This is a genomic window from Bradyrhizobium sp. ISRA442 (genome assembly GCF_038085055.1).
Classification (GTDB): domain Bacteria; phylum Pseudomonadota; class Alphaproteobacteria; order Rhizobiales; family Xanthobacteraceae; genus Bradyrhizobium.
The window spans coordinates 1-57671 of the sequence record NZ_JALGCN010000026.1 but is presented as its reverse complement, the minus strand read 5'-3'; the positions used below and the strand labels follow the sequence as shown (position 1 = coordinate 57671).

45 protein-coding genes and 4 pseudogenes (1 of these 49 running past the window's edge) are annotated in these 57671 nt (G+C 58.6%); 15 read left to right on the top strand and 34 right to left on the bottom strand.

From position 1 onward, the window contains the following. From MTR72_RS34355 to MTR72_RS34325, 7 genes and pseudogenes are all read right to left on the bottom strand, one after another. Window positions 1–626, bottom strand: the 5' portion of a protein-coding gene (locus MTR72_RS34355) for a LuxR C-terminal-related transcriptional regulator (protein ID WP_280966550.1). The gene continues 193 nt to the left of window position 1, outside the view; only the first 626 of its 819 coding nucleotides appear in the window; its start codon is at window positions 624–626; the stop codon falls past the left edge of the window. Window positions 627–1064: 438 nt separating this feature from the next. After that, on the bottom strand, window positions 1065–1445 hold the full coding sequence (locus MTR72_RS34350; RefSeq protein ID WP_341511970.1) for a hypothetical protein: 381 nt from the start codon (window positions 1443–1445) through the stop codon (window positions 1065–1067). Between the two features lie 274 nt (window positions 1446–1719). Continuing rightward, entirely contained in the window at window positions 1720–2736 is a 1017-nt protein-coding gene (galE, locus tag MTR72_RS34345) for a UDP-glucose 4-epimerase GalE (protein ID WP_280966552.1), read from the bottom strand. A 549-nt stretch (window positions 2737–3285) separates the two neighbouring features. Continuing rightward, window positions 3286–4713, bottom strand: a complete 1428-nt coding sequence (locus tag MTR72_RS34340; RefSeq protein WP_280966553.1) for an HlyD family type I secretion periplasmic adaptor subunit — start codon at window positions 4711–4713, stop codon at window positions 3286–3288. Next, window positions 4700–6985 carry a type I secretion system permease/ATPase gene (locus tag MTR72_RS34335; protein ID WP_445819666.1) on the bottom strand — a complete coding sequence of 762 codons (2286 nt, stop codon included), beginning with the start codon at window positions 6983–6985 and terminating at the stop codon, window positions 4700–4702. The genes MTR72_RS34340 and MTR72_RS34335 overlap by 14 nt, the downstream gene beginning before the upstream one ends. Before the next feature lie 174 nt (window positions 6986–7159). Beyond that, a pseudogene (locus tag MTR72_RS34330) lies at window positions 7160–7468 on the bottom strand (cysteine peptidase family C39 domain-containing protein); the annotation flags it as partial. A gap of 713 nt (window positions 7469–8181) precedes the next feature. Next, window positions 8182–10236 carry a hypothetical protein gene (locus MTR72_RS34325; RefSeq protein WP_280966554.1) on the bottom strand — a complete coding sequence of 685 codons (2055 nt, stop codon included), beginning with the start codon at window positions 10234–10236 and terminating at the stop codon, window positions 8182–8184. 561 nt (window positions 10237–10797) lie between these two features. On the opposite strand from MTR72_RS34325, the pseudogene MTR72_RS34320 reads away from it, so the two are divergent. After that, window positions 10798–10949, top strand: a pseudogene (locus tag MTR72_RS34320) (phage integrase N-terminal SAM-like domain-containing protein); the annotation flags it as partial. A gap of 19 nt (window positions 10950–10968) precedes the next feature. Next, window positions 10969–13170: a WD40/YVTN/BNR-like repeat-containing protein gene (locus tag MTR72_RS34315; protein ID WP_280966555.1), complete on the top strand. Its 2202-nt coding sequence runs from the start codon at window positions 10969–10971 to the stop codon at window positions 13168–13170. A gap of 96 nt (window positions 13171–13266) precedes the next feature. Here MTR72_RS34315 and asnB (MTR72_RS34310) read toward each other — a convergent pair whose 3' ends face one another. From asnB (MTR72_RS34310) to MTR72_RS34245, 14 genes are all read right to left on the bottom strand, one after another. Then, entirely contained in the window at window positions 13267–15138 is a 1872-nt protein-coding gene (asnB, locus tag MTR72_RS34310) for an asparagine synthase (glutamine-hydrolyzing) (protein ID WP_341511969.1), read from the bottom strand. Window positions 15139–15293: 155 nt separating this feature from the next. Further along, on the bottom strand, window positions 15294–15437 hold the full coding sequence (locus MTR72_RS34305; RefSeq protein ID WP_280966557.1) for a hypothetical protein: 144 nt from the start codon (window positions 15435–15437) through the stop codon (window positions 15294–15296). Window positions 15438–15473: 36 nt separating this feature from the next. After that, window positions 15474–16442, bottom strand: coding sequence for a glycosyltransferase (locus tag MTR72_RS34300; RefSeq protein WP_280966558.1), 969 nt, complete (start codon window positions 16440–16442; stop codon window positions 15474–15476). A 135-nt stretch (window positions 16443–16577) separates the two neighbouring features. Next, window positions 16578–16730 (bottom strand): Rho termination factor N-terminal domain-containing protein, encoded by a 153-nt coding sequence (locus tag MTR72_RS34295; protein WP_341511979.1) that lies wholly within the window; start codon window positions 16728–16730, stop codon window positions 16578–16580. 1149 nt (window positions 16731–17879) lie between these two features. Next, window positions 17880–19139 (bottom strand): NAD(P)-binding domain-containing protein, encoded by a 1260-nt coding sequence (locus tag MTR72_RS34290; RefSeq protein WP_280966559.1) that lies wholly within the window; start codon window positions 19137–19139, stop codon window positions 17880–17882. 89 nt (window positions 19140–19228) lie between these two features. Next, on the bottom strand, window positions 19229–20392 hold the full coding sequence (locus tag MTR72_RS34285; RefSeq protein ID WP_280966560.1) for a GNAT family N-acetyltransferase: 1164 nt from the start codon (window positions 20390–20392) through the stop codon (window positions 19229–19231). A gap of 125 nt (window positions 20393–20517) precedes the next feature. Beyond that, window positions 20518–22512 carry an asparagine synthase (glutamine-hydrolyzing) gene (asnB, locus tag MTR72_RS34280; protein WP_341511968.1) on the bottom strand — a complete coding sequence of 665 codons (1995 nt, stop codon included), beginning with the start codon at window positions 22510–22512 and terminating at the stop codon, window positions 20518–20520. 89 nt (window positions 22513–22601) lie between these two features. Further along, a complete protein-coding gene (locus MTR72_RS34275; RefSeq protein WP_280966562.1) occupies window positions 22602–23423 on the bottom strand; it encodes a glycosyltransferase in 822 nt (273 codons plus the stop codon). A gap of 372 nt (window positions 23424–23795) precedes the next feature. Then, the gene (locus MTR72_RS34270; RefSeq protein WP_280966563.1) at window positions 23796–24545 is read right to left on the bottom strand and encodes a hypothetical protein; all 750 of its coding nucleotides are present in this window, start codon (window positions 24543–24545) and stop codon (window positions 23796–23798) included. Then, window positions 24542–25723, bottom strand: coding sequence for a DegT/DnrJ/EryC1/StrS family aminotransferase (locus tag MTR72_RS34265; RefSeq protein ID WP_280966564.1), 1182 nt, complete (start codon window positions 25721–25723; stop codon window positions 24542–24544). The genes MTR72_RS34270 and MTR72_RS34265 overlap by 4 nt, the downstream gene beginning before the upstream one ends. Window positions 25724–25765: 42 nt before the next feature. Next, window positions 25766–26425 (bottom strand): sugar transferase, encoded by a 660-nt coding sequence (locus MTR72_RS34260; RefSeq protein WP_341511967.1) that lies wholly within the window; start codon window positions 26423–26425, stop codon window positions 25766–25768. Next, on the bottom strand, window positions 26412–27569 hold the full coding sequence (locus MTR72_RS34255) for a Gfo/Idh/MocA family protein (RefSeq protein WP_280966566.1): 1158 nt from the start codon (window positions 27567–27569) through the stop codon (window positions 26412–26414). The genes MTR72_RS34260 and MTR72_RS34255 overlap by 14 nt, the downstream gene beginning before the upstream one ends. A 301-nt stretch (window positions 27570–27870) precedes the next feature. Beyond that, window positions 27871–29358, bottom strand: coding sequence for a GumC family protein (locus MTR72_RS34250; protein WP_280966567.1), 1488 nt, complete (start codon window positions 29356–29358; stop codon window positions 27871–27873). A gap of 558 nt (window positions 29359–29916) precedes the next feature. Next, window positions 29917–31188 carry a glycosyltransferase family 4 protein gene (locus MTR72_RS34245; RefSeq protein WP_280966568.1) on the bottom strand — a complete coding sequence of 424 codons (1272 nt, stop codon included), beginning with the start codon at window positions 31186–31188 and terminating at the stop codon, window positions 29917–29919. 105 nt (window positions 31189–31293) lie between these two features. On the opposite strand from MTR72_RS34245, the gene MTR72_RS34240 reads away from it, so the two are divergent. The 8 genes from MTR72_RS34240 to MTR72_RS34205 all read left to right on the top strand — a co-directional run bounded on the left by MTR72_RS34240 (window position 31294) and on the right by MTR72_RS34205 (window position 44060). Next, entirely contained in the window at window positions 31294–33102 is a 1809-nt protein-coding gene (locus MTR72_RS34240) for a hypothetical protein (protein WP_341511966.1), read from the top strand. 324 nt (window positions 33103–33426) lie between these two features. Next, window positions 33427–34761, top strand: a complete 1335-nt coding sequence (locus tag MTR72_RS34235) for an O-antigen ligase family protein (protein WP_280966570.1) — start codon at window positions 33427–33429, stop codon at window positions 34759–34761. Continuing rightward, window positions 34758–35882, top strand: a complete 1125-nt coding sequence (locus MTR72_RS34230; protein ID WP_280966571.1) for a glycosyltransferase family 4 protein — start codon at window positions 34758–34760, stop codon at window positions 35880–35882. The genes MTR72_RS34235 and MTR72_RS34230 overlap by 4 nt, the downstream gene beginning before the upstream one ends. 142 nt (window positions 35883–36024) lie before the next feature. After that, the gene (locus tag MTR72_RS34225) at window positions 36025–37614 is read left to right on the top strand and encodes a lipopolysaccharide biosynthesis protein (protein WP_280966572.1); all 1590 of its coding nucleotides are present in this window, start codon (window positions 36025–36027) and stop codon (window positions 37612–37614) included. Beyond that, window positions 37592–38410, top strand: a complete 819-nt coding sequence (locus tag MTR72_RS34220) for an FkbM family methyltransferase (RefSeq protein ID WP_280966573.1) — start codon at window positions 37592–37594, stop codon at window positions 38408–38410. The genes MTR72_RS34225 and MTR72_RS34220 overlap by 23 nt, the downstream gene beginning before the upstream one ends. A gap of 1077 nt (window positions 38411–39487) precedes the next feature. Beyond that, window positions 39488–40828, top strand: coding sequence for a glucosamine inositolphosphorylceramide transferase family protein (locus tag MTR72_RS34215; RefSeq protein ID WP_280966574.1), 1341 nt, complete (start codon window positions 39488–39490; stop codon window positions 40826–40828). Between the two features lie 590 nt (window positions 40829–41418). Beyond that, a complete protein-coding gene (locus MTR72_RS34210; RefSeq protein WP_445819665.1) occupies window positions 41419–43320 on the top strand; it encodes a hypothetical protein in 1902 nt (633 codons plus the stop codon). Window positions 43321–43886: 566 nt separating this feature from the next. Next, complete coding sequence (locus tag MTR72_RS34205; protein ID WP_280966576.1) at window positions 43887–44060, top strand: hypothetical protein; 174 nt, start codon at window positions 43887–43889, stop codon at window positions 44058–44060. Window positions 44061–45186: 1126 nt separating this feature from the next. Here the strand turns inward: MTR72_RS34205 and MTR72_RS34200 are convergent. The 3 genes from MTR72_RS34200 to MTR72_RS34190 form a co-directional block, all read right to left on the bottom strand. Beyond that, window positions 45187–46203: an NAD-dependent epimerase gene (locus MTR72_RS34200; RefSeq protein WP_280966577.1), complete on the bottom strand. Its 1017-nt coding sequence runs from the start codon at window positions 46201–46203 to the stop codon at window positions 45187–45189. 23 nt (window positions 46204–46226) lie between these two features. Next, the gene (locus tag MTR72_RS34195) at window positions 46227–47501 is read right to left on the bottom strand and encodes a nucleotide sugar dehydrogenase (RefSeq protein ID WP_445819664.1); all 1275 of its coding nucleotides are present in this window, start codon (window positions 47499–47501) and stop codon (window positions 46227–46229) included. Between the two features lie 61 nt (window positions 47502–47562). Beyond that, window positions 47563–47967: a recombinase family protein gene (locus MTR72_RS34190; RefSeq protein WP_280966579.1), complete on the bottom strand. Its 405-nt coding sequence runs from the start codon at window positions 47965–47967 to the stop codon at window positions 47563–47565. A gap of 185 nt (window positions 47968–48152) precedes the next feature. Between MTR72_RS34190 and MTR72_RS34185 the strand changes: the two are divergent. Further along, window positions 48153–49244: pseudogene (locus tag MTR72_RS34185) on the top strand (IS3 family transposase). 879 nt (window positions 49245–50123) lie between these two features. Here MTR72_RS34185 and MTR72_RS34180 read toward each other — a convergent pair. The 5 genes from MTR72_RS34180 to MTR72_RS40595 all read right to left on the bottom strand — a co-directional run bounded on the left by MTR72_RS34180 (window position 50124) and on the right by MTR72_RS40595 (window position 52490). After that, a complete protein-coding gene (locus tag MTR72_RS34180; protein WP_280971308.1) occupies window positions 50124–50288 on the bottom strand; it encodes a hypothetical protein in 165 nt (54 codons plus the stop codon). Between the two features lie 4 nt (window positions 50289–50292). After that, window positions 50293–50595, bottom strand: coding sequence for an ATP dependent DNA ligase (locus MTR72_RS34175; RefSeq protein ID WP_280971412.1), 303 nt, complete (start codon window positions 50593–50595; stop codon window positions 50293–50295). Between the two features lie 197 nt (window positions 50596–50792). Further along, window positions 50793–51077 carry a hypothetical protein gene (locus MTR72_RS34170; protein WP_341511965.1) on the bottom strand — a complete coding sequence of 95 codons (285 nt, stop codon included), beginning with the start codon at window positions 51075–51077 and terminating at the stop codon, window positions 50793–50795. A 452-nt stretch (window positions 51078–51529) separates the two neighbouring features. Beyond that, window positions 51530–51997, bottom strand: coding sequence for an ABC transporter substrate binding protein (locus tag MTR72_RS34165; RefSeq protein ID WP_280966582.1), 468 nt, complete (start codon window positions 51995–51997; stop codon window positions 51530–51532). After that, window positions 51987–52490 carry an ABC transporter substrate binding protein gene (locus MTR72_RS40595; protein WP_445819663.1) on the bottom strand — a complete coding sequence of 168 codons (504 nt, stop codon included), beginning with the start codon at window positions 52488–52490 and terminating at the stop codon, window positions 51987–51989. The genes MTR72_RS34165 and MTR72_RS40595 overlap by 11 nt, the downstream gene beginning before the upstream one ends. A 277-nt stretch (window positions 52491–52767) precedes the next feature. Between MTR72_RS40595 and MTR72_RS34160 the strand changes: the two genes are divergently transcribed. Together MTR72_RS34160 and MTR72_RS34155 are read left to right on the top strand one after the other, a co-directional pair. Beyond that, window positions 52768–53364 carry a hypothetical protein gene (locus tag MTR72_RS34160; RefSeq protein WP_280985388.1) on the top strand — a complete coding sequence of 199 codons (597 nt, stop codon included), beginning with the start codon at window positions 52768–52770 and terminating at the stop codon, window positions 53362–53364. 91 nt (window positions 53365–53455) lie between these two features. Continuing rightward, the gene (locus MTR72_RS34155; RefSeq protein WP_280966584.1) at window positions 53456–53584 is read left to right on the top strand and encodes a hypothetical protein; all 129 of its coding nucleotides are present in this window, start codon (window positions 53456–53458) and stop codon (window positions 53582–53584) included. 351 nt (window positions 53585–53935) lie between these two features. Here the strand turns inward: MTR72_RS34155 and MTR72_RS34150 are convergent. Next, window positions 53936–54163: pseudogene (locus MTR72_RS34150) on the bottom strand (transposase domain-containing protein); the annotation flags it as partial. A gap of 232 nt (window positions 54164–54395) precedes the next feature. On the opposite strand from MTR72_RS34150, the gene MTR72_RS34145 reads away from it, so the two are divergent. Then, window positions 54396–55583 (top strand): IS110 family transposase, encoded by a 1188-nt coding sequence (locus MTR72_RS34145; RefSeq protein ID WP_341511978.1) that lies wholly within the window; start codon window positions 54396–54398, stop codon window positions 55581–55583. Between the two features lie 306 nt (window positions 55584–55889). Here MTR72_RS34145 and MTR72_RS34140 read toward each other — a convergent pair whose 3' ends face one another. The 3 genes from MTR72_RS34140 to MTR72_RS34130 form a co-directional block, all read right to left on the bottom strand. Then, window positions 55890–56174: a VapE domain-containing protein gene (locus MTR72_RS34140; RefSeq protein WP_280966585.1), complete on the bottom strand. Its 285-nt coding sequence runs from the start codon at window positions 56172–56174 to the stop codon at window positions 55890–55892. 14 nt (window positions 56175–56188) lie between these two features. Further along, the gene (locus tag MTR72_RS34135; RefSeq protein ID WP_280966586.1) at window positions 56189–56428 is read right to left on the bottom strand and encodes a hypothetical protein; all 240 of its coding nucleotides are present in this window, start codon (window positions 56426–56428) and stop codon (window positions 56189–56191) included. Window positions 56429–56524: 96 nt separating this feature from the next. Next, complete coding sequence (locus MTR72_RS34130) at window positions 56525–56725, bottom strand: hypothetical protein (protein ID WP_280971189.1); 201 nt, start codon at window positions 56723–56725, stop codon at window positions 56525–56527. A 157-nt stretch (window positions 56726–56882) separates the two neighbouring features. Between MTR72_RS34130 and MTR72_RS34125 the strand changes: the two genes are divergently transcribed. Then, window positions 56883–57089: a DUF2934 domain-containing protein gene (locus MTR72_RS34125; RefSeq protein WP_341511964.1), complete on the top strand. Its 207-nt coding sequence runs from the start codon at window positions 56883–56885 to the stop codon at window positions 57087–57089. 40 nt (window positions 57090–57129) lie between these two features. On the opposite strand, the gene MTR72_RS40590 is transcribed toward MTR72_RS34125, so the two are convergent. Then, the gene (locus MTR72_RS40590) at window positions 57130–57414 is read right to left on the bottom strand and encodes an integrase core domain-containing protein (RefSeq protein ID WP_445819662.1); all 285 of its coding nucleotides are present in this window, start codon (window positions 57412–57414) and stop codon (window positions 57130–57132) included. Window positions 57415–57671 lie beyond the last annotated feature (257 nt).

The following is a 57671-nucleotide window of genomic DNA, read 5'->3' as shown; positions in this document are numbered from 1 at the left end:
CAAAGTGTGGTTCTGACGTAGGTCTTCACGGTGCCCTCGGTGACCTGAAACTTTCGTGCTATGGATTTGTTGGACTCGCCTTCGACCAGACAGCGCAGAATCGCTTTCTCCCGTGGTGAAAGCTGCGGTATGATATCGTTCTGTGGCGTGGCGAGCGCCTCGTTGTTGGCGTCGCTTGGGCCAACATTGTCCCTGAGCGCGCCTTTTGGAGCGAAAACAGATCGCAGAAATGCCGTCGGGAGGACTACTTCCCCCATCATCACCAGTTCTATTGACTTGATGAACAGGTCAGATGGCATGGCGCCGACGAAATAGCTGGAGGCTGTCCGAAATGCTGCAGCCATTTCTTCTTGCCGATAACGATCGGCAACAACCGCAATTTGCCTACCCGGGCTGCCGTGCCTTAGAAGGTCGATTTGCTCCGCCACCACGGCGAAATCGTCGCAAGTATGGACAATGAGAAACAGCAGCTGGCGTGATTGCAGTTTGCTACTGAGAAAGTCTTCGGCCCGAGATACAGAGGCTGCAATGCGAAAATTCGCCGAACGTAGAATTCTGGCAACTTCTTCTTTGAGTAAGCTTCCGTTTCCAACGAGCACGATTCTGAGCGAATTTCTCCGTCCCATGTTGCCCTCCAATCTGGACACAATTAGAAGGTCGATGAGGCGCGCTTAAGCTCGACTGTCCCGCCTGTGGATGGTTGATGATCCTCACCAAGGACGATTGGTGTTTTTGGACTTGGGCCAGTGGAGACGCCCCTCCCAAAAAAAAGCCTATGGTTGCAATAATGCCGTCATGAATTATCGGGAAAATTTAGCATAAATTAGAAGACTTCTCCATTCTCCTTTTAGCGTTATGCATTTTGGGTTAGCGGAGCCAAAACCCTGTAGGTTCCGTTCGGCTAAGTTCCAGCCAGGTTCCATTCGGCTAGGCTCCGTTCGGCCAGGACCGCATCTCTCACTTGCGCCTCTGCCACTTAGAACGACAATCGCGGTCTGCAGTGTGAATATCGAGCCAAATGGACTAGTTTCGAAGATAGGTCCCCCACCTTCTGACCCTGCAAATCACGGGTTGCTGCGCGATGAGATCTGCCACATGGCGGTAATGCCGGGCGAAACGCTGACACAACTGATGCGAAACTCGTGATCGAAGCTGTTCACGTGATAGGCGGGAAGCTGTAGAAGATCGTCGCCGCGACGCTGCAGGCTCGCGAGCGCACGATAAGGCACTGAAATGCCGGAGACGAAGACTCGAAAAAGATGATGGCGGCGCTGCGCGTCGACCTCGAATTCTTTGCCGGCGGCGGCGTCTCCAAAGCTGGATGGCTGGCACGTCGTGATCAGAAGGAACCGTGGACTCTCTCTCTCTCTCTCTGAGGGCGCATTTGTCGCTCTCTGAGGGCGCATTTGTCGCCACCACCACGTGGAGGACGGCAACCAGTTCACGACGCACCCTGTGCTCTGATTCGGCAGCCGTCACCGGTTCGTTCGGAAGGCGAGCGCGCCCTATGCGCTCGGCAAGAAGGCCGGCCAGGAGATCCCCGCCGATGGAGTCGATCTATGACGCTGCGATCTTCTGCTTGATTACTCCGTCGCCGTAGCAATCTCTGCGGTCTCGTCGCGGCGGCGCGGCACAAGGCCGAATAAGCTCGCACGGCCGATCCGAGCGATCGAACGCTCAGCTGTGGAGGATAGAAGCACCTGGACCTTTCCCGGTCCTTCATAAGTTCGGTGCCAGATAGCCGGTCGGGTTCTTCAATTGCCAACGCCAATGGTCGGCACACATTTGCATCAAAGACCGCGTCGATTTCCAACCCAATACTTCTTTCGCAAGCGTCGGATCGGCATAGCAGACTGCAACATCACCGGCCCTGCGTTCACCGATCACGTACGGAATTGACCTGGCGCTCACGGCCTCGAATGTCCGAACCACCTCCAAGACGCTGCTGCCCGCTCCCGTTCCGAGATTGACCGTAAGCAGGGCGGGCTGCTCCAGGTGGCGCAAGGCACTTAGATGACCGGATGCAAGATCGACGACATGAATGAAGTCACGGATTCCGGTACCATCCGGCGTGTCATAGTCGTTGCCCCAAATCGTGAGCTTGTCGCGTCGTCCAACTGCCACCTGTGCCACAGCCGGCAACAGATTGTTCGGAACGCCGAGGGGATCTTCTCCAACGAGCCCGCTTTCATGCGCGCCAACTGGATTGAAGTAGCGCAGAATGCCAATGCGCCACTTGTCGTCGGACTGATACAGACCCTTCAGCATTTCTTCGATGAAAAGCTTTGTGTGACCGTACGGATTTGTTGGTCCAAGAGGATGCTTCTCGTCGACTGGCAGGTACGTTGGTATCCCGTAAACAGTAGCCGACGAACTAAAGACGAGCGTCTTGACCTTCGCCTTCGTCATGGCCGACACAAGCCGCATCGTTCCCAGAACATTGTTCTCGTAATATGTCATGGGCTGAACGTTGGATTCGCCTACGGCCTTCAGCCCTGCAAGATGAACAACCGCGGTCACTCCGCAACAACGAAGTATGTCGTAGATCGCCGCAGCATCCCGGATATCCGCGTGCCGAAAGTCGAGCGACCGCCCGCAGATGGATTGTACCCGTTCGAGTGACACTTCATTGCTGTTGGAGAGATTATCGACTGCAACGACATCGAACCCGGCATCCAGCAACGCGATGCACACATGGGATCCGATATAGCCGGCCCCGCCCGTCAACATGATCATCGGCGACACCTTCCCTATTGGCTCAACCCGCCCAGGCGTCAGCGCGATTCAGAGGGGTTAGTCGTCCCTGTGCGTGCCTCTCGCCCGAGCCAGCGCAAGTCCCGAAAGTTCATCCCCTCTGGTGTGTCCCATGGTCCGCCAACCGATCTCGTAGTGCAGTTTCCGGTCGCTTAGTATAGTTTCGTGTTCTCAAATATCTCTGCAACCAAGTGCCTAGTTCCCCGGATCGGTAAGTCTCCGCGGTAGTAATAGACAGCAGGCTGAACGCGCTGGCGGGTGGAGCACCGCAAGAGCGACTGCAAGCTTTACCGCTTCCGCCCCCACAACGGCTGATTTTGCACGACAAAATCAAGCTCCGCAAGCATTGAAGCTTGAGCGCCATTTCGCAGCGCGCGAGCGAGGCCGAATGGCGGGAGTGGAGAAGCTGGCGCTTTTCCCCGCCCAAGCCGGACGGCTTTGTTTGTTCGGCGCGGCGTTCTAACGTCACGTTTACACCGCGCCAGTAGCCCGAGTCGGCTATGACGCCCTGCACCCCCAAAGACGCCGGCTCTACCGCTCCCGCAGGGATTCCTGCTTGTATTTCGCCAGAGGTGAGAGCAGGTAGCTAATGATCCTGCGCGCGCCGGTCTTGATCTCGACCGTCACCGCCATGCCGGGACTGAGCTTGACGAGCTTGTCCTCGATCTGCATGTGCGTCCGGTCGAACGAAATGCGCGCGGCATATTCCAGCTCCTGGCCTTTCGGCTCGCTGCTACCTTGCGCCGAGCCCACCGCCCGGTCATTCGAGCCGCCCTGTGGCCGATCGCGCGTGATGGCGTCCGACGACACGCTGAGCACATCGCCATGGAGAAGCCCGTAGCGCGTGAAGTTAAACGTGTCGACCTTGATCTCCACTTTCTGGCCCGGTTGCACGAATCCGATATCGCGGTTTGAGAGCATGGCCTCGATCTCGAGCTGGCTCTCGCTCGGCACCACCACGGCCAGCGCCTGGGCTGGCGTCACCACGCCTCCCACCGTGTGAACGGCAAGCTGCTGCACGACGCCATCGACAGGTGCAGTCAACTGCTGGAGTTTCGTGCGCTTCTCGGCCTTAATCACTTCCTGCTGAACGCTCGCTGCCTTCTGCTCGGCTTTCGCGAGTGCATCATAGGTCGCGCGCCGATACTCTGCGGCGGTCTTGTCCTTCGTCTCCTTCAGAAGTGCGATACCCGCATCGGCTTCGTGCAGCCGGCTCTGCTGCAGGACGAGATCCTGCTGGAGGCCAACCAGCTCCTGATATTCGGAGAGATAGACGACCTTCGATGCCAGTGCCTTGTCGACGAGATTCTTGCGAATGTCGACGCGCTCCTGCAGCACCGGTATCGTCGTCTGCAGCTTCGCGACGCTCGCCAACGTGGTCGCCCGTTCCGCTTCCTTCTGGCCTTGTTGGCGCTCGATCTCGGCGAGCTTGGCATTCTGTTCGGCACGCTGGCTGATCAAAAACTGACGATGCATCTCGATCTCCGCGGCGCCCGCGCTCTGCGGCGGCCGGAATGCGGCAAGCGGATCCTCCGCGAGCGCCGCGCGTAGGCGCGCGACGTCGAGTTCGGCCGCAGCGAGATCGGCTCTTTGGCGTTCCTGGTCGGCCTCCGTCATCGTCGGGTCGAGCTCAATCAGGACATCGCCGGCCTTGACGCTCTGTCCGTCGCGAACGTGGATGGCACGGACAACGCCGGTCTCGAACGGCTGGATCAGCTTGGTGCGTCCGCTCGGCACGATCTTGCCTGTTGCGGTCGCAACGATATCGACGGTGCCGAATGCCGCCCACACCAATGCGATGCAGAACATCGCGATGATACTCGCCGCGATCGCGCGTCCGACCGGCGACGGCGGCGATTCCGTGATCTCGAGCGCCGCCGGCAAGAAGGCAATTTCCTGCTCGCGGCGGCGAACCTCGGTTCGCGGAAATGCGATGATGTTTCGGCTAGCGGATGTCATGGATCCCGGCCTGTAGATAATGAAGGTTTGCGTAACGCCCGTTCGAACGGATCAGCTCATCATGGCTGCCGTCCTCGACGATGCGGCCATGCTCGAGCGTGATGATCCGGTTCGCATTGCGCACGGTCGAGAGCCGATGCGCGATGACAAACACGGTCCGGCCGGCGGCAATTCGCCTCATGTTCTGCTGGATGGCGCGCTCGCTTTCGTAATCGAGCGCACTGGTTGCCTCGTCGAGGATGAGGATGCGCGGGTCGGTAATGAGTGCGCGCGCGATCGCAACGCGCTGGCGTTGCCCGCCGGACAGGCTGCTGCCCCGTTCGCCGACGATGGTGTCGTAGCCCTCGGGAAGCTCTAGGATGAAGTCATGAGCGCCGGCGAGCGTGGCTGCCTCAATCACGCGCTCCATCGGCATGGCCGGATCGGCGAGCGCGATGTTCTCGCGTATGGAGCGGTTGAACAGCACGTTCTCCTGCAGGACGACGCCGATCTGACGTCGAAGCCAGGCCAGATCGACCATCGCGAGGTCCACGCCGTCGACCAGCACGCGGCCGCTTTCCGGCACATAGAGACGCTGGATCAGCTTGGTGATTGTGCTCTTTCCCGAGCCGGAGGAGCCTACGACGCCAACGACCTGACCGGGCTCGACGTTGAACGAGATGTCGTGCAGCACCTCGGGACCGTCGACGCGGTAGCGGAAGGTCGCGTGCTCGAACGTCACCTGCCCGCGGATAGGCGGCAGCGCGGCGCGACCTGGATTGAAGTTCGGCTCGGGAATGGTGTTGAGAATGTCACCGAGGCGATCGATCGATAAACGGGCCTGATGGAAATCCTGCCAGAGCTGCGCGAGGCGCAGCACCGGTGTGCTCACGTGCGAGGCAAGCATGTTGAACGCGACGAGCTCGCCGACGGACAGATCACCGCCGATCACCAACCTGGCGCCGAAGTAAAGCGTCGTGGCGACGACCAGCTTGTTGATCATCTGGACCGCCTGGCTCGCTGTGTTGTTCAGGCTGAGCACGCGGAAGCTCGCGCCCACATAGGCGGCGAGCTGTTCCTCCCAGCGGAGCTGCATCTGCGGCTCGACCGCCATTGCCTTCAACGTCTCGACGCCCGTGACGCTCTCGACCAGGAAGGCCTGATTCTCGGAGCCGCGATTGAACTTCTCATCGAGGCGTCGGCGAAACAGCGGGGCAGCTCCCGCAGAGATGCCGATGTAGAACGGGAACGACGCCATGACGATCACCGTCAACGTCGTCGAGTAATAGAACATCACCGCAAGGAAGACGAAGGTGAACAGGAGATCGACCACGAGCGTGAGCGCCGAGCTTGTCAGGAACTGACGGATATTCTCCAGCTCACGCACGCGTGCGACCGAATCGCCAACCCGGCGGGTCTGAAAATAGGCGATCGGCAAGGCCATCAAATGACGGAAGAGCCGCGCGCCGAGCTCGACGTCGATGCGGTTCGTCGTGTGCGCGAACAGATAGACACGCAGCGTGCCCAGAACGGTTTCGAACACGGTCAGCACGACCAGGCCTATGACCAGCACGTCGAGCGTGCTCATGCTTCGATGTACGAGCACCTTGTCGATGACGACCTGGAAGAACAGCGGTGAGATGAGGGCAAAGACCTGGAGAAAGAAGGACGCGACCAGCACCTCGCCGAGGAGGCGGCGATATTTGTGGACCGCACCGACGAACCAGCCGAGATCAAAGCGCCGGGCGAGATCGGTCAGGGACGCGCGCCGGGCCATCAGGATGACGTCGCCGTCCCAGATGGCTTCCAATTCGGCCTGCGTCATTGTTTCAGGCCGGGGAGACATCGGGCGCTGAACCAGGAGACCGTCATCGATCACCTTGCCAAGGATCAGGTATCCCCCGTCACGTAGCACCGCGATCCCGGGCAGCGGAGTCACCGCGAGCCGATTCCAGCTCGTCTTCTGTATCCGTGCCTTGACCCCGAACTCCTTTGCGCAGCGCAGAATCTCGGCAACGCCGACCCTCGCCGTACCCATCCGATGCCGAATCTGATCCGGGTCGGCCGCGATGCCGTGGCAGCGCAGCAGGATAGTCACCGCGATGAGGCCCGATTCGTCGCCGCTCCCGGACTCCCCGCTCGCCGCCCGGAATTGATCGTTCGTTGAGGCGGCCACACTATCGCTTCGATCGGCCGTAGGCGCGCGCATCAGCGTATCGCGGGCGCGTATCAAGACATCCCGTGTGCGCATCAAGGGATCGCGCGCGCGCGTCAGGATATCCCGGGTACGCATCAAGGGACGCCGGGCGCGCGTCGCGGCATCGACGGCGCGGCGCGCCAGTTCACGCACGCCGCCGCTCATGCCGGCAAGGGAGTGGAGCACCCGTTCCGCGAGGTTCCGTGATCCGGGCAGGATCAGACGGCCGTCCCAGACTTCCTCGAATTCCGCGCGCGTCATGACCTTCGGACGCGACGCGGCTGGATGCAGCACGAGGGCCGCCTGACCGTCGATCTTGCCGAGAAGCAGGAATCCACCATCACGGAGCGAAGCGATTCCCGGCAGTTGGAAATCCGCAAGTCGCTTCCAGCGCGTCGTGCGCGAGCGGACCTCGACCCCGAGCTCGCGCGCACAGCGAAGCATAGCGCGGATGCCGATCTCACGGCTGCCGCAGTGATCGCGGAGCTGCTCGGGCTCGGCGTTCACGCCATGAAGGCGCAGGAACAGAGCCAGGGCTCGAAGCCCTTGATCTGCGGCGTGGGCATTTCCGTTCTGCATCGCCATTTCTTACTCAACCCTCCGCGGCTACTCGGCCGCGTTTGATGTTCCTTCTCATGCATTTCCAAAACTCGCGGTGCCGCACCCGGAGGTCGGGTGCCTGGCTGCGGAAGCGGATCCGTGCTGAGGCCTGGCCGGACGGGGCCTGACAGATGGCGCCATTCGAACGGATCGACCCGGCCGGTGCTACCGGCCAGCGCACGTGTGGACACTCCACGACCTTCTTGGCAGGTGGAGTTGAAGACGGGGAATTCCACTGCCGCGCATCGCGAAGGCGCGCGACATACCGCATGCTCGCAGCCTAGACCACGAGCAGATTTCAAAGCATTGCAGCCTCGAACCGCGAGGGGATTTCAAAGCAGTGGGATTTTGGAAGCTTGCCCCCCAACTGCTGGCCGGTTGGTTAATGAGCAAAAATGGCGAAAAAACTTTCAGAATGTGATTTATACACACGTATGCAGGAGCCACGTATGTTGCGCCGACACATGCCCAATTCGCCGGAAGACACACGATCGATTTTTCTGTCAGATTGCGTCGGTGTCGGCGTTGCGGAAAGTTCGCGACCGAGTGAGCCAGCCGAGACGAACGCGTGTAAGTGACAATCGAACCCTTCGCGGCTATGGCCGCGTTCGATGTTGCTTCTCATGCATTGCTGACGGTCCAAGGCTGATGGTGCCGCACCTAGGCGCCAAGCGACTAGGTGCGGCAGTGAATCAATGTTGAGGTCTGGTCAGGAACGACGAGCCCTGTGCCCAGGTGTTGGCATTCGACACGGGTGCCATGATCTGACCGGGGTCGACCCGACCGGTGTTACCCGCCAGATGCTGGTTCAGCAGTGCAAAGCTCTGGCTTGCCAGCGACGATGCAGTCGAGCCGCTCGCATGCGAGCTATCTGCCGCTGTGATCGGCGACGCAGAGGTCGCAACGCCTCTGTTGGCGACCAGATCCCTGATCTCGCTAAACAGAGCAGACCCCTGGCTCGTGCGCGTCGTGGTGGTCCCACCGCTCGCGACCGAGCCGCGATGCTGGCTCTGCCATCCAACGCCATGGTCTGACTCACCTGTATCCGTGCCGGTCGACGACGAAGGATTTGTCACAGTCTGGTTCGTGGTGGTCCGCACTTGAGGATCCGTCACGGTGATAGTCTGCGGCGTCGATGACGCCACGTCGCCGGTGATCGGGTCCTTTGCGGTTGCGGTCAGCGTGAGGTTTGCGACCGGCTGACCGCCGCCCTTGTACGACGATGTCAGCGTCAGTCCGCCGTCGACCTGCGCGGAGGTCAAGGTGATGTTGCTGCCCCTGAATTTGGTGCCATCGCTGGTGGTAATCGTCTCGTATCTCGGCAGCCCCTTGATGTTCAGGGTGACCTGATCATTGGGGTCAGTCGTTGTCACCGTTGTCCCGAGGTCGACCTGGCCGCCTCTCCCGGCCACCCAGAGAGAGTTATCCGCGACCGAGAGGACCGGCGTAGTCACGGACGGGGTCGACGGAGTTGACGGCGTCGTTGGGGTGGTCGGCGTCGTTGGAGTGGTCGGGGTCGTTGGCGTGGTCGATGCGGTCGAGATCTGAAGACCGGAGAACGTTTTCACCGCGCCGGAGAGGTTAGCTGCGAGACCGCCGGAATCCTTGATGCTCGCGCCGTTCGGGAGATTGACCCCAGTGATGGCGAGCGCCGAAGTATCGGTGTCGGTCGACGCGACGGTCGTCTTGAAGGTGAGCGCGTTCGTCCCGTTGCCGCTCACATAGGTGGCTTTAGCGCCATCATTGAGCGACAGCGTAGGCGTACCGGTGACGGTCACGGCCTCGCTGAAGCCGAGCTTCATTGTGACGGTATCGCCGACATGTTCGACTCCCGTCCCCGGTGAAGCGGAGGCCTGGGTCACTGTCGGCGCGACGTTGACGGGGTCGGTTGGAGTCGTTGGGGTAGTCGGCGCAGTCGGGGTAGTCGGGGTTGGCGAGCCCCCGCTCACCGCTTGGAGCATTGGAAGGACCGAATTCAAGTCCAGACGGAGGGAATTCATGGTCGCCGCATCATAGGCGTTGCCCTGGGCGCGAATGGCGGTCTGGTCGACTCCATTGTCGATGACGTAGGCGCCGTATTGCTGGAGGGCGCGGAACACCTCCTGGCCGAGCTGCGAAAGGCCGGAGGGCATCGGCGTTCCGGGCGGAATGGCCAGAAGCTGGCCTTCCTGCACGGTGCCGTTGGGATTGACGCCGTCGCCGGCAATTGCGGGGCCGGTGTAGCCTGGCTTCAAGAGCGAGCTGTCGAGGGCGATCTGCAGGGCATGATTGATCGTGCCCGTGTCCGTCTGCGCCTGGACAAGAAGCCCGCCGAGCTCGCTCGCGCCGGCGGCAACGATGCCTGCGCCTTGCGAGTTGGCGCCCCAACCGGTGTCCGTGACCACGTTCGCCTTACCATACGACTGGGCGGTCGCGGTCGTGTTGCTCGTGCGGTCGAATTGCCAGAAATTGTAGGCGGTGTCGCCGTCGATGACTACGAATGCAGCGTCGGTGCCGGTCCCGCCGGTCGCCCCGGCCGGCATATGGACGCTGACGGTCCCGCCGGGCCATCCCCAGCTTTCGGGAACAGATACCTGCACAACCGGATCCGACGACGAGGCGACGTAGACTGGCGGCGTTGAGCCTACGTCGTAGTTCCATCCGGTCGAGCCGGGCCAGTTGATCCGCGTATATGTTGCTCCTGTCGGGACCTGCTGATTCCAAAGCGAGTCCGACGAAAACGGAGCAGAAGACAAATCGAACGACATGCTATCCTTTCCTTGTGGTTTGGCGCATCAAGAGCCTGGTAACGTACCGAGACGCTCGACCTCTTGAGCGGTTGGCGCCGCGCTACCTGCGTTTTACCTCTCAGTTTGTTCGAACTTTGGTCCGAATGGGACGGACAGACAGCCGAACAACGGCTTTTCCTACGAATGAACCGGAGTCGGCGCCGCCGCTCGACATGCCTGGAATTGCGCGTAGAATCGTCGGTCGCGTCTGCGATACCCCTGCAGATTGCGGTTTGAACTCCTTCGATTGACTCGCAGCAAAGCTTGCCTTCGGCGGCGATCGCCCGATGCCTCCTTACGGATCCTGACCGATCCGATGTCGGCCACCGATATTCGGAAAGCGACGCATGATCTTGAGCTTGCAAAAACGAAGTCGCCAATTCGAAAGATTTCTCCGAGCCTTTATGGTTAGCCCCGTGGAGGCCGCCCGGGACACAACGAAGCCGCTTGCGCGGCAGCTAAGCGGTAGCGCCGCTTGGCTGGTGTCTGAGAGGATTGAGGGTTCTCGAGGCGCGAAACCTTTTGACAGGAGGTTCTCCGATGGTTGAGATCAGCCCTCTTCGCCGCCGCATGATCGAGAATATGACGGTCCGCAATCTGTCGCCGGCGACACAGCGATCGGACGTCAACGCGGTATCGAAGTTCAGCCGGTATTTTGGCCGCTCCCCCCTGATCGTTTGGGCCTGGAAGACTAGGCGGTGCGATCCGTTGATGGCGCGCGGCACTGGTGAGCGGGCCGGAAGATACCTGCCCCAGGCAAAGGCTGCCTGGACCGCATGGTTCATTCATCGAGCGTGTCTAGGAACGCTGCTGGCCGCTTCGAGCCTGATCGCCGGGCATGCAGGCACTGTCAAGAGCGAGCCATACACCTGGACAAACGTGAAGTGGGGTGGCGGTGGGTACGTCACCGGGATTGTCGCGCATCCGTCCGCCCCCAACTTGCTCTACATCCGCACCGATGTCGGTGGATGCTATCGGTGGGATGCTGCCAACCAGCAGTGGATTCCTTTGCTCGATTGGCTCCCACTCTCGCAGGAGAATCTATTCGGCGGAGAAAGTATCGCTATCGATCCATCGAACCCCAACAACGTCTACTTCGCTGCCGGGATGTTCAATTCGTGGCCCGGCGGACCGTGGGATGTGCTTAAGTCTACGGATCAAGGCAAGACATGGGAGCGCACTAATCTGAACGTCGTAATGAACGGCAACGATTTCCCCGGCGCGCTCAACGGGGAGCGCTTGATTGTAGATCCGAACGACGGCAACGTCCTTTACTTTGGTTCACGCAACGACGGTTTGTGGAAGAGCACCAACGCCGCAGCAAGTTGGCAGCGGGTCGAGAGTCTTCCAAAAGGCACGGCGGGAATCGGGATCACCTTCGTGGCCATCGATCGCACGACAGGCAGGGCGGGATCGCCTTCTTCAACAATCTATGCCGCTGTACGTGGCCAGGGAGTCTACCGAAGCACGGACGCAGGGCTCTCGTGGGCGGTCATGGCCGGCAGCCCAGTTGACCCTCACCGTGAAGCCATCGCCTCTGATGGAACCCTCTACGTGACCCACGATGGCGGCGTCGCGAAATTTTCCGGGGGCGCCTGGACCAACATCTCGCCGTCTCAGCAGAGGCGCAACTTTTCGGCCATCAGCGTTGACCCGACCAATCCAAACGTAGTGGTGGTGATGGAGAGCAACTACGGCTGGTACCGCTCCACGAATGGCGGCACCGGTTGGACCTTTTGGAACGTGAGCGCCACTTCTTCGGTCCCGTGGCTGCCCAACAGCGAGTTCGCGGATGGGCCGTCGGCGATGGTAGTTGATCCCAGCGATCCGAAGCGGGTCTGGTTCACGGACACCGGTGGGGTGTGGCGCACTGACGATATCACCGCGAAGCGCCAGATTTGGCAGAGCCACGTAAATGGGCTGGAAGAGATGGTCGTCTTCGACGTCAAGTCCCCGCCCCGGGGCGCTCCACTGCTCTCAGCTGTGGCTGACCATATAGGGTTCCGAAACGCCTCTCTCACCACGCCACCGCCCAACGAGATGGGATATACGCCCTTCGGATCCTCCACCGGAATCGATTTCGAGGAGGCGGATCCAAACTTCGTCGTGCGGGTGGGACATTCTCATGCTGGAAACACCTCGCCGGCTGGTGGCTACTCCATCGACAATGCGCAGACCTTCACGGCCTTTTCATCCTACCCAAATAGAGACTTCGACGGCCGGGTGGCGGTTTCGGCCACGTCACGGCGGATCGTGTGGCTGCCGAAAGGAAGCGTTCCCTACTACTCGACGGACCTGGGCGCCTCGTGGACGAAGTCGATTGGAACGCCATCGGGCGCCGTCGAAGGAGCGCACCACTGGACCAAGAACAAGCCGCTGGCCGCGGACCGCATAGATGGGAGCAAGTTCTACCTGTACGATTACCACAGCGGGCATTTCTACGGCTCGACCGATGGTGCGGCGACATTCGAGAGCATCTCGACTATTCCGTCTTTGGGCTGGCGACAGCAAGTTGTAGAGGCCGCCCCAGGAATGAAAGGGGAGGTTTGGATGAGCAACGGTGCCTCGGGCCTTTATCGTTCGTCGGACGCAGGTAAGACTTTCGCCAAGGTTGCTAACGTCCAGAACGCCTTCATGTTCAGTTTCGGAGCGCCCCCGAACGGGTCGAAAGTCCCGACCGTCTTTCTCTACGGCACAGTAGAAAACACGAAGGGAATATTTCGATCCGACGACATGGGCATCAGTTGGATTCTGATCAATGACGCCCAGCACCAGATGAGCGATTTCGTGAACGGAGCGGGGGCCATGGCGGGCGACCGGCAGGTCTGGGGCCGCGTGTACATCGGGACCGACGGACGGGGCGTCTTCTACGGTGTACCGTCTGATGCAGTCCCAAGCCCGCGGGCGCAGTGACTGATTTTGTCAGCTCATTTAAGCCTTGGGCTGCCACACCGCTTAGCGAGCCATTTAAGGCGTCCAGCCTGTTCATAACACGTCGCGTTCGCCGTATCAGACGGACGTGCGGAGCCATTGCTCCAGCATGAGGACACTAAATAGTATCTTGTGGTGGTCGGCCCGGCCTGCCGCGTGGTCAACCAGCATGGATTGCACAGCAGCCTGCTCCAGGAACTGGTAGACCTGTGACTGCGGATCGGCCAGGTATTGTCGGATCCGTCCGTCGAGAGATTGGCGGAACCACCCATCGACAACATTCATCGCGAATGCGCGCTTCTTGCGATGGATTATTTCCGACGACAACAGCCGCTTGCTCACTTCGCGATGAAGCCACTTGCGAACGCCGTGACGCACCTTGAAGGACGCGCCCAATTGCTGCACGTACTCGACCACTTCGCGATCGAGATAGGGCACGCGAACCTCGAGGGCGTGCGCCATGGACAGCTTGTCGCCATACATGAGCAACTCATCCGGCAGCGACGAGCGCAGCTCGAGTAACTGAAAGGCGTTCAGGTCGTCCAGGTTTTTGAAGGACGGCCGGTATTCCTCCCAGCAGCGGGCCGCCACGGTGGTTTCCCCGTCAGCGATCAGCTCGGGGCGAAAAAGCCTCTGCATCGCGTTGTCCGAAACGAGGGAGAATACCTGCTGGAAACGACGAAGGCGGTCGGGCTCGTGCAGCGAGTAAAGGCCACGCTTGATCGTATCGTTCCGCGGGAGGGCGCGCGCGAGTGCGGCACCGGGTGCCCGCAACCAGCCGGGCAGCGCGCGCCAGGCGGCGCCATAGTGCACGCCGAGGTGTCGGGTGTATCCGCCGAACAGCTCATCCGGCCCCTGGCCGATAAGCGCTACCTTCACGTTTTCACGAGCCTGCTGGCAGACGAAGTACATGGGCACGATCGACGGCGAGGCTACCGGTTCCTCGAGGAGGTCCACGATGCGGGGCAGGACGTCTTCAAACTTTTCCCGGGTGAGGTGAATCGCGTTGTGCTTGGCCCCGTAGGTCCGGGCTGTTTTGGCGGCATCCTCGAGCTCATCATCGGCGAACGATGATCCATACCCGACGCTGAACGTGTGCCAGTCGCGGCCATAGAAGCTCATCAGAGCGAGCAACAGGCCCGAGTCCAGGCCGCCGCTGAGCAGCAGTCCGAGCGGAACGTCGCTGATGAGATGCCGTTTCATCGCCGCCTGGTAGAGCTCGACCAATCTTTCCGTCGCCTCCTCCGGGCGGGGCTGCGGCGCGAATGGCTCCGGGGCGAACTGGTAGTAGCGCAAGACGTGCACCTGGCCGTTTTCGACGACGAGTTTTTCACCCGCGGCGAGCTTCTGGACACCCTTGAACATCGTGCGCGGGGCCGGCGTGTAGCGATAGCGCAGAAAAAGAGCGACGGCTTCGGGATCAACGCCCGGAGGTTCGTCGAAAGCAACGCAGACCGGCCGGATCTCCGAACCAAAAGCGAGCGATCCGTTGCGGATTGCGTAGTAGACCGGCTTGATGCCCATTGGATCGCGCGCCAGCAGCAGCCGGCGCTTTTTCACGTCCCAGATGGCAAGGCCGAACATGCCGTTGAAGCGGTTCAGCACGGCGTCACCCCACTGCTTGTAGCCGTGCACGATCACCTCGGTGTCGCAGTTGGAACGAAACACGTGGCCGTGCCCCTGCAATTCCTGCCGGAGCTGCTGATAGTTGTAGATCTCTCCGTTGAAGACCACCCATACCGCCTGGGCTTGGTCGGACATTGGTTGGTGGCCAGCGGGTGACAGGTCGATGATCGCCAGCCGGCGGAAACCGAGGCCGAGATTCCCGTCAAAATGCTGGCCGGCGTCGTCGGGGCCGCGGTGGATAATCGTGCCCATCATCGCTTCGATGGTGGAAGCGCTGACGAGCGCACCGCTGCTGAAGTTAAACTGCCCGCAGACGCCGCACATGGTGGAGCCCTTTCAAGTGGAGTTCGAAGCGTCTTGCTCGTCGCGCAGCCGCAGGCAGAGCGCGCGGAACACCTCCGCCTGGCCCCACCGGTGCGCCCTACGTGGATTGCGCTGGGCGCCATTTTCGTAGGGGAACTTGTGGGCAACTGAAAGCTTCACCGGATGGATACGCGAAGCTCTTCGTTAATACCTTTCATATGGAGAGTTTTCCAAATTGTTTTCTTCAACGTGGCGCCGGCGTGACCATCGGCGGTGAAGCGTTCGTCGTCGACGGCGTGCCGTTCATCAACGATCGTCATACGAGCGCCCCGCGCCAACCACTCGCTCCTGTAGCTTCACGAAAGAACCTGCTCGTACACAGATTGAATTCGCCTTGCGACCCTTGCGAGCGAAAGTTCATCGACCGCGGCATAACCGCCGGACAGACGCTTTCCACGGACCAGTACCTTCTCTACAGCTTCCGCGATAAAGATCGGCTCGTCAGATACGATGTAACATCCTTCAAACTCTTTAATTCGCTCGGCCACATCGCCAACATCGACGGAAACTATCGGTAGATTGCAGGCAAGAGCTTCTTTGACAATGTTCGGAGAACCCTCGTGAGCGGACGTAAGGAGCAAACAATCGACGGCGTTCAGGAATCGCGCTACTTCTTGTTGAGGTCTCCTATCAAGCGTGACCAGTCGGGCAGATGGATTGGATTTTCGAATCAACTCAAAAGCCGCTTCGGCGAGTGGGTATCTCTTATAACCCCCCGCTGAGGGCCTCCCTGCAAAAAGGACGTGCTGCTCGTCTTCTTTTAGACCCACTTCGCGCTTAGCGACCGTTCTGGGATAGAAGATATCAAGATCCACCCCATTGGAAATGATGGACGTTGTTTTGGCGCGAAGATATTTTGCAAGTCCGGCACTCTTCGCAATATTGTGAGCCGTCGCGTACGACAATAGACGGGAGAATAGCCCGTGCAACACTCGATTAGAGAATCGATATTCTCCCCACTTGTTGCAATCTCCATATACATCGTTACCCATAAAAGACACAACGAGTGGCTGGATAGTAGCGAATCTGGCAGTCCAGCCTGAATACATATAATGCGCATGAACAATATCGTAATGCCTCAAACGCAGGGCCTTCCGTACTTCAGCAATACCCTTCGTATATTTGCCAATGCCAGTGCCATTGAGCAGGCAAACATCAACATCAATCCCAAGCTTCACCAGCGACTCCACCTGAGTGTAGATGAAAACGCCCGCAGACGGATTCTGTTCAGTAGGGTATGCGCCCGTAACATGCAGCACCATCATCGCAGCTTGCTCCTTGTGTCTCCTGGAAGGAGAGCGCCTGATAATTCGCGATAAACCTCGATGAACTTTTCCTTTCTTGCCAAAGCGAAATTTTGGAAGCTCCGGTGCATCACCGCGACGATCAGAATACGGACGTCACATAGCGCCGGCTCGCTTTCGAACTGCGGATAGAATTGCGAACATCAGCTCCTGCTTGCGCATGGTGCTGGCATTTTCGACCCCATTGTCTTCGGCGAGCGCAACGAGTTTGGCCTTCAGTCTTGCTTTTACACCTCTTGCTGATTTCAGTAGTGCCGGACCTGGATCGTCCCAACGCCAGTAGGCGTTGTGAATCCGATGATGTGGTGGATAGAAACAGCTGGTGCCGAGGATTCGGGCCGAGATAAAATCCGTAAATTCGTCGCGCCAGACATGGGTTGGGTCAAGATTGAGTGGTGGACAAGGCTGACCGGCGGCGTCGCAATAAGCGACATGACAGAGATTGATGCCGCAGAGTGCGGAGATCTCCACCTGTCCATCGGTCCGCCCGACAGTTGGCTCGACAAACCGGAAGCCGCGGTCACGCTGATCGCGCTTGTATTCCATGCTGGCGAAGCCGTTCGTAAACCCGATTGATCGGAAGAAGCGTATCGTCAGATCTTCCAACTCCTCGGCGACTTCCGGCGCCGCCCAGCAACTAGCGGTCAGGCCGATCTGCGGCGGCCAAGAACGGCCTTTGCGGCCCGTAAAGGCAACCGAGGAACGCGGGCCGATGTAGCAAAGGCAAAAGTAGATGGAGTCATTCGACCCCTCGATCCACTCCTGAACAATCACCTCCCCCACCTTGTCCAGCACTCGCTCGCAGAGCGACCGCGCATCGGCTTCGCACTCGATGCGATAGGCCTTCTCAAAGGAGCCGTCATACGCTTGGGAACGGCCGTTCGGCTTCACGCATAGTGGAGGCCGAAGATAATGGAGGCCCTTCAAGTCAATCTGGTTGCGCAGCAAAAGGGTCTTGGGCACCGGAAACCCACCCCGCTCGGCCAGCCGGAAAAACCGTTGCTTCAGAGTCAAATCGACCACCAGTTCGTGGGGTGGAAGTCGGAAACCGAATAAGGGAGCTACATGGTTCCGGTACTGCGACACTGTCAAAAGCGGGCGGTCATCGGTAAATATTATGACACCGCCATGAGGCATTCCTTTTCCTAGTCGAAGCAGTTCTTCCACAAAATCTTCGCCGTGAAAGGTCGAAACTGTAAATGTTCGCGCATATCGCGATCCCATTGTCCCATCGTTTGCGTCAATGACTACTACCGAGCGAAGTCCTGCCCGGGCCAAGCTGCGTACGACGGATAGGCCGTTTATTCCTCCTCCCAAGACTATAGCTGCTGGTGCGCCATCGGCTGCTACAGCGCTTTGCCGCGGATTTATTGCCTGATTGGGCATGACGCCTCAGTCCTATCGCGAAGACCGATCTCCCTTGACTGCTTCCGGACGGGCGTCCACTGGCATCCCCGTGCTGAAGATGTCGACCGCAGGTCTTCGCCTAAGCGCCACACTCGCCAGATGTCTCGATATCCTGCGAGATGCGAAATCGGCGCCAAACACGAAACGCATTACGGGTCCAAACGTTGTGGTCGATGCATGTCCCACAAAGTACAATCCAGGGACGGACGATTCGAAATTCACTGACAGCCGCGGAGTTTTCCCGACAAGATGCAGTCGCTCCAAAACTGCAGAACTTAGAAACGCAAGACGATGCACATCGGCTCTATAGCCCGTCGCCGCGATTACGTGATCTGCCTCCACCATCTGGGAGCTGCCGTCCATCGAGATCAATTGCAATTGCACACTATGCCCGGATACTCTCGCCTCCCGCAACGAGCGCCCGAGATGTAAAGGGACAGATGCTACGCGATACTTCATCGGCCACCCTCCGGACGCTGAGGGGAATTTTTCCGCTATCCCAAGTCGATAGGACTCGGGGAAGTAGCGAAACAGCCAAGGTAAGTCCGCGAACAGCCAGTGTTTCCAACCCGGACCGATTCCGGATACCGGCCGCCATTGACCTGGGTGCAAGCCCAAGCGGCCCCATGGGCCACTGAAGATGATGGTTGGCTTGCGGTAGATAAGTTGAACGTTTCCCACTGCCTCGTTCAAGAGTACCGCTATATCTATTGCGGATGCTCCGCCTCCGAGTACCGCGACGCGCTGCCCCTGGAATCTCTGAAATTCGTGAACATCGGAGGAATGCGAGAGCTTATCGCTCGGCAGATGAGAGAGCGACTCGGGGATATGGCGAAAATAGGTTAGGCCTGTTGCGATCACCACTTTGTGCGCCCTGAAACACAGTCCGCTCTTCATGCGAAGATCGAATCCTTCTGAAATTGGAATCAGGGAAACGAGCTCCTCGTGTTCTACATTCGGCACGAAGCGCTGTTGAAACGCCACCCCGTAAGCCGAGAATGTTTCCAACGGAACTGGACGATCCAAATCGTCATAAGGATTGCCCTCTTCGATGCAGAACTGCCTCAGCGTAAAGGCCTGCTCGGGATCAGAAAGGTTTGATGCGAACCCAGCGGATTTGAGCAGCATGCCTTTCGGCATGTTGTTTTTCCAACTAGCCATCGGACTTCCGATGACACGGCAATCAACGCCGAGTTTGCGCAAGTGTGCTGCAACCGACAATCCAAAGGGGCCAGCACCGACAATGGCCACATCGCATGATCTAGTCAAAGTCACACCTCTCGTGGGTTCTCGCCTGCCAAACGGCCCGATCCGCCTTCCGAACCTTCAAGAGCTCGCGTCTACGCACGGAATACGGAGGACAGCTCCTTCTTGGTCAGCCGCAGCCTAAGATTCGTAGCAATGGTCCTTAGCACTGACTTGGCATGCCTGAAGTTGGCCTCGAGGCGGCGCTCTGGACCGTCTCTACCTATCGCGATCCACTTCATAGCATGCGCCGCATTAGCTAGATGGGGCTTGTGCCCGGCGGAGCCCGCCAGAAAATCGTAGCCGCGCTCCCCGCGCACGATGCTGTCCTCAATAGACAGCACATGGCTGACTAGCCCGGGCTTGAGCCGGCCATCGCGCTCATAAAGAAAGCCGCTTTGGTAATTAAGAACACGGTCGTCATGCACAAAATTGTACAAGACCCCGATCGTCTGGTCCCCTACCAACGTCCGTGAGATGCGGACGGCCCCTATGGGGACTCCGAGCGCAATCAGTTCCTCGTGAAACTGACGGAAGTCCGGATTGGCAAGAGGCCCCCTGCATCCCCATCGCGCCTCATGAAACGCCTGCAGCAAATCGAACGCGGCGAGAGCTTCCGAGGTCGTTTCCATAATCCGGAACTCAATGGGCCCGCGTTCCGCATATAACCGCATGGCACGGTTCACGGCCTGGCGCGTATTGCGGCCCAACGTCGCGCGGTAATGTCCGCCTCTCTGGCGGACCTTGGCGAAATCAATCCACCATACCGTATCTGTCTGCTTCACCTCCGTAACGAGCCCAACTCGGCTTGCGGTGCGACTCGCGGCCATCTCAAAGTCGAGGTCGATTCCAGAGAGCACCAGTTGGTCCGAGTGCCGCAAGCGGTGCGTCAAGGCCTCGAGGCATGCGTCTATAGTGGCATCGGCTAGAGATCGATCTGCAAGAATATCATTGTACTCGATGTACAAGCTGTCGAAACGAGTATCTCCGGTTTCGTTCAATAGCCAACGCGCCCCCGCATGCGGCCCGAGACTCCACGCTCGCCGCCGGCAAATAATCGCCAAACCAACGATCTTGCCTGACGCCCGAGCGACGAGAACGTGCGGTTGCGCGGCCTTCGGGAGATGCCGTAGCCAAGTGCCGATCCAGAGCCAAGACAAGTAGAATGAGTGGGGCGCCCGCGCTTCGAGCTCCTTCCACGAGGCCTCAAGTCTCTCAAGGTTCCGCAAGGTCTCCACGCTGACGTCGATGAGCATCATGACCCCCATCGAAGAAAAACTTCATATCGCGAGCACACTTGTAAAGACGAAATACTTGACTATCCGCTAAGGCTCCGGAGCCCGGTCTCTGCGGGACTCGGATACATGTCGGTGACAGAGGATTCTCACGATCCGACGATCCCTAAGCGCCCGGCAGGAATTGCCATCGCATTACTGGCCTGCGCCGGCCGCCGGTGCATTTGCTCGGCCCATTGTCTTCGCCATGCCTCGAATGAAAGTAGGGTCCATAACTGGTATCCATAATCCTTCTCCTCCGAGATATGCCTCCGCCAAATCTCTTGCGCCGGTTTTACGTCGAGGATCCCACCGCCGTATCTGGCAGGCGCAAGCAGGTCCTCGGCCCAATCTCGTAACGGCACTCTAAGCCATTCGCCTATAGGGACACTGAATCCCATTTTCGGCCGTTCGACCAAATGGCGAGGAACAAAACGGTCGAGGACCCGCCGCAGCAGCCACTTCGTCTCTCCGTTCCGCACCAAAAATCGTGGAGGAAGGCGCCACGCAAATTCGACTATCCTATGGTCCAGGAGTGGCGGACGCGCCTCCAAGGCTACTGCCATTGACGCCCGATCGACCTTCTGCAGTATATCGTCCGGAAGGTAGGTAACTGTGTCGAGAAAGCGAGCGCGGTCCAAAACGCCAAGTCCTGGTGGCGCGCACCTCAACCCGGGGGAATTTTCCCGATCAGCCATGTGAAGCCCAACATCCGGAACCAGGCTGACAAGCCGAGTGTAAACCCCATCCGGATCCAACGACAGCACGCGAGATAGAGTTCGCACCTTGTCTCCAAGTCGTCGCGGAATCATACTGCCACGAAAGAGGTGCGATAAACGATTTAAGATGGCGGGAGGCAAAGCGCCCAAGATGGCACCGGCGGCCACCCGAAACCGAATAGGCATCGGGCCAGCGTATCGCGCGAACCGCGTCAGAATTTTGTACCTGTCGTATCCGGCAAACAGCTCATCGCCGCCGTCGCCGGACAATGCTACGGTGACGTGACTTCGCGTCAGCTTCGACACCAGAAAAGTTGGTATTTGCGAAGAATCCGCCAATGGCTCGTCATACATTTCAGGGACCAGAGGTACCGTCGCAAGCGCATCAGCAGCGGTAATGACCAGTTCCGAATGTACACTCCCTATGTGACGAGCAACGCGGGCGGCGTATGCCGATTCATCAAACCCCAGGTCGGGAAATCCAATCGAAAACGTACGGACCGGCCCCTTCCCGGCTGCCATCATTAGCGCCGCAATTGAAGAGGAGTCGATGCCTCCTGACAAAAACGCGCCAAGCGGCACATCGGAAATCATTTGCCTGCCGACTGCATCGGCGAGCAACGAGGAAAACGTTTCTATTGCCTCTTGGTCACCAACTTCCAGCGGCGCTTCGACGCCTTGTGCCACTGCATCTTCCAAGCGCCAATACCGGGTCCGGGAAATATGCCCATTGACGCCAATCGATACGATCTCACCCGGCATCACCTTCTCGATACCGCGCAATATCGCACCCGGTGCCGGAACATAACCAAATTTGAGATAACTGCTTACAGCTGCCGCATCGATCTCCCTTGGCACAAATCCCAGTCCCAGCAGGGCCTTTATCTCCGACCCAAATGCGATCTTTCCTCCATGGCGGGTAAAAAACAGAGGCTTAATTCCAATTCGATCGCGTGCGAGATGCAGCACCCGCTCTCGGCGATCCCAAAGGGCCATCGCGTACATGCCGTTGAGCGATTTTATCGCTGCCATTATTCCTTTACTTGCAACGGACTCGACCAGAACCTCTGTGTCCGAATGACCGCGCCATTTCACCCAGGCAACGTTCGGCTCCCGACGAATTTCCTCCGTATTATATATTTCGCCGTTGTAACTTACGACCCACCGTCCATCTGCCGACATCATGGGCTGCGCTCCGGCCTCACTTAGGTCAATGATGGCAAGGCGGCGGTGCGAAATCGCGACGCCAACCGCGGCATCAATCCACACCCCCTCACCGTCTGGTCCGCGATGCGCAATCGCATTCGCCATGTCGCGCGCCGAACGTTGCAAGGCCTCCGGCCGCGCAGCGAGACTAGGGTCAATCAAACCTGCAATCCCGCACATAGCGATCAATCCCTTTCAGCAGTCTCCAAATATGATCGTTCGATCAAGCTGAGGCCCCAGCTTGCAGCCAAACTTCGAAAGAAGGCGCGCTATTCCGCGCTTGCCAATCGCCGAAACAGCTCAACGTGCTTCTGCACCATTTGCTCAATCCCGAACTGCTGCTCCACGAGCGCCCGTCCTGCACGACCGAATGCGCTTCCAATGTCAGGGCGGTCGACAATTTCCCTTATCCGCAGCGCCAGCGTGTTTTCATCTCCGAATGGAATCAGGAATCCGTTCTCTCCGTCCTTGACAATTTCGCGATTGCCCGCCGCGTCTGTGGCTATGACCGGCTTTTCAAGCGCCATGTACTCCATAATTACATTAGAGATTCCCTCTCCGTTCGTTGAAACCAATACTCCGACGGAAAACGTTTTTACGATTTCTTCGACCCGTTTGCTGACTCCCAGAATGCGTATATTCGACTGACCGTCGCTCTTCAAACGCATCCTGAAGCTTTCCAGATCCGGTCCTTCGCCCACAGCGACAAACGTAATGTCCTTCCGCTCACTGCACAGCAATTTTGCCGCTTTGAAAAACGTACGATAGTCTCTCTCTCGATGGAATCTTCCGACCATACCAACTACGTGTTTGGTTCTTATATCCAACGAATGCTTGACGTCATCGACGTCAGGAAGATCATTTATTCGATCAAGATTGAAACCGTTTCGTATACAGAGACCTTTTTTGGCATCAACTCGAAAAGCTCTAAGTCCCGCTAATGAATTTGCCAATATCACAGTTGAAAATGGAGCTGTCAGAAGTAATCGTCGGTACCCGCGATCTTTCAAATTCATAAAGAGCGGCGCGTTTCGTATCATCCCGTTGATCAAAGCCGATCCAGATATCAACGCAATTGGTGAGGCATACATCGAGCACATCGACTCCCACGAATATATTATATGCGGTCGGTATTGCCTCGCCAGGCGATACAACTTTTGGAGAACACTGAAATCCCACCGTCGGTTTCTGCTGAAGATGTGTATTTTTACTCCCAGCGATCTCACCTCATCGTAGTGTATGACGTCTGAAAGAACGACTACTTCGCTGATGAATCCTTCCGTTTTGCTGAGCCCGCGCAGCAATTCGACCAATTGTCGTTCCTTCCCTCCGGAGGCCAAGGTGTCGGTTATATGCAGTATCCTGATCGCGGAACTTGACGAATTCAGCATTCCATCACCCGACCGTTATGAGCGCAGTCCCAGAGGATCCTCACGATTGGTGTTGGCAGGAACTGCCATCGGTCACTGGTCTGCGCCGGTAGTCGCCTTGAGCCGTCGTCGGATCTCCGCCGGGACGCCCATCACGAGCGAGCCGTCGGGCACGTCCTTCGTCACCACCGCACCGGCGCCGACGACGGCGCCAACGCCGATTCTGACGCCTGGCAGTAGGTTGGCTCCCAACCCGATCGCGGCGCCGCGCGCGATGTGGGGCCCGAGCATGGGCGAACCGTCGTAGCCGTTGCGGCCGATCGCATTGTCGTTCGAAGTGCCGACGCACCCCGAAATGAACACGTCGTCTTCGATCGTCATATTGCCCGCCAGCCAGGTGTGATCCTGCACCCGGACGCGATCGCCGATCTGCGTGTTGTAATTGACCGTGACGTAACGTCCGATGACGGCCTTGGAGCCGATCCGCGATTGTTCACGGATCGAGGCGCCGTCACCAATCAGGGTCCCCGCGCCGACCGAGACGTCGTAGAAAATTACCGCGTGCGGTCCGATAGAACAATCGGCACCGATATCGACCCACTCCTCGAAATGCGGCGGGCGCGTCAACGCGCCGGCCCCCTTGGTTGCCTTGCCGATGTAGGCTCCCGGAAAGATTTCGACGTTGTCCCCGACCCTTGCGCCGCTCTCAATCACGACATGCGGGTGAATGACCACCCGGTTGCCAATCGTAACGTTAGACCGCACCACGGCGAACTCGGCGATCGCCACGGCCTCTCCGATCGCCCCGGTCTCGACCACCGCCCAAGCACTGATTCGAGTCATCGAAGCTCCTTCGCGGCCTCTGCGCGCAACGCGGCGGGCGAATGCGTTAACGTCCGCCCCAATTTCTCGTGACCGTCCTGCTCGGCCGCAGCGCGCGCAATTGCGGCGATACCAAGCACCTGGTCGCGTGTGAGCTCGGGGAACATGGGCAGGGACAATGATTGAGCGGCCATCGCTTCGCAGTACGGCAAGTCGCCTTGCTTGTAGCCGAGATGAGCAAAAGCAGGCTGTAGGTGGAGCGGCACCGGATAATGGATCCCGGTCGTCACGCCAGCCTCGTGGAGCTTGTTCCGCATTGCGTCCCGCTCGTTCGTGGCGATCACATACAAATGATAGACGTGCATCGATCCCTTTCGAACGAATGGCGTCTTGATCCCCGACTGCGCCAACTCCGCGGTGTACCACTCTGCAGCGCGCCGCCGATTGGCGTTCCATTCATCCAGGCGCCGGAGCTTGACCTGCAGGATTGCCGCCTGGAGAGCGTCGAGCCGGCTGTTGAACCCGATCTCGGCGTGGCTGTAATGGCTGGTTCGACCGTGGTCACGCAGTCGTTCGATCCGCTCGACGATCGCGGCACTGTTGGTGGTGACCGCTCCGCCGTCGCCATAGGCCCCGAGATTCTTCGCCGGATAAAACGAGAAACAAGCAACATCGCCGAGCGCCCCGGTTCGGCCCCCCTGATATTCCGCCCCGTGCGCTTGGGCCGCGTCCTCTACTACATACAGGCCGCGCCGCCGTGCGATGTCCTTGATTGGACCCATATCAGCCGGCTGGCCGAAGAGGTGAACTGGGACGATCGCTCTTGTACGACCCGTTAGGCCGCGCTCGATCATTCTGGGATCGATCGTGTAGGTATCCGGATCGATATCGACGAACACGGGCCGCGCTCCCGACGCCACGATGGCCGCGGCGGTGGCGATGAAGGTGTGGGCGGTTGTAATCACCTCGTCGCCATGACCAACACCCAAGGCCCGTAGCGCCAAATGAAGCGCGTCCGTGCCGCTCGCCACACCGCGCGCATAGCGCACCCGGCAATACGCGGCGAAATCTCTTTCGAACGAGGCAAGCGCCTCACCGCCTATGAACTGCGCGGAGTCGATAATGCCCCGAATTGCTTCGGCCACCTCGTCTTTCAGCGCCGCATATTGCGCTTTAAGATCGACGAACGGAATGTGCATTTGTCGAACCTCACGAGAATCCGTATCTGTCACTCGGGGCTCTCATCGGGCACCGCGCCCCCGCAGCACCGCGGGAAACGTCAGCGCAATCAGCTTCAGGTCGGTCCATAGGGTCCAGTTCATCGCGTACTCGACATCCATCTCGAGCATTACCTCGGGGCAGAGGCGACCCCGGCCGCGCACTTGGCAAACTCCAGTGATGCCGGGCTTCACAATGTGGCGTTTATGGTGCCAGTCCCGGAAGTATTCGAGTTCATAAGGAATCGCCGGCCGCGGACCGACGATGCTCATTTCGCCCGTCAATACGTTAAGGAGTTGAGGCAGTTCGTCGAGGCTGGTTCTCCGCAGCCACCGCCCCACGCGCGTCACGCGAGGATCGTCTGTCAGCTTGTATGGGGCGCCGGGGTCGTTCGAGATGGATTCCTTCGCCCAAGCCCGCCGGATCGCCTCGCGATGGACGTTTTCGTCGGCCTTGTGGCAAAGCGTCCGGAATTTAAAGCAGTTGAACGGCTTCTCGTCTCGCCCAATCCGGCGTTGGCGAAAGACCGCGGGTCCAGGACTGTCGAGACGGATTGCTATCCACACCACCGGGAAGAGGGGGGCCAGCACCACGATCGCGAGAACGCTGATCACGACGTCGAGCGCCCGCTTGCCGAACTCCTGCGGGATCGCCCTTCGTCGCTTTGCTTCATGCGACCGCAATGTCGGCCCCCCTCACCGGTATGTTCCGACGCCGAAACATCCGTTGATCCTTGCCTTTGTGGTTGAGCCGTAGACACATCGATGCCGCTTCGAGCGCTTCGACAACGCGCAGCCCATGCGCTCCGTCCGCGCGCGGCCGTCCCCCGGTCATGATCGCGTTGACGAAGTCGAGTACCTCGAGTTTCAGCGGTTCGCTGTTGGATATCGCAGGGATATGAACGTCGCCATGATGGTAGGCGGACTGGAAGTCGGCGTACGAGTCGCCGTCGATCCGCGGCCTGAATCGCTTCTGATAAACGCGCACTTTCTCGGACGGCTGCACGTCGTCGAACACCAGCATCGCATCGCTTCCGACGATCGTGATTTGGCGCACTTTGACCGGGTCCAACCAGGAAACATGCACATGGGCGGTCGGCCCGCTCTTGAAGCCCATCTTGGCGTAAACAACATCCTCAACGTCGGGCAGAACGTGCGCGCAACCCCAGGCGCCGATTGTTCGCGGCACCTCCTCCAGCAGGCAGAAGATGATTGAGAGGTCGTGCGGCGCCAAGTCCCAAAGGACATTGGCGTCTTGCCGGTAGAGACCGAGATTCAGGCGTCGCGAATCAATGTAGTAAAGCTCGCCGAGAGAGCCGCTCTGGACCATCTGACGTATGAAACCCACCGCCGGGTGGTACTCGAACGTGTGCCCGACCATCAGCACACGCTTGCGCTCTTGAGCGATCGCATTCAACTCGCGGCATTGCGCGCTCGTCATAGATAACGGCTTCTCGACGAGCGCGTGCTTTCCGGCCTGGAGCACCGCCCGCGCCAACTCAAAGTGCGTCTCCACGGGAGTGGCGACAATGACCCCGTCTATAGAAGGGTTATTCAGTATCGCGCCGATATCGCGCGAAACAGCGACAGAAGGATATTGTGAACGGACATATTCCAATCTGTCAGGACTGGGATCAACGGCCATCGACATCCTTGCGTCGCGTATATCGCAGCTGACACGGATGTGTTTCGCGCCCCAATAGCCGCAACCGATGAGGGCGAGCGACGGGCCGTCTTTCGCGGTTTGAACTGCCGCGTCCTGGGTTTGGTTCGGAGTATCGAGTAAAGGAGGGACAAGTTTGGAGCGCAGTACTATCGAACGAGACATGCTCCCCTCCATAGGTCGCGCTCTTCGAACTTACTACAACACTAGTACAACCGCCCTTCTCGCCAGCCCAGTGGAGCGCACTATTGAGGGATAACCCTAAAGTTAGCGGCGCGGAATCACCGCGTCGCAAACGCTAAGTTCTTGGCGCTGATTGCCAAGCCAATAAACGTTCTTCTAGGGCATTTGGGAATAGTTTGGCGTTCCTGACCTCGTCGATTGCAGGACGGTCCTCCCCGCAAACTATGTCGACGAAGCGGGTCGAACCGACGATAGCGCTTGTGCGACGCCTGGCGCAGGGAGGTTAAACGACGTGGGGTTTCGCGCGGTTTTCGATTCGCGACGGCACGTCTGTCGCTGCTTCCGCGGACCCGGGCGATACGGCATCGTATGTTCGAACGCTAGCCAACGCTTCTGGCAAAAGAGCCGCAGCCGATGCCAAAACGGCCCCGCCCACCAGGCCCAGCGCCAGGAAAATGATCAGTTGGGGAAAGGCCGGAGAGTCTGGCGGGCGGGCTAATTGCGCAATTCGCAGACCCGATACGCGTGCGTTGGCGAGACTCGTGTTGATCCGCTCTTCCGTGGTTCGCTTCGCATAACTCTCGGCAGCGGCCACCGCTAGCGCCAGGTCCCGGCTCAGCCGATTGTATTCCGCCTCTCTCGACGAGAGAGTGGAAAGTTCATTGTTTACACGCTGGAGCTCCGTGCCAAAGTGTGTCTCGCGATTCTTTGCCCCGGCAAGATCCGCGTTAACCTTGAAAAGAGTATCCATTGTGTCCTGATAGACGCGAATGAGAAGGAGCGGTGGAGCCTCGGTGAGAGATCGCTCCGTCCGGCTCGTCTTGGCGTCACTTTCAGCCCTTTCGACGTTAGTTGCTCCCAAGCTGCTCACAATCCCGGAGACGTATTGGGATTGCGTGACCGGCTTCAGCCTCAGCAACTGCTCGGTCAATGCTTCCTTCCGACCTTGTAGCTCCACGATGGAGCCCTGCGTTGAACTAAGGGATTGGTTAAGTTGATCGGCACGGTTGAGAAGGAGAGTGCGCTGATCATGGATGGAATAGATCGAGACTGCAGCCGAAAAGTTCTCAAGCCTGGAGGCCGCTTTCTGTACCTCTTCCTGCAATTGTTTCCTCTGCACGACAAAAAACTGAAAGGCACCCGGCACGTTGAGAAGCTCCACCTGCTTGGCGACCAATGCGTCAGCAAGCGCATTGACGAACTCGGCCGCGATCACCGGATCGCGGTGAGGAAATGAGATCTTCAGAAGGTCGGTTTTGCCCTCTGCTTGTGCGGACATGGAGCGCCGCAGCATCGAAATCAGGATGTCGTCCTTGCGGCGGTTCTCATGAGCTGGAAGCAAGCGCTCAAGACCCAGCTTAGCTGCCGTTTCGCGTAAGGTCGAAATCTGATCAGCGGAAAACCAGCGCTTGACACCTAGCTCAGCTATCAGGGTGCCGTCGTTCGAGTGCATCCGGTCGAGGTCAGGAAAAAGGCGCTGAAGACCTACCTTGTTCGCCGCTTCGCGCACAACGTCGTCTGTCTCGGCAAGTCGGGCGAGCGAATTGATACCGGTAGGATCGACGATGCTGCGGGAGTCGACGACACTGCGAGATTCCGAGTCCTTGACACCATTGCCAACCAGGAGCAGGGCCTCGGCGTTGTAACGCCGCCCGACAAGCTGATAAGCGAAAAGAGACGCGGCGAGGACTGTCAGGAAGACGGCAAGCGCCACGACTTTGCGGCGCCGCAGTGCGGCAATCAGAACCTTGGCAGCAAGCAGCAGCTCCACCTAAAGCTCCGTTTTCTCAACAGGCCCGGCACCCGTCCGCTCTGTTCGCTCGAGAACGCAGTCTGCTGCGCCTCGAGTCGTCCACGCGTGGAGCGTCTTCGTGAGGTTAGCGCAGAGCAATGCGATTTACGATCGCATTAAAACACGCGGACAAGAATCGAAAGAAGTAGACCAAAAGAGGCATCGCCCAAACGCGTAGACAAAGACACATCCGACAGGGCAGATAAAATCGCGTCGGCTGGCAGTTACCCGCCCAATCCCTCAACGCTTAACGTTATGTCAAACTATGACAATGAGCCTCACTCTTCGCTGGAGGCCTTGAAACCGCAATTTCAATGAAACGCTTTCTTTCCGCCTGCGCGCGGACGTCACAACGATTGCCACGCGAGGTCTGACCCCGACGCGCACCCAGTGCAGATCGGTCTCGCCGCACGAGAGCCAATATCCGGACATTACGCTTGCGATCAAGAGGCTGGACCTTGGTATACTCTCGGCGACCTCGCGATCGGTCACAGCAGTTCACCCGCTCCACCGCATGGACGCTGATTGCTTCCGCTCTCAGGGAGCATCCGCATCGGCGGGTGTCCCTGCCTTCCTCGCATGCGCACGTGCGCGCCTCGGCGCCAACGTCTCATAGGCGGCGAGGAGGGAACGCTTTTCGAGCTCCCATTGAAATTCGCCGTAGGCACGCTCCCTGCCGTAGATCTGCATACGCTCGCGCCCGGCCTCGTCCTCAAGCAGCGCCACGATTCCGTCGCCGAGCGCCTGCGGCGTCAGCTTCGCTACCACCAGGGCGGCGTCGCCTGCATCACGCCTCGCCTGTGCCAAGTCGAACAGTACGAACGGCAGCCCAATGGCCATGTATTCAAAAACCTTGATCATCGACATCAACACGTTGCAGGCATTGGGCGGATCCGGAACGATGCCGATATCGCAAGCAGTCAGCATGGCAGGAAGCGCATCGCCTGAAATGTAACCGGCAAATTCGACATTGTCGGCGATTCCAAGTTCACCTGTGAGCCTCCTGAGCCGGCATGCTGCCGGCCCGTCGCCGATGATCAGACAGGCGATATCCGTTCGATGCTGGCGCTTGACGATGTACTCCATCGCCTGGACCAGCAGGTCTACACCGTCCTGCTCGGCAATCATTCCCACATAGCCGACGAGATATCGAAATGACCGCCTGACCGACAGATCGGGCTTGACCTGCCTGAAGCGCCCAAGATCGGGGACGCTTCTGACGATCCAAACCCTGTCTGGCGGCATCCCGCCTCGCTCCACGGCTTGCTGCTTCAGCGTAGGGTTTGTCGCGAGGCTCCCGTCGGCCGATCGAAACGTCCAGCTTTCAAGCAGCAACAGGAGACGATAAAAGAAATCCTGGCGGCCGAACTTGACCAAATAGAGTTCGGGGGCGGGATCATGCTGGTCAAACAGAAATTTCTTGCCGAAGAAGAACTTGTAGAAAATCGCGATCAAAAAGATCAAGTCCGGCGGATTGCACGCATGAAGGATATCGAATCCATGCCGGCGCGCCACCTTCAACGAGAGAACGACTTCCCAAAAAAGAGCGACAGCATATTCGAGAAGATAAGTTACGGCGCCCGAGCCTTCCACACCCCGTCGATGGCGGTAGATATGCACACCGTCCATCTGCTCGTATGCCTTGTCATATCCCTTCCCTTTCGGACAAATGACCGAAACGGTGTAACCAGCCTGGTGCAGCGCTGTGGCCTCCTGCCAGACCCGGCGATCGGCCGGCACCGGCAGGTTTTCGACGATTATAAGGACCGCGCCCGCTGCATCACCTAACGCAGATATGTTGTCCGACATAACCATTGCGCCTACGTCCGTCAGTTGAAGCGTGGCGACCTTTCGTATAGGACTCCTAGAGGAGGAGCACAATCTCGAGGTCGCGGACGATCCGCAGGATGCACGGTGGCCCTGCCGGCGAAGGATGATGCGACAACATCAAGAGGGAACGTCGACGCCATGGACACGGGCTCTTCGATCGCGCTCCTGCTCCGCAGCGACACTCCATCGCCCGACGATTGCAACCTAGCGGAAATCCTCGATTTTTTTGGAATTCCATGGACGGCGCTGACCGTTAGCGAAGCGAACGAGGCCAATATAGCCTCGCTGACCGCAAGTCATCCGCAGTACTCCATCCTGACTTCCGCGCCCTATCTCGCCGAAGCCCTGCAGCCCTGCAAGGCCGGAATGTTTCCGGCTTGGTTGGTGGCAGCCGCTTCGGTGTTCGTCTACGGATTTCGAGCTGCGGATCCCTGCAGGGCTCTGCTGCGCAAGATCACGGGAGACCCAGAGGCAGACATCCGCGGCATCGACGCTTGGCCGATAACCGTGTCCGTCACTGGTGCTTTTCCAGACATGTGCGGCCCAATGTCGGCCCAGCGGATCCAATTGGAGCCCGGCGCCGCGGATGCGGCGCTTGTCATTCGGCATCGTGGCGAATTGCAGAGCATCGTCGTGGCGCCCGAGGGACACCTGTTCGCCGGATTTTCTTATTCGGGCGTGCGCTTTTTTGCCGATGCGTCACTGGTGATGGTGGACATTCGCGAACGCGCTGCGACCTATTTTGATGTGAAGAAGCGCTTCGCCGGTGCGGTGCCGGTCGTGATGTATCTGAAATGGTCGTTCCGCGACATCTGCTGGACCACCTCCGAAGCAAACGCATGCCTGATCATCGACGATCCGCCTCTGTGGCCACGGTACGGCTTTCTCGATTTTGGCGAACTATTGCAGTTGGCCGACAAGCAGACGTTCGCGACCACCATCGCCTTCATTCCATGGAATTGGCAACGAACAAATCGCGGTACCGTTGCCGCATTTCGGCAAAATAGCGGAAAACTGTCGGTCTGCGTGCACGGCTGCGATCACACCCGTGGTGAATTTGCAGCCCGTTCAGCCGACCTACTCGACAGAAAGCTGAAGACCGCCAGGTGTCGGATGCAATCCCTTCTCAACAAGACCGCACTCAATTATGAAAACGTGATGGTTTTCCCGCAAGGGGCATTCTCGCCCGAGGCAGTGTCGGCTCTAAAGCGAAATGGCTTCGTCGCGGCAGTGAACACAGAAGTCGCGCCAGCCGATGACGCGTCGAACGAAACGACACTTGCAGACCTGTGGAGTGTCGCCATCGTCCGGTATGGGGGCTTCTCGATTTTTACCCGGCGATACATTGACCATGGCATTGAAAACTTCGCATTTGATGGACTCCTGGGCAAGCCGTGCTTCGTCGTCGGACATCACGATCTTTTCCGGAACCACGGCAGCGAACTGACGGACTTCCTCCGACAGCTTGCGTCCTTGCGGTGGAAACTCCGTTGGCGGACTCTCGGCGACGCCGTTTGCCGCAGCTACAGCATTCGACGCGACGGCGGAACGATCATAGTAAAGATGTTTGCTGAACAACTTCGCATCGAAAACATGAAGGCGATGACGCAACGGATCTGGGTCGTGAAGCAAGCACCGCAGGTCGTTTCTTTGAAAGGTGTTACAGTCAACCAAGACGTCGTCGCGTACGAATACGTGGATGGATGTCTTCGATTGATCGTCGATATCCCGCCCGGCGGGATGGCGGATATACGCTGGGTTCATCACGAAGAGCCGGATGCTTTCCCGGATTCAGAATCGGTCTCATACCGACTTGGGGTGGCGGTTCGGCGGTATCTGTCCGAACTTCGTGACAATTACGGGCTCCGCGACCTGTTTCGTTTTCGCAAGTAGCCGGGAGTAGATCGCTTTGTAGCGGACTCCGACGCCTGACCCGATACGTGTCGGAGAACTCAAAAGGATTACTCCCAATTCGCAGAGCTCGCACAGTATCAGACGTCAAACGGCGCGGCATATGATCGAAGAATGAGACGGCGAATCTCGCGCGCTGTCACGTCGCGGACGATGACGGCACGCAAAAGATCATTCGACGAACACGGCCATCGATAGATGAATGGCTCCCGCTCGAATTCCAGCTCCCTCGCGCCGTTGCGAGCCGATACGTTATTCTTAATTCTCCTCGGAATATTTGCTGCGATCGCAGGCGGATTGACGGCAATGGTCGGGGGAGCGATTCCCCTTGTTCTTTATTCGTTGCCGATTGCCGCGGCGGTGGTTCTCGCCAACTACCGGAATGGCGTCTGGCTGTTGGTGTTACTGTTGCCCTTCGCGTCAACCTACATGGTTCCGCGTCAGATATTCGGGGTCACGGGACTTAATTCGGAAAACTGCCTGCTCGTACTCACGTTGTTGTCGTTAGGCTTGGCTGCGCTCTTAAGCCAAGTGGCCGTTCGGTTTCCCCGTCTGCCGCTGGCACTGCTGGTTTATATCGCACTGATTGCTTTTGCTGCCTACCGGGGCTCCGGTTCGGCAGAGCGCGGAATCACACCTCCAGGCGAAGAGCCTTTAACGTTGAATAGATACCTGCTGGATGGTTTCGCGAAGCCGATGATTATCGTTGTCGTGGCTTGGCTGGCGGCCGTGGTCTCGCGAAATGGAAATGGGCGACCTCTGATCTGGGCGCTCGCACTTGCCTACGTTGCCTTCTTCGGGCTCATAGTCGGTTACCTCGTCGTCAACGGTATAAGCCTGCACATTCTCGCATCCGCACGAGAACGCGGTTTTCTCAATTGGACCGGAATGCACGCCAATGAGGTCGGCCTCATGGCGAATTTGGGGTTTGCGACCCTGCTTTACACGGCGGCCGCCACCGTCCAACCACTGCCGCGCCTGACGCTCTTTGCATGCGCCGTTGCCGCCGCCACGACAGCGGCCCTGACCTTTTCTCGAGGCGCTTTTTTCGGCCTTGCCATCATCGTTGGCTATTATCTGTTCAGCCGGCGCCGCGCAGGCCAGTTTGTTCTTGCGCTGTCGATCATCGTCGGTGTCGCCTTGATATTGCCCGACGCATTCGTCGAACGGGCGACGACGGGGTTCGCCACGGAGGATACTCAAGCAATCACGGCCGGTCGCCTCGACACAATCTGGCGCCCACTATTGCCAACGTTCTGGGAAGCGCCGATTCTCGGGCATGGCCTCAGTTCGACCCCGTGGGCCACTCCCAATCTCCGCGGAACCATGCTGCCGGTCGGACACCCCCATAGCGCCTATCTCGGCGTTCTTCTTGATCTGGGGATGGTGGGTGTCCCAGTCGTCGCAGCTTTCTTCTGGTCGGCTTGGGCCATGTTCAGGTGCCTCGCGAAGAACCATGCCGATCCCCTATGGCGTGGGGTTTTCGAAGGAGGCGCCGTTTGCCTGATATGCCTCGCCGTCCAGGGATTAACGGATGACCGATTTGTACCGACCTACCCGCAGGCGGCTCTTTGGTTGTGTTACGGGCTCGCCCTCGGCCAAGCCCAGTCAACCTGTTCGACTGAAAGAACGCATCCATGAAGGTATGTTTCGTCGGTCTTGAAAACCTCCCGGTCCTTGCCCCCGAATACAATCACCATGGTATTGGCGGGGAGGAGGTCCAACAGACGCTACTCGCGAAAGCACTCGCCGCTCGTGGATACCAGGTTTCCATGGTCGTTGGGGATTACGGTCAGTCCGACGCGGCCTCCTGGCACTGCGTCACCACCTACAAGGCATATCGCGCGGATGCGGGTCTTCCGGTACTTCGTTTTGTTTATCCCCGTTGGACCGCAACTTGGGCGGCGTTGATGCGGGCCGATGCCGACGTCTACTATACGAGTTGTGCCGGGATGCGTGTCGGCTTGGTCGCGATGTTTTGTCGTCGGCATGGACGCGGTCTCGTCCACCGACTGGCATCCGACGTAGATACCGATCCGGAGAAGGTGCTGATACGCTACGCACGGGACAAGAAACTCTACGAATACGGATTAAGGAGGGCTGATAGCGTCCTTTGCCAACACGCCGGCCAGCAACGCGCGCTCTTGGAAAATTACGGATTGACGAGCGTGGTCGCTGACATGCTGGTGGATCCGCCGGATCGGCAGCTGGATCGTGATCAGCGCGACTTGGAAATTCTTTGGGTCAGCAACCTGCATGGCCTCAAGCGACCCGAGCTCGCGATCGAGTTGGCGCGTCGCATGCCCTCTCGTCATATACACATGGTTGGCGGTCCACAACCGGGTTTCTCTGATCTGTACATTAAGATCGAGTCTGCTGCGAAGAGACTGCCGAACCTGACGTTTTGCGGTCGCGTACCTTATCACGACGTAGGTGACCTCTATGACCGCGCCAAAATTTTCGTCAATACCTCGGACACGGAGGGTTTTCCCAATTCCTTTCTTCAGTCCTGGCGTCGCGGCATTCCGGTAATATCATTTTTTGATCCTGATGGACTTATCAAGCGCGAAGGCCTTGGTGCCTCGCCCCAATCCATCGATGAGATGGCTTACATTGCCGACTACTTGATTGCCGATGAAACAGAATGGCGAAAGGCGTCCGAGCGATGCAGGAGCTATATGGACCGGATGCACGGCGATCACGTGGTGCTGAAGCCCTATGTCGCTGCAATCGAGGAAGCGGTTTGCCGAAGGAAGAAATGACGCGCGTCGAGCGAACCGGCGTGGCGTAGCGGCGACGCGAGCGAGCCGATGACGCATCTGTTGTGTCGGCTGCGTTCGCAACCGGCAACGCTTGCGCGCGATTAGACTCCTGATCGAGGGCGATGTATGCAGGAGAGATGGCATGCATGCGCGTAATGCGCGTCAGCGCGTCCATGGCCTCATTTCCTTATGCCCGATGCGCAGGAAGCACGAAAGCCTGCTGGACGAGGCGCACAGAGGGGAGGCGCGTGGCATGACGTCAGGGATTCGCCGCAAGGCAGGTTTTCTGGCCGGTGCAGGGCTGCTCGAGTATGCTCTGCAAATGGCGCTGCCGGTCATCCTGGTCCGCTACCTGACCAAGCAGGAGTTTGGAGACTACCGCCTGATGTGGTTGGTCGCCACGACAGGGTTGATCCTGTTTCCCCTTTTTCTGCCGCAGTCCCTGTTTTATTTCCTGCCGCGCGCTGCTCCCGGAACCCGGCCCAAGCTGGTGGGAAATACATTCGTAAGCCTGTTCGCGCTCGGCGGTCTCGCGATCCTCTTGCTTCTGGTGCTGATGCCCGTCTTGCCTGGCTCGATCGCGGGCTTGCAGCGCCACTCGCCGCTTGTGCAGATTTTCGCCGGCACCTGGATATTGGCGTCGATTCTCGACGTGCTGCCGAACGCGGATGGAAGAGCGGAGTGGCAGGCCTGCGCAACGGTCGTCCTTGCGACACTCAGGCTGGCCGCATTGTCTGGTTTGGCAGTCGCGTCCGGCGATGTGGGCTGGGTTCTGGTGGCCATGTGCGGCGTGGCTATGGTGAAGGTCGGAATAGCGCTCGGCTACGCCCTGTTTGCTGCGCAGGAAACGGGACTCGGATTCGACGGGGGGCTCGCACGCTTGCAATTGAATTATTCGTTGCCGTTTGCTGTCGCGCAAGGGCTTTTCGCTTTGCGCGTACAGGCCGACCAATGGATCGTGGCGGCGAATTTTTCGAACACGGCCTTTGCACTTATCTCGATTGCGTCGATGGTTCTGCTCGTCGGAGGATTGATCCGCCAGCCTCTGAATAATGCTCTTCTGCCCAATATCAGTTCCTTGCTAGGCGAAGGCAAGCTTGATGACGCCTGCGCGCTGATACAGAAAGGATACCTCGTGCTGGGACTTATGCTGCCCCCAGTCCTCGGATTGCTGATCTCGACCGCGGACGAGCTCGTGGAAGTTATATATACGCGCGAGTATCTGGGGGCGGTGCCGCTCATGCGGATTTATCTCTTGGGACAGGTGGCAACCGTCTTCGCGGCGGGCCATTTGCTTCAGGTATTTAGATTCGGCGGGCAGGCTGCAATGATCGGCGCAATATCTCTTGTGGCATCGATTGCTTTGAGTATTCTTGGTCTCCAGTTTTTCGGACTTGGCGGCGCGGTAGCAGGAAGCACCACAAGCCTTGTTCTTTTGGAGTGCTGGGCCTTGAACAAGGTCGCCAAAGCACTGCAAACCAGCATCGCTCAAATGATACGGCTCGATCAGACTTGGAGAGTCATCGTTGTGGTCGCAGTCGGTGTGCTCGTCGTCCACGTCCTCTGCTCCGGACTGGACGCATCCGTCTTTCTGCGTCTCTTCGTGAAGTCTTTGGTCTTTGTGATTGCCGTGCTGCTTGGGCTTGCGCTCACGAACATGCATCGGTCGCTCCTATCTTTCCTTCCTGAGCGGGACCAACGGAGGAAGCATGATCCTCTTTCAACTCGCTAGAAGCATGCAGCGTCACAATATTCGCGGCGGCAGCTTTCTAATGAGGCAATTAGCCGTATTCGGATTGTTGCGTCGGACTACGCAATATGACCTTGGAGGCGTCAGATTCAGCGTGCCGCTTCATAAGCTCACCTGGGATAGGAAAGATGTATTTGATTACGAAAGGCGGTTTATCGAAGCATTCCGGCAAGCGATCGCACCACTTGAAAAAGCAACGCTCATTGATTGCGGGGCGGATATCGGCACGTTTTCTACGCTTGTCTCCCTCAATTCCAAAATAGCCCGGATCATTGCGTTCGAACCGAATGCCGATGTCACCGATATTCTCAGAGACAATCTCTCTCGGCTGCCGCTCGCGTCTGAGGTAATCGGAAAGGCGGTCAGTAATTTTGTTGGCCGAGGATACTTAGAAAGACCATTTTATGATCCACATGATCACGCTCGTTTCTTGCAGCCGGGAGATGGGCCGATCTCCGTTACCAAAATCGATGCCCTGAATATCCGTGGCGATATCGCCGTTAAAATTGACATTGAGGGTGGTGAGCTTGAGGCGCTCCAGGGAGCGAAGGACACGATCGTCGCTGCAAGACGCTGTGTCATAGCATTCGAGGCTCACCCGATGGTCTCGAAGCGAATCGGCCGCGATCCGGTCGAATGTCTTCGGCTCTTGGCCTCGCTCAGGCCCTTCCGATTTCTGGTCTCCGAAACGGGAACATCGCCTCCTCTGTCAGAACCTCTCATGCGGCCGGGTCAAACTGAAGTCTGGAACGTGATCGCAACATCTTCCCTAAATTAACCTAGCAAATTGTCGGCCCAAGCGGCTTTGAAATTTCAAAAAACACTACACCCACTTACTGGCGGCGGTCGAGCGATCCCAGTCCCGCTACAGCCTAATGGTTCCGAATATCGAACAAGAGTTGCTGCACGGTTGCGCGCTCGTGTTAGGGCGCCCAAGCAAACTTCCATGGTGATGAAGATGAAGGACAAAGAGGCATAGCGCAGTGTTCACCAGCCCACCGACCTATCAGGATGGTGCTTAGCCGATGGAGGGCCGTTCCTCATGCGCTTGGCCCGTTTCATTATAGGCGCCGCAACGTATATTAACGGTCGAATACAAGGTTGCGTCCAAATGGCGGAAGATAGGGATCGGGGAGAAATGCCACTGCGTATTGCTATGAGGCGTTTGCCATGAGGTGTGGCTGAAGCACGTGACGCTGCTTTGGGCCAACGGCATGCGTACCATTCCCGATACGGTTGCCGAGCTAGGGCCGGGAGATTCGCTAGGGACCGGACTGGATATTGTGACCCAGCCTCGGGGAACTATGGCAGAAAACGACCGGGCGGAGGCGGCGAATTCGTGTGCGGTTCTGACGCTTGCTGCCAACCGCCTCCCCCCGGGACGCCGAGACCGTTGCGTTGCGGAACACCAGGGTGTCCCGGCATTGTTCGGACGGCGGGAGATGGACCTGTGGGAAAACTGGGGGCCGCTGTGATGATTTTCCTCAAATTCTGGGAGAACTGATGCGGCGCTTCGCTGAGCGGACAGACCGCGGGCAATGGGCGCTATTCCCAGAATGCTTGATGACGAGGCCAGAAATCGACAGGTCCACTCTCAAATTGAGATCGCGCGGGACGGATAGGCAAGTCAATATGAGCTGTCCTTTGTGGAACTTACGAGCGTATAATTGTGGGGAGCCGGGTGACGGAGAGCCGAATGTCCTCAGATGGGCGGCCACATGTGGCTGTTGTCGTGCCCCAAAATCGAGCGTGGATCTGGCATCGTAGGCTTATTTCGATACTTCAAGCCAGTTTTGAGGTGGATGTTTATACGAGCCCACACGCTCCAAGCTATCCGCCCTCCCTGAGATTATGGATGCGCGTCGAGGCCCACCTTGAAGAACTTGACCTCGTCAAGATGACAAGCATCTTAGGAAAACCGTGGCCGGACATTGCAAATAGTGCGTACTCACTCATCATAAATCTGTCCGAAGCGCCAATACTGGCCGCGTCAACTCCAATTCTCGAGCCTCGCTTTGATGAGTCCGCTGATAGTATCAGTCTGTTTGTTTCTTTGCTTAATCGTAAGAGTCCGTACCTGTCGATCTGTCTGGCGCGGAAGGTCGAGCCAACAGTCGCTTCCTATTTGGCGATAGAAAATCGAGCGGAATTAACTCGAGGGCTTCAGCTCTGCTTTGCGCGCCTTCTGGCACTTACGGAACGAGCGATTTATCATTTGTCGAAAGGCACACAGCCCGCCGTACCATCCAGACCAGCGAGTGCCGACCAAACCTTTTCCAAAGTGCTGGTCCTGCGCTTTGCGTTTCGGTTTTTCTTGGCGAAAGCCCTGGATTTTGTCTTAGGAGGGCTGAAACGGCGCGAGCATTGGTCTGTTGGACTCTTGTGGTCCGATAAGTGGGAAATCCCAAACGGGATCCCTCTGCATAAGTTTATAACGGTGCTTGACGATCGGCGGCGCTACTACGCTGATCCGTTCGTGTTCAGCAGTGAGGGCCAGAAGTGGCTGTTTGTCGAGGAGTTTAACTATCAAACCGGTAAGGGTATCATTTCTTGCATGCCGGTATCGACCGGACATAAGCAGACCACTCCTCAACCAACGTTAGTGCGTCCCTATCACCTATCCTATCCTTTCGTCTTTCGGCACGATGAAGTCATTTACATGCTACCTGAGACGGGGGGTAATCGCACAGTGGAGCTCTACCGAGCTCGATCGTTTCCATTCGATTGGGTTCTTCACCAAGTTCTTATCCGAGACGTTGATGTGTACGATGCGACGCTATTGCGGCACCAAGAGAGGTGGTGGATATTTGCTGCGATTGCACACAGAGATGGTTCGTCGCAAGACGAGCTTGGAATTTTTTACAGCGAACATTTAGAAGGGCCTTGGCGAGCGCACGAACTAAATCCCGTAAAATCAGATTGTCGATCGTCTCGTCCGGCAGGTCAGTTTGTCATATATGGCGACCGGCTCCTGCGACCTGCACAGGATTGCGAGAGCGGTTACGGGTCTGCTCTCGTGTGGTTAGAAATCGAAGAGCTTACCACAGACCGATTCAAAGAAAGAGAGATCGCCAGATGGCCAGGAAATGCCGCACTGGCGGATGGCATCCATACTGTTAATTTCGACCAAGAGCTTGGCGCAATTGACAGGAGACAAGCTGTTTGGAAATTCCCCTTTTTTTGGTCTTCACGTTAGGTGACTGAGCATCTGGCGCCTATTCTGGCGAGCCAAATGATGTCCCATTCGCGCATGCACGAGCAAAGGACTGCTTGCCCATCAGGCGGCAGAATGGCGAGTGCTAGCTGGTGCGCGACTGATGAAGCGCCGGCGCCGCTCCGATGACAAGGCTCTAGGCATTCTCGAAGATTGGGTCGGTTCGGCGCAGGCGATCGCCAGCGCCGCCTAGGCGACAATAACGTCCGGTGTTATCTCAGGTAGATTTGCGGATGTGCCCGCGTCCGCGCCACCCGCTCCCAGCGGGTCAAGGGCATCTCCGCGCCGATCGCGATCTGCGAATACGCATCGATCTGAGCGTTGTGCTACCAGGCGTTGTTGCCACGACCAGCTAACCGCTCACCGGCGCCTTCTTTATCGCCGGCGGCTAACCCCAAAGAGTTGGCCGAGGCCGTCCTGCGAGGATTAGGGTTTGTAGCCGGCAAGGTTTCGCGACCTATCAAGACGGGCCATATATAGCCATGTGGCAGCAGGGGAACGGGGTTGTGTTCGGAACCAGGCTGTGGCTCGCCGCAGCCGTCCTCGCGGCGACGTGGAGTCTTTTGGTGGCCATGTCCCTTCAGGAGGGGCCGGACCGGACCACGCGGGCGAACCAGGAGGTGGACGGCGGCGCGTCCGCATTGCGCAAGTCGATGTTGCACGATCAGGCGGCGCCGGTGGAGCGGGATCTAGCGGCGATGGGCCGCAACGTCGAACCGCAGACGGCCACGGCCACGAGGACCGTTGACGAGGTCAGCCCAGCAAAACAGCAGGAGAACGCAGGCTTGGCGGAGTTGCAAAACTCCTTGCAGCGGGAACGCGACCGCGCGAGCCGGCTGGAGCACGATCTTGCAGTGGCGCGGAGCGATGTCGCGACGCAGACCTCGCTGGCGGCCAAAGCGGGTGCTGACGCAGACGAACTGAAGAAGATGGCGGACGCAGGCGCGGATTTGCGCAAATCGCTGCAGCAGGAACACGACCGCGCGAGCCGGTTAGAGCAGGATCTTGCGGCAGCGCGGCGCGATGTCGAGACGCAGACCGCGCTCGCAGTCAAGGCGGGGGCCGAAGCAAGCCAACTGAAGAAGACAGTGGACGCACGCGCGGATTTGCGCAAATCGCTGCGGCACGAACGCGACCGCGCAAGCCGACTGGAGCAGGACCTCGCGGCGGCACGGCGTGATATCGCGACGCAGACCGCGCTCGCGGCTAAGGCGGGGGCCGAAGCAAGCCAACTGAAGAAGACGGCAGATGCAGGCGCGGATTTGCGCAAATCGCTGCGGCACGAACACGACCGCGCAAGCCGACTGGAGCAGGACCTCGCGGCAGCGCGGCGCGATGTCGAGACGCAGACCGCGCTCGCGACTAAGGCGGGCGAGGAAGCCGCGACGTTCAAACAAGCGGCGGAAAAAAGCTCCGCGGAGCTGAGGCAATCGCTCCAGCAGGAGCACGACAAGTCGGAGGCGCTGACACAGGAGCTCTCGACAGCGCGAACAAAGATATATGCCTACGAGGCTCAAGCGCGTCAGGCCAGCGATCAGGCCGCAGAAAGCGGCACAGCGGATTTGCGCAAATCGCTGCAGCAGGAACACGACCGCGCGAGCGGGTTGGAGCAGGACCTCGCGGCAGCGCAGCGCGATGTCGAGACGCAGACTGCGCTCGCGACCAAGGCGGGCCAGGAAGCCGCGACGTTCAAACAGGCGGCGGAAAAAAGCTCCGCGGAGCTGAAGCAATCGCTCCAGCAGGAGCACGATAAGTCGGAGGCGCTGACACAGGAGCTCTCGACGGCGCAAACAAAGATATACGCCTACGAGGCTCAAGCGCGTCAGGCAAGCGATCAGGCTGCAGAAAGTGGCACGGCGGATTTGCGCAAATCGCTGCAACAGGAACACGACCGCGCGAGCGGGTTAGAGCAGAATCTCGCAGCAGCGCGGCGTGATGTCGAGATGCATACCGCGCTCGCGACCAAGGCGGAAGCCGAAGCAAGCCAGCTGATGAAGACGGCGGACGCAGGCGCAGCGGAGTTGCCCAAATCCCTGCTGGAGCGCGATCTGGCGTCGGCACGAAGCAATGCGTCAGCGCCTTCGATTGTCGGCGTCGATCAGCTCAGCACGCAATACGAGGCGGAAGCAGCAAAGCCGATGGGAGCAGAGCAGCCAGCCGTCGCCAACACACGCGTCGACGCCCAGCCTACGGCCGAGGATGCCGCGAAAATCGCGAGGCTGCTTGCGCACGCGCACGTGCTGCTTGGTCGTGGCGACATCGGCTCAGCGCGAATTGTGCTTCAGCGCGCCGCCGAAATGGGCAGTGCCCAGGCAAACTTCACGCTCGCGGAAACCTATGACCCACTCATTCTTTCCAAATGGGGAACATCTGGGACGCGCGGCGACGCAAATATGGCGCTTGATCTCTATGCCAGAGCTCTGGCCGGTGGAGTCAAGGAAGCGCAGGAGCGGTCCGACGCGCTGCATCGATAGCGCAAGCCGGAAGAGCGCGGGCCCGATGTATGGCGTCGCGAGTGCGTCGTGGGTCTATAAGTTGGCCGATGAATAGGCTCGTGTGATGGTGCCCGCTTATGGTCGCAGCTTTGGCTGCGCTGTTCTTGGCCATTCCGCCTTCCCTGGTGGATGCGCAAGCGAAAAATGTTCGCCCCATAGCCGATCGCAGCGGCATGATCGCGCGGTCTGTGCGCCATCGGCTTGTTTCGGCGAGCGCGGCACGCGATGTCCGCCACGGCAGCGGTGGTGCTAGCGTCAATCTGCAGACGCTCCAAGGGAGCGCCTCTTTCGAGCAATCGTCAGTCTCTGCAGGCGAGCGTAAAATGCTTGTGCCCTTCGGGCTGTCCAGCCCCCTGCTTCAAGCCCGGAGGAGCAGGCGGCCCACCATATGTATACGCGTTGGTGGGGCCGCTGCTCGCTTCGGGAGACCGAACGATTGGCCATGATGGATCGCTCCAGATTGGTCTTACGCATGTGGAGGGGCAGAGACCACAGGTCGTCGCCACCCATCGCGAGGATAGCATTGTCCAACTGTAGGAGAACGCATGTTCGACGCCGAAACGACTGCGCTATTCACAGCAGTGCTTGAGGAAGTATGCGAGAATATTTCCGTGTATGAGACCGGCGCCAGAGCGCACGTCGCTTCCAAGATCCTCGAAACTGCGGCAAACGGTCAACTCTCAATAAATGTCTTGAAGGCAGCGGGCCAGAAGCCCTGAACGCGCCTACGATGTGACGCTGACTACTCTTCCGAGCACTAGCCGTCGCTGGCAGGCGCCCTTTCTCGCGCAAGCTCTGGAGGCAGGTTCACCGCGTCCTCGGTCATGGATGGTTCCTCGAATCGGGTTGGTGTCGCAACCCAAACCTTACCGATGAATCATCGGTGACCACTCGCAACGTCGCTCGCTACAGCGCGATGTGGGACTCGCGTCGCGAGCGGCTTTGCGGATTAAGGTGAAGAACCGCAGCCTCCCCTGCGATGGAGCGGAGCTCTCACGGTCGACGGCTCGGCACACTGCCCCCGCCGAAACGTGTGCCGAGCCTAGCCAGTCTTTCGCTGGTCGAATTCCCGACCGGCTGACATCGATATTGTCACAACCATGCGGTTCTGAAAATTGCGTGGCGGCAACACTCGCGAATTATCAGAACGCACATGGCGGGTAGCTTCGGCTCGAACGAATGGCGCCATGCATCGGCCGCTATCAGGCCCGAATCTCAGTTGTAAGCTCGGCGGGTCGGGGTTTTCGATCGATTTCCAGCGCTGCTGCGAATGAAGCTCCGTCTCCCGCTCCATCGCTATTCAGCCCCCAGCCCCAGATGGAGCGGGGTCTTGAGCGCGCAAACGTTGCGGTCTTCGACCAACAGGCCTGGGACGCGGCTACCACCTAAATCCGCGGCCATCAGGAGCACTGTACGGATGTCCCCTTGCCGTGCTGGAAGATTTCGAGATGAAATCATCCAAGCCGAAGGAATGGACTGATCTCGAACGTAGGAAGCTTTCGGCGATGATACGCCTGCGGTTCGTTGCGTCTGAAATTGCCGCCGCTCTCCGCCGGCATACTGGCTCAGTAAGGCGGATGGCGCGAGAGATGGGGTTGACGTTGAAGAAATGACGGCAAGCTTTCCCCGCACCGTCGATAAGCCCGAGAATTCGGCCCTCGGCAGACCTCGCGGCCGACCGTAAGCGCTCCTTACTTGTGACGAGATGTTCCCTCTTGACTCAGCTCGCCCTCAGTTCTGGCTATGCGGGTCGCGTCTGTCGGCCGGACGAGATCCGGCTCTGGACTCAAGCCGTGTCTCGTTCCCCGTGTTTCCAATCAGCGCAGAACGGCACTCCAGGTAGCTTTAGATCCCATAGTATTCGCGGTACCATTTGACGAACTTGCGGATCCCCTCCTCGGCGCTGGTCGATGGTCGAAAACCAATGTCCCGCGTCAGATCATCGATGTCAGCGTACGTCGCCGGGACATCGCCGGGCTGCATCGGAAGCATTTCCTTCACGGCAACACGACCCAGCTCCTCCTCGAGCAAGGAAACGACGTGCATGAGCTGCTCGGGCGTGTTGTTCCCGATGTTATAGATCTTCCAGGGCGCGGCGCTGCGTGAGGGATCCGGAGCGTTCGTCGGAGCCTGCTGCCCCGGCGCGGGCGGCCGATCGATCAGCCGGACGATGGCCTCCACGACGTCGTCGATGTAGGTGAAGTCACGCGACATTTGCCCGTGATTGAACAGCTTGATCGACCTGCCCTCCACGATCGCCTTTGCGAATATGAACAACGCCATGTCGGGCCGCCCCCACGGTCCATACACCGTGAAGAACCGCAGGCCGGTGGTCGGCAGCGAGAAGAGATGGCTGTAGGCATGAGCCATCAACTCATTCGCTTTCTTGGAAGCCGCGTAAATGCTGATCGGGTGATCGACGTTGTCGCGGACCGAGAACGGCAGCTTCTTGTTCGAGCCATACACAGAGGATGACGAAGCGTAGAGAAGGTGCCGACATTGGGTATGCCGACAGCCCTCAAGGACGTTCATGAAGCCTTGCAGGTTCGCGTCGACATAAGCGTGCGGGTTCTCCAGAGAATATCGCACGCCGGCTTGCGCCGCCAAATGCACGACGTGGGAAAAGCGGGATTCGGCAAAGAATGGAGCGATGGCCTCGCGATCGGCGAGATCCTTCCTGATAAAGCGGAAGGACGGAAACTCCCGCAGCACACGGAGGCGCCCTTCCTTCAGCGTCGGATCATAATAGTCATTGACGACATCGAGACCAACGACGTCCCGACCGGCCGACGCAAGCCGGTGTACGACGTGAAACCCTATGAAGCCGGCGGCACCGGTCACCAGAATCTTTTGATCAGTCATTGCGCCTGTTATCTGCTCAGGAGCTAAAGTCGCCAGAGTTCTATCTCGGCCGGCTTGCTCGCCCGCTCCAGCCGGGACTTGACGTCCAGGACTAGACCTTGTCCCTCTTTCAGGAGCGTCTGCAAGAATGGCCAGCCCAAATTGATGAAAGTGTCGTGCGCGACGGCGAGAACAACCGCGTCGGCCGGCTGCTGCTCTTTGTGATCGGAGAGTTCAATTCCATACTCGTCGAAGGCTTCGATGCGGTCCGCCCAGGGATCGCGGACCTGAACCTTGATACCGAACGATTCCAGTTCGCGCACGATATCGATAACCTTGGAGTTGCGTAGATCCGGCAAGTTCTCCTTGAACGTCACGCCCAACACGGTGACAACGCCGCCGCGGGATCCTCTCTTCAGAAGACGCCGAACACACTCTCGCGCAATCCGTGCGCCCATGTCATCATTGATGCGCCGTCCCGCGAGGATGACTTGAGGATGGTACTTCGCTATCTCGGCACGATAGGTCAGATAATAGGGGTCGACCCCGATGCAGTGCCCGCCGACCAGGCCGGGCTGAAACGGGAGGAAATTCCACTTCGTGCGGGCAGCCGCCAGCACATCGCCGGTATCAAGATCAAGCGCATGAAAGATCTGCGAGAGCTCATTCATGAAGGCGATGTTGAGATCTCGTTGTGTATTCTCGATCACCTTGGCCGCTTCAGCGACCTTGATCGAAGGCGCCTGGTAGATGCCGGCCCTGACGACCGCGCCATAGACCTCGGCGACGATCCTGAGCGACTTGGCGTCTTGCGCAGATACCACCTTTTGGATGGTTTCGAAGCGGTGTTCCTTGTCTCCGGGATTGATCCGCTCGGGGGAATATCCGACGTGGAAATCAACGCTGGCCTTGAGACCGGAGGCACGTTCGAGAACCGGCACGCATTCCTCTTCGGTTGCACCGGGATAGACCGTCGACTCGTAAACGACGATGTCTCCCTTCTTCAATGCGCCACCGACGGACCTCGATGCACTCAACAGCGCGCGGAGATCGGGCTTGTTTGCGCCATCAATCGGAGTCGGAACCGTAACGATGAAAAAGTCGGCCGCGGCCAGATCACCCGGCTGGTCAGTGTATTCAATCCGGGCGGCATGCAGATCAGCCATCTCGATTTCGCGCGTCCGGTCCTGACCTCGACGCAACTCGGCGATCCGCTCCGCGTTGATGTCGAATCCGATGACGCGATATCCGGCCCGACCAAACGCCACCGCCACTGGAAGCCCGACGTAGCCGAGGCCTATGACGCCAATGTTTCGGATAGTTGGCAAACCTGTCCGCTCCCAGAACTGCGCTGCAACGTCTCGTTAGCTAGGAAGCACCTCAATTCCACTTCGAGAAATAGCTGATCAGCTGATAGGCGTTTCTCAAACTTCCAAATCGAAATTGGTAAAGAGCCGGAATTGATACCTCCGGAGCCACTCGAATGATATCGCGGCTGAACCGTCCCTTTCTCTGTAGGAGAATTCTGAACCGCTTAAGCATCTCCTCGCTGGATAGACCTTTGGTTCTCTTGCGGGCCGCGATGATGGCCTGCGCTTTCGCGAACAGCTCAGGACTGATCACCGGCTCGAAGGCACCGACTTTTCGGATCCACCGTTCGGGCGGGCCCGGCTTACACTGCTCTCGAGGACGAAACGAGTTCCGATTATAGACGATGTTGCCAGATTGATAAAGGTATCGTGCCGCGATGCCGCGGCGCTTCAGGACGACGATGACGTCCGCCATCTCCTCCGCCCCAATCATCCGATCGTCCCTTACCCTCTCTCCGGACACCCACATGCCTTCAACCGCAACGTGAACCTCCTCCGAATGAATGGACACCTGTAGTAGGCTCTGAGAGCCCGGAGTTGTCGAATGGAAGTGGTCAACGTCGGTCGTTCACGGCCGACTACAAGCGCTAGGCCGTTGAACTGGTGGTCTCGAGTGGTCGATCGATCCGGGTGGTCGCCAAGGAGCTCGGTCTGCACGATTCGGTATCGCGACGCTGGGTCGACAAGTTCCGGCAGGTGGCCGGCATCGGCGACGTGGCGCCCTATCATGCAGGCAACGCCGATGTCGGCGGACCAGGCTTCGGAGATCGCCAGGCTGCGCCAGGAGAACGAACGGCTGCGCATGCAGCGCGATATTTTAAAAAAGTCGATCGCGATCTTTGCCGGAACCCGGACATGAGCTTCCGCTTCATCGAGGACCATCGCGACAGCTATCCGGTGCGGTTGAACGTACCGTGCTCGAGGTCTCGCGATTACGCCGGGCGCGAGCGCCCGGAGAGCGCCGTACAACCTCCAATGCTGTGCTGCAGGCCGAGATCCGGCAGCTCCATCGCGAGAGCGGCCAGCGCTATGGTAGTCCTCGGGTCCACGCCGTCTTGCGGACGCAGGGACCAGCCGTGGCCGGATCGAACGGCTGATGCGACACGGCATGGCATTCGGGCGATCATGGCGCCGCCACGTCGGGTCCGCACCGTCACGATCTGCCGGTCGCGCCGAACCTGATCGCGCGCGACGTCACTGCCGCAAACCCAAACCGGGTCTGGCTTGCCGATATCACCTACATCCCGACAGCCGAGGGCTGGCTGTACTTGGCGGCCGTCATGGACCTCTTCAGCCGCAAGATCGTCCGTTGGGCGATGCGCCATCACATGTGGGTCGAACTCGTTTCCTCCGCGCTATCGATGGCGCTCCGCCAGCAGCGACCCGCTGCTGGATTGATCCATCATTCCGATCGCGACGTGCAGTACGCTTCACACAAATATCGCGCGGCCCTTGCCGTCGCCGGCATCAGCGCATCCATGATGCCGCAAGGCCGACTGCTACGACAGTGCGCCGATGGAGAGCTTCTTCTACACCCTTAAGACTGAGTTCGTCCGTCATCGCCAGTATCAGACCCGTGCCGAAGCCCAGCGTGATATCTTCGCCTTCATCCAGGGCTTCTACAATCGAACCAGGCTCCATTCCGCCATCGGATATATCCCTCAGATCGAGATGGAGCTAAAAGCCGCCTAAACCAGTCCACTTTTTTCGGGGGAAGATCATGTTGCATACTAGCGCAGGAATTCCGATGGGCCCTAAATTTCTAATGGAGGCACGACCTGAATTTCAAACGGCCCCAAGTGGGGGCCGCCAACCCGCTTGATGCGGGTTTTCCTCCAGCAGTTGGGGGGCACCTTTCGGCTGGGGGCCTCAAACAGACGCTTTGCCAAGCTGATTGTTCCCTACCCTCGTTCAGACAACGCGTTCCGGGCAGTGAGCGCCTCGAGGCAACCCCGCGAACAAGACACTCGCAACAACGCCGCCTGTTTGAAATTCCGACACGGCGCTGCTCCAGCCCGGGGGTGACCGCAAAATCCCGGTGAGGATTAGTCTGAATGGCTTACGCGAAGATTCAGTGGCCAGCGTGGTTGAGGCGGCCTTTATGAGTAGCGCAGGACGCCTACGTCATATCCATCCACAAAATGCTCACGTCGTTCACTCCACCTGAAGTCAGCGAACGCTTCGGGATCGCCGGTATGTTTTCGCCATAGGATACCGAGCCCGTTCAAATTTAAAGTGTAAATGGCTATTTGCGCTGACGTGCTCGGTGCGCTTCTCTGCGGACTATGACCACCAAGTTTCACGAGCACCTGTTTTTCAATACGATACCCGTGTCGGCTGACCGGTACTCCTAACTAAGCACATCACGCCGATCGTCGGCGAGGGCTTCCGACCGTCTGCTCGCGGACGTGCGCTGGAGACCGGGTTCGTCAATGGCGCGTCTTCCTTGGCTCGCCTTCAACTTCCTCGATGATCCCCTGTGCTCCAAGCGCGATTGGGGTGGTTCTCACACACCCACCCAAGGCCGCGACAGATCGGACAATTCGGGTCATTCAATGCGGGACTTCTCCTTCAGGTCGCGAATGCGGATTTCAGCCTCTTCTCGTGAGGTGACGATCTCTGACTCATCCGGCACGCGTGCTTCTTGCTGAGTCTCTTGAGCTCGGCGAGCTGTTCTTCCGTGAGCTTGTCCATCTTCAACTCCGCAATGGCCTCGACAAGATCGACCTTCCTCATCGAGCTACATCGGAGAAAACGCTTCTAGGAACGCCGCGCTCAGCCCCTTGAAGGAGCTTGCCCTTAGTAAGCCTTCGGATGTGATCTCCCGGTACTCGGCATAGTACTTCGGTTCGACCCATGTCGCCTTCGGCTTCTTAATCGGCTTCGTGAGCTTGGACTTCGGGCTCACCACCGCATCAAGGGCATTCCTAAATTGACGGGAGGTGGTCCGGCTCCAGCCCGTACCGACCTTTCCCATGTTGCGCAGTTCGTTCCCTTCTTTCTTGCCGAGGTAGAGCGCGGCAACGCCTGTGGGATCTTTGATGAAGCCGACGACGGAAACTTCTCACGCTTGACCGTCTTCACCCTGAGCCAGGCTTCAGTCCTCTCGGAACGGTACGGAACGTCGGCGCGCTTGGAGATAATGCCTTCAAAATTGAGCTTGTTGGCATGCTCGAAGAGCGCCTGACCGTCGCCTCTAGGTGCTCGCTGTAAAGTACAGGCGGTTTTAAGTCGTAATCGTCAAACAGCTTCTTGAGCTGCCGCTTGCGCTCTATCTGAGGCGTTTTGCGAAGGTCCTTGCCATCGATCTATACGAATCAAAGGCGTAATACAACAAGCGATCTTGGTCCCCTCGAGCGAGTTCTGCTTGCAATTCGGCGAGTCGGCTCGGCCTTCGTGGACAACAACGACCTCGCCGTCGATGATCGCCTGAACGGGTAGGTCGAAGGCACCGGCAATGTTGGAGAAGCGCTTGATCCAATTGAGCCGGTTGCGGGTGAATGCCTTGCCGGTGTTCGCCGTCAATATGGAGTTGGATACGGTAACCGTCGTATTTGATTTTGTGGAGCCAGTTCGCGCCCGAAGGTGCTTTGCTCCTAAGCGTGGCGAGCTGAGGCTTGATGAAGCCCGGCATCGCAGGTGCTTTGGTAACCTCGCCACTTATGCAACTCACAGAGCGCCCGCCGTCAGGGGCGACGGCGGGCAGTCTACAATACGAGACACAATGCACCGCCGCAAAAGCGAATCTCTTATTCGATCACTTCAGTGGCGCGCGCAAGAGCGCGCCGACGATGTGGCGCTGAGAACTCCTGCACACCCATGTGTGCGCCGGTTTGGAACGATGGCTCCATCCGCGATTTCCAGCGCAGCGCAGCTTGAGATTCAGACCGGCTGATCGCTCAACGGGAAAGCCCCGCGTCATCGCGGGCTTTTGGGTGGGCCGGAGGCACGGTGAGGCCGAGCGCCTTGGCGGAGGTTTATAACCGGCTCGTAGCCGGTGATATCTGTACCGGAAGCTCGGACGGCTTCTCGCCTCTTAAAATGCGATCCACGTAGGTGGCGGCACGCCGAAACTGATCGACAAAGTTGGGTCCATAGGAGATGAGTCCGCTATAGGGTACGAAGAAGTGGCTTTCGAAATAGACCGCAAGGCAGATTGCATCGGGCAGCCATCGTATAATCAGATCGCGATGCACTACTGCGAGTGGCGTCCCAGTCACGATCAAACCGCCATCCGGGGAACGGGCGAAGGCTTCAATAGCGCGTTCAATCGCGGTTGCCTCGTCTAAGTTGACGGCACTTACCTGCATGCCGATGGCTGGCGCCGCGGATTGGATAAAAGCGTACTGACCGGCCCCGGCGGTTGTGTTGGGATCCCGAAGGACCGCAGCTCGCGTCACGTATGGCGCGATCTCCTTGAGCAATTCCAACCATTTACCGGACAAGTCGTACTCGAACTATGAACCCAGTAGCATTGCCACCCGGGCGCGAAAGACTTTGGACAAAGCCAGCGCCGACGGGATCAGGAACTGTTACGAACACCACTGGAATGATGTGAGTTGCTGCGAGCGTAGGCCCGGCGGACGCGCTGCCACTAGCCAGGATGACATCCGGAGCGAGAGTGGCTAGTTCTGTTGCATATTTTCGCGCGTCGGCGGCACGTCCTGCCGACCAGCGGGCGTCGATATGCACGTTCCGGCCATCGACCCAACCCAATTGTAGGAGCCTTGCATGAACGCTGCATGCTGACCCCGAGCGTCCAAATCGTCTCGGGCTAGTCCCGAGAGCACGCCGATGCGTCGTATTCTGTCGGCCTGCTGTGCGCGCGCGGCGTGCGGCCCCGCAGCGGCGCCGAATAGAGTGACAAAGTCCCGTCGCCTCATTAGTGGTGCCTGCCAACGGCAGATAGCCTATCACACCGTCAACTGGGGCCCTCATGTGCAAATCGGTAAATTCGGACGCCGACGTCTCAGGATGAGTCAAGAGCGCTGGTCTGAGCCTTGGCCAGGGACTTCAGGTTCCAACCTCAAATCCCGACTTCCCCAGCACCTCGGAAGCTGTAGCGAAGGGCCAACGCCGGACTGGACATCTTGGCCGCGCATGGTCGATCCTCGCCGCGGGCGACATAGCACGTTCGTGTGAGAACCCGATGAAGCGGACTATGATCTCCCTGCGGCTGAGGTGGGCCCCAATCCTAGTGTTGGTCGCATTGGCCGTGTTTGCGATCGTTGCTGTTCGCTCCGTCCGGGAGCCAGTTCTGCGAGCCGCTGGGTGGGCCCTCGTCGTAAACGAGGCGGTCGCGTCCGCCGACATCATCGTCCTATCAATCGATTCCGGTGGCGCTGGGTCGCTCGAAGCGGCTGACCTCGTGCAAAGCGGCATTTCAAAGCGCGTCGCGGTTTTTGTGGAGCTTCCAAATGAGGTAGAAGTAGAGTTCAGCCGCCGGGGACTGCCTTACGAGGATCCGGGGGCAAGGCAAATTCGCCAACTAAGATCGCTTGGCGTGACGGATGTCGTGCGAATATCCAGAGTCGATGGAACCGAAGGTGAAGGCGGGGTTCTTCCGCAATGGTGCGACGAGCATCAGTTCCGATCCATCGTGTTTGTGGCAACTAAGGATCACTCGCGACGATCGCGGCGAGTGATCAACCGAGTCATGAAAGGCCATCCGACACGTGTCGCGGTCAAACCCGCGCGTTACACAAACTTTGACCCCGACCGATGGTGGAAAACACGCAACGGCATCCGGATAGAAATCATCGAGCTTCAGAAACTCTTGTTCGACATCGTGCTGCACCCAATGTCATTTTGACATCGCGCCGTTCTTAGGGGCGCCTGGCGATAGCGATAGCCTTAGCCGCGCTTAGGCGGCATCTTAGCGGCTCAAAAGATCATTTTGGTCTGTGCTGAAGTCTGCTTCGCTGCTGCAACAACGGATTCTGGCTGATTTCGGTGCGCATCCGGCGACGGCCCTGGTTAACGAGATCAATCCGAAAGCAGAGTTGATCGACGTTATCGCCGGATTGCGATGAGATGCCAGGTCGGTTGGCATTGCACCTGAGAAATCGGAATCGGCGGTTCGTGGGGGCTGGCTCCAGAGGGGATGATCAGCGAGCACTGATCCTCTACGATTGCGAAGTCACCGTCATGGCCGAGGAAAACCTGTAATGACCAGGGACGAAGTGAGGGAGGCGCTTGAGGCGCTTGCCGAAGAGAACCACAAGATAATGAGGCGCGCGGCCATCGAAGCCGATCGCCGCTACGCTGAGGCCGCCAAAAAAGAGGGAGTGGCTAGAGCGCCAGCGGATAGCGACGGGCAGCCAGAACCTTAGATGCCATTGATCAACAGATCTCCGACCACTTCATAGATCTGTGGAGCTGTCTTACGCCGCGTGAGCGGCGTTCTGAAGCTGCCAATTCCATGGCATGAGTTCGTGGATGCGCTTGGCAGGGTGATCCGGTAGGCGCCAGCACGTCGGCGAGCCAAGCCTCCGGGTCGATGTTATTGGGTTTGGCGGTGGCGATGAGGCTGTAGATGGCAGCCGCACGCCGTCCGGTCCAATTTTTCGCCCCACGGCGACCGCCCGTAGCTCACGCTCGGCAGCATTGTTAAAGGGCATGATGCTGTCGACGCCTCGTTTCCGGGTTAGTTTGCCAAGGCCGGGATAGGGGCGTCTGGAGCATGAAACGGTGGCAGGCCGTCCTGTCCATGAGCTGCGAGCTCGCGTTGTTACTTGGCCGCCCCCTACGACTTGCCCGGCTGCGCTGTGAGCGCGGATCCGTAGATGTCGTGCAAGCCACTGGCTCCTAAACAAAGGAGAACCAAGCATGAGAATCGTCGGCATGGACATCCACCGATCCTTCGCCCAGGTCGCTATTCTGGAGGACGGTGTGATAACCCGACAACTCCGCGTAGATCTTGTCCACGATAGACTTGTCGCGTTCGCCAAAACACTCAGCCGAGAGGATGAAGTGGTCATCGAGGTGACGGGCAACAGCGCGGCGGTCGAACGTCTTCTGCGCCCGCATGTTAAGCGCGTCGCGGTCGCCAACCCGAGGCTTGTTCGAGCGATCGCCTATGCGCGGATCAAAACGGATAAGATCGATGCTGAAACCCTGGCAAAGTTGCATGCTGCCGGTTTCTTGCCTGAGGTCTGGGTTGCCGACGAGGATACCTACGGCCGCCGGCGCCAGATAGCGGAGCGCGCTGGCGTCTTGGCGCAGATCGTCAGAATTAAGGGACGCATGAAGGCAATCCTACATGCCAATCTCATACCGCCCTACAAAGGCCACCTCTTCGGCAAGTCCGGGCAACGTTGGCTCGAGAGTCTGCCTCTTCCACCGGAAGAATATGCGATGCTCCAGCGTCTGATCGCGGAACTCGAACGCGTGACAAAACAGCTGTTGGAGATCGACAAAGTCGTGGCGCAAGAGGCTCTGGATGATCCACGGGCCCTCAAGCTGATGACGATTCCCGGCGTGAGTTCGGTCGTTGCTTCGACTGTGCTGGCTTCGATCGGCGACATCGCACGCTTCCCGTCACCGGATAAGCTAAGCAGCTACTTCGGTTTGACCCCTCGGATTCGACAATCGGGAGAGCACCCGGCAAGGCATGGTCGCATCTCGAAACAGGGTAATCGTGACGCCCGCAAGATGCTGGTTGAAGCGGCCTGGTCAGCCAAGACGGCGCCAGGGCCGCTGCGGGCCTTCTTCAACCGCATTCAGAGGAAGCATGGGCCTGGAGTCGCGGCCGTCGCAACGGCACGTAAGCTCGCAGTGATGATCTGGCACATCCTGACGACCGGGAAAGATTATGCTTACGCGCGCCCAGCGTTTACAGCGATGAAACTCCGGAAGGTGGCACTCAAGGCTGGAGCGCCCCGTGCCGATGGCAAGGCTGGCCCGGGTCGGGACTACTGGATCAAGGATCTCCGCGAGCGGGAAGCTGGCTACGTCGCACGCGTCGAGCAGGCGTACGAGCGGATGGTGGCGGCCTGGAAGGAGAAGCCAAAAAAAGTTGTCATGAACTGACGGGAGGAAGCGGCTAAATGTGTCCCGCTTTGGCGCGAGCTACGGTTGCATTGAGCGCTGGCGCTACCCGCCCTAGGCCCCCGGAAGGACCCGAGGAATTGCTGGCAGCAACAGCGCCCCCTGCGGTGTTCATACGAACACCTTCACGTCCTTTTCGTGCGTCCCCGCCATCAGAACCGCCTCAAGATAATCCCGGTCCAGGCACTCCCTTGTCACGATCTTAAACCGGTCAGCAATGATCTCTTGCTCGTTGCGATCATCCTTAAGCGCACGCACATCGCACTTATTGATAGTTGCGGTGAGTAACTATCCATCCCCGTAGTCCTGCCACTTGCCGGCGAACCACTCCGCGGTCTCGCGAACCAGACCGTAAGATGGACGAAAGCGGTCAACTCGGCGAGAGATGAATGCTTTGACCTTGGAGACCTCGGGCTGGCTCATGGCATCGAGTTCGCCGAGCTCGACGCACCACACGCCGCCCACCTGCATCGCGGCATCTTTGCTGCCAAGGTCGCTGATGTCGTCCGTGAACCACGGATCGAACAGTGCCTTAATGGCCGTGGATTTCTTCAGCCCCCGTTCGCTCTCCAAGCTCGTCACCGTATCTACTTTACAGCCGGGATCGAAGATCCGAGCGACAGACTGATCCTCATGTTGCGGCCGACCAGCTTCGTGTACTCAGTCTGCTCCGAACCGAAATAAGTCGAGAACATCGTGTCGAGCCGAAACACGCCGTCATGTTCAATGTGATCGAGACAATCCTGCACGGGATGGAAGCTGCGATCACGGGCCACCAACTCGACCGCTTGTGCAGTCACAGCCGGCGACACGGTAATGATCTCCATGGTCTGCAATCAGTGCGTGACAACGAGATTATCCTGTTCGGTCTACGGCGCGGTTGGAAATTCGCAGCATCGATGAACGGCTGCCGCGGCGGCACGTCAATGAGCATCATTTGATGCGAAAACCAGCATTCCTTGCCAGCGTTGCTCCCCGCGCAGCGCGAGCGCTGCATTGGCGAACAGCGGCTTGGGGAAGTCGTTCTTGGCGCGGATCAATTCATGGCCGCTCGCAATCAATTCTCGATAGCGCTTAGCAGATACACGCGATGTTCGGATGCGGGCTCCGTGGAATGAGGCCAAGGCGTTGCAGCGGCCTGTGCCGGATGAGGCTGCTCAGGATCGTGATGCGCGGTGCGGATAAAGGAAGATCGGGCGGCGGCATAGGAGAAGGAACAACCCTCTTAAGTCCGAATTGGCTCATTGGATCATAAGTAAAATCGGCTGACGGGTCCCCTTTGTGCCTTCTGCCCAAGACGGGACCCGCGCTCCGGGAGAATTCATTGTGGCTTACCCTACAGAAGAGCAGATACGGAAACGCGCGTTCGAACTGTGGGAGCTGGCGGGCAAACCCGAAGGACGCGAGGACGAGTTCTGGCGCCAAGCGCAGAGAGAATTGCAGGACGCAGAGGAGCGTTGTGACCCAAACAAAGGTGCCGACATTTGACGCGAGATGACGCTAATGCGCTGGTGTGTGTAGCGAAAACCTAGACCCGGACGTAGTGGTGATGGAGTCCGCCCAGGATGGGGAACGATTTGATGCTCCCGGTCCGCTGAATCGGGCGAGAGACCGGCGCATCTTTATCCAATGATCGATGCGTTCTGACGTCGTTGTAATAGCGCGCGTAGGATCGAAGGATTCGACGTAGATGGGCCTCGCCGAAAACGACGATATGATCCAAGCACTCGCAGCGGATTGACCCGATCAGCCGTTCGGCATAGCCATTCTGCCAAGGTGAGACCGGTGCAGTAGGCTTGTCCCGAATGCCCATGGCACGCAATCGACGAGTGACGATTCCGCCATAAATGCGGTCGCGGTCTCGGATCATGTAGCCCGGCCCGCATCCCAAGAAATGCCTCCGTGATCTGACGGGCATCCGCCGTCGGATTATTTGTGACGTTGATCCAGATGAGGTCTCTGCGGGCTTTTTAGAAAGCTGGCCCGAGCCTCGCTTGTCTAAATTTGGTTGGTGAAGGATTCAGACTGCGAGGGACTCAAGGATTAGATTACCCAGACGTGAGGCCCGGG

Bases quoted from the DNA above. Each gene is read 5' to 3' on its own strand.
- galE (WP_280966552.1), bottom strand. From the start codon at position 2,736: ATGATCATGTTGACGGGCGGGGCCGGCTATATCGGATCCCATGTGTGC.
- MTR72_RS34340 (WP_280966553.1), bottom strand. From the start codon at position 4,713: ATGACATCCGCTAGCCGAAACATCATCGCATTTCCGCGAACCGAGGTT.
- MTR72_RS34335 (WP_445819666.1), bottom strand. From the start codon at position 6,985: ATGCGTACCCGGGATATCCTGACGCGCGCGCGCGATCCCTTGATGCGC.
- MTR72_RS34325 (WP_280966554.1), bottom strand. From the start codon at position 10,236: ATGTCGTTCGATTTGTCTTCTGCTCCGTTTTCGTCGGACTCGCTTTGG.
- MTR72_RS34315 (WP_280966555.1), top strand. From the start codon at position 10,969: ATGGCGCGCGGCACTGGTGAGCGGGCCGGAAGATACCTGCCCCAGGCA.
- asnB (WP_341511969.1), bottom strand. From the start codon at position 15,138: ATGTGCGGCGTCTGCGGGCAGTTTAACTTCAGCAGCGGTGCGCTCGTC.
- MTR72_RS34305 (WP_280966557.1), bottom strand. From the start codon at position 15,437: ATGACGATCGTTGATGAACGGCACGCCGTCGACGACGAACGCTTCACC.
- MTR72_RS34300 (WP_280966558.1), bottom strand. From the start codon at position 16,442: ATGATGGTGCTGCATGTTACGGGCGCATACCCTACTGAACAGAATCCG.
- MTR72_RS34285 (WP_280966560.1), bottom strand. From the start codon at position 20,392: ATGATGCTCATCGACGTCAGCGTGGAGACCTTGCGGAACCTTGAGAGA.
- asnB (WP_341511968.1), bottom strand. From the start codon at position 22,512: ATGTGCGGGATTGCAGGTTTGATTGACCCTAGTCTCGCTGCGCGGCCG.
- MTR72_RS34275 (WP_280966562.1), bottom strand. From the start codon at position 23,423: ATGTATGCCTCACCAATTGCGTTGATATCTGGATCGGCTTTGATCAAC.
- MTR72_RS34270 (WP_280966563.1), bottom strand. From the start codon at position 24,545: ATGACTCGAATCAGTGCTTGGGCGGTGGTCGAGACCGGGGCGATCGGA.
- MTR72_RS34265 (WP_280966564.1), bottom strand. From the start codon at position 25,723: ATGCACATTCCGTTCGTCGATCTTAAAGCGCAATATGCGGCGCTGAAA.
- MTR72_RS34255 (WP_280966566.1), bottom strand. From the start codon at position 27,569: ATGTCTCGTTCGATAGTACTGCGCTCCAAACTTGTCCCTCCTTTACTC.
- MTR72_RS34245 (WP_280966568.1), bottom strand. From the start codon at position 31,188: ATGTCGGACAACATATCTGCGTTAGGTGATGCAGCGGGCGCGGTCCTT.
- MTR72_RS34235 (WP_280966570.1), top strand. From the start codon at position 33,427: ATGGTCGGGGGAGCGATTCCCCTTGTTCTTTATTCGTTGCCGATTGCC.
- MTR72_RS34230 (WP_280966571.1), top strand. From the start codon at position 34,758: ATGAAGGTATGTTTCGTCGGTCTTGAAAACCTCCCGGTCCTTGCCCCC.
- MTR72_RS34225 (WP_280966572.1), top strand. From the start codon at position 36,025: ATGCATGCGCGTAATGCGCGTCAGCGCGTCCATGGCCTCATTTCCTTA.
- MTR72_RS34220 (WP_280966573.1), top strand. From the start codon at position 37,592: ATGATCCTCTTTCAACTCGCTAGAAGCATGCAGCGTCACAATATTCGC.
- MTR72_RS34215 (WP_280966574.1), top strand. From the start codon at position 39,488: ATGCGCGTCGAGGCCCACCTTGAAGAACTTGACCTCGTCAAGATGACA.
- MTR72_RS34210 (WP_445819665.1), top strand. From the start codon at position 41,419: ATGTCCCTTCAGGAGGGGCCGGACCGGACCACGCGGGCGAACCAGGAG.
- MTR72_RS34205 (WP_280966576.1), top strand. From the start codon at position 43,887: ATGTTCGACGCCGAAACGACTGCGCTATTCACAGCAGTGCTTGAGGAA.
- MTR72_RS34200 (WP_280966577.1), bottom strand. From the start codon at position 46,203: ATGACTGATCAAAAGATTCTGGTGACCGGTGCCGCCGGCTTCATAGGG.
- MTR72_RS34190 (WP_280966579.1), bottom strand. From the start codon at position 47,967: ATGGCGGACGTCATCGTCGTCCTGAAGCGCCGCGGCATCGCGGCACGA.
- MTR72_RS34180 (WP_280971308.1), bottom strand. From the start codon at position 50,288: ATGAGGAAGGTCGATCTTGTCGAGGCCATTGCGGAGTTGAAGATGGAC.
- MTR72_RS40595 (WP_445819663.1), bottom strand. From the start codon at position 52,490: ATGAGGGCCCCAGTTGACGGTGTGATAGGCTATCTGCCGTTGGCAGGC.
- MTR72_RS34145 (WP_341511978.1), top strand. From the start codon at position 54,396: ATGGACATCCACCGATCCTTCGCCCAGGTCGCTATTCTGGAGGACGGT.
- MTR72_RS34135 (WP_280966586.1), bottom strand. From the start codon at position 56,428: ATGGAGATCATTACCGTGTCGCCGGCTGTGACTGCACAAGCGGTCGAG.
- MTR72_RS40590 (WP_445819662.1), bottom strand. From the start codon at position 57,414: ATGGGCATTCGGGACAAGCCTACTGCACCGGTCTCACCTTGGCAGAAT.